Origin of the sequence: Lentzea sp. HUAS TT2 (assembly GCF_051853195.1) — a bacterium.
In the GTDB taxonomy this organism is placed as follows: domain Bacteria; phylum Actinomycetota; class Actinomycetes; order Mycobacteriales; family Pseudonocardiaceae; genus Lentzea.
This window is the reverse complement of the sequence record NZ_CP196667.1, coordinates 9,962,165-10,017,476: the sequence shown is the minus strand read 5'-3', so window position 1 is coordinate 10,017,476 and position 55,312 is coordinate 9,962,165. Positions and strand designations below refer to the sequence as shown.

The 55,312-nt window shown below is 69.0% G+C and carries 58 protein-coding genes (2 of these 58 cut by a window edge); 29 read left to right on the top strand and 29 right to left on the bottom strand.

All coding sequences use genetic code 11. The annotated features are described in order from the left end of the window. A protein-coding gene (locus tag ACSHWB_RS47445) for a hypothetical protein (protein WP_439659925.1) crosses the window boundary here: on the top strand, positions 1-336 show its 3' portion. It extends 324 nt beyond the left edge of the window; 336 of the gene's 660 nt are visible here — the last part of the coding sequence; its start codon lies off the left edge, out of view; it ends in the stop codon at positions 334-336. Here the strand turns inward: ACSHWB_RS47445 and ACSHWB_RS47440 are convergent, their stop codons facing one another. Genes ACSHWB_RS47440 through ACSHWB_RS47430 form a run of 3 tightly spaced genes read right to left on the bottom strand, consistent with a single transcriptional unit; the run spans position 337 to position 2,608 of the window. Then, positions 337-1,308: a LacI family DNA-binding transcriptional regulator gene (locus ACSHWB_RS47440; protein ID WP_439659924.1), complete on the bottom strand. Its 972-nt coding sequence runs from the start codon at positions 1,306-1,308 to the stop codon at positions 337-339. Between the two features lie 5 nt (positions 1,309-1,313). Continuing rightward, entirely contained in the window at positions 1,314-1,775 is a 462-nt protein-coding gene (locus ACSHWB_RS47435) for a hypothetical protein (RefSeq protein WP_439659923.1), read from the bottom strand. Next, positions 1,772-2,608, bottom strand: coding sequence for a DUF1996 domain-containing protein (locus ACSHWB_RS47430; RefSeq protein WP_439659922.1), 837 nt, complete (start codon positions 2,606-2,608; stop codon positions 1,772-1,774). The genes ACSHWB_RS47435 and ACSHWB_RS47430 overlap by 4 nt, the downstream gene beginning before the upstream one ends. Positions 2,609-2,824: 216 nt before the next feature. Between ACSHWB_RS47430 and ACSHWB_RS47425 the strand changes: the two genes are divergently transcribed. Next, complete coding sequence (locus tag ACSHWB_RS47425; RefSeq protein ID WP_439659921.1) at positions 2,825-4,537, top strand: discoidin domain-containing protein; 1,713 nt, start codon at positions 2,825-2,827, stop codon at positions 4,535-4,537. Here ACSHWB_RS47425 and ACSHWB_RS47420 read toward each other — a convergent pair. Then, positions 4,521-6,443 carry an endo-beta-N-acetylglucosaminidase gene (locus tag ACSHWB_RS47420; RefSeq protein ID WP_439659920.1) on the bottom strand — a complete coding sequence of 641 codons (1,923 nt, stop codon included), beginning with the start codon at positions 6,441-6,443 and terminating at the stop codon, positions 4,521-4,523. The genes ACSHWB_RS47425 and ACSHWB_RS47420 overlap by 17 nt on opposite strands. Before the next feature lie 242 nt (positions 6,444-6,685). Here ACSHWB_RS47420 and ACSHWB_RS47415 point away from each other — a divergent pair, with 242 nt between their 5' ends. Continuing rightward, positions 6,686-7,525 (top strand): dienelactone hydrolase family protein, encoded by an 840-nt coding sequence (locus ACSHWB_RS47415; protein WP_439659919.1) that lies wholly within the window; start codon positions 6,686-6,688, stop codon positions 7,523-7,525. Between the two features lie 55 nt (positions 7,526-7,580). Here the strand turns inward: ACSHWB_RS47415 and ACSHWB_RS47410 are convergent, their stop codons facing one another. Next, positions 7,581-8,015, bottom strand: coding sequence for a VOC family protein (locus ACSHWB_RS47410; protein WP_439659918.1), 435 nt, complete (start codon positions 8,013-8,015; stop codon positions 7,581-7,583). A gap of 54 nt (positions 8,016-8,069) precedes the next feature. On the opposite strand from ACSHWB_RS47410, the gene ACSHWB_RS47405 reads away from it, so the two are divergent. Beyond that, the gene (locus ACSHWB_RS47405; protein WP_439659917.1) at positions 8,070-8,702 is read left to right on the top strand and encodes a TetR/AcrR family transcriptional regulator; all 633 of its coding nucleotides are present in this window, start codon (positions 8,070-8,072) and stop codon (positions 8,700-8,702) included. On the opposite strand, the gene ACSHWB_RS47400 is transcribed toward ACSHWB_RS47405, so the two are convergent. The 4 genes from ACSHWB_RS47400 to ACSHWB_RS47385 all read right to left on the bottom strand — a co-directional run bounded on the left by ACSHWB_RS47400 (position 8,693) and on the right by ACSHWB_RS47385 (position 13,711). Next, the gene (locus ACSHWB_RS47400) at positions 8,693-11,215 is read right to left on the bottom strand and encodes an ABC transporter permease (RefSeq protein WP_439659916.1); all 2,523 of its coding nucleotides are present in this window, start codon (positions 11,213-11,215) and stop codon (positions 8,693-8,695) included. The two genes, ACSHWB_RS47405 and ACSHWB_RS47400, sit on opposite strands and share 10 nt — an antisense overlap. After that, entirely contained in the window at positions 11,208-11,909 is a 702-nt protein-coding gene (locus ACSHWB_RS47395) for an ABC transporter ATP-binding protein (protein WP_439659915.1), read from the bottom strand. The genes ACSHWB_RS47400 and ACSHWB_RS47395 overlap by 8 nt, the downstream gene beginning before the upstream one ends. Positions 11,910-12,201: 292 nt before the next feature. Further along, complete coding sequence (locus tag ACSHWB_RS47390) at positions 12,202-12,687, bottom strand: hypothetical protein (protein ID WP_439659914.1); 486 nt, start codon at positions 12,685-12,687, stop codon at positions 12,202-12,204. Positions 12,688-12,733: 46 nt separating this feature from the next. Continuing rightward, positions 12,734-13,711 carry an LLM class flavin-dependent oxidoreductase gene (locus ACSHWB_RS47385; protein WP_439659913.1) on the bottom strand — a complete coding sequence of 326 codons (978 nt, stop codon included), beginning with the start codon at positions 13,709-13,711 and terminating at the stop codon, positions 12,734-12,736. Positions 13,712-13,750: 39 nt separating this feature from the next. Between ACSHWB_RS47385 and ACSHWB_RS47380 the strand changes: the two genes are divergently transcribed. Genes ACSHWB_RS47380 through ACSHWB_RS47360 form a run of 5 tightly spaced genes read left to right on the top strand, consistent with a single transcriptional unit; the run spans position 13,751 to position 16,407 of the window. Next, positions 13,751-14,020: a GNAT family N-acetyltransferase gene (locus tag ACSHWB_RS47380; RefSeq protein WP_439659912.1), complete on the top strand. Its 270-nt coding sequence runs from the start codon at positions 13,751-13,753 to the stop codon at positions 14,018-14,020. A 37-nt stretch (positions 14,021-14,057) separates the two neighbouring features. Continuing rightward, positions 14,058-15,047, top strand: coding sequence for an MBL fold metallo-hydrolase (locus ACSHWB_RS47375; RefSeq protein WP_439659911.1), 990 nt, complete (start codon positions 14,058-14,060; stop codon positions 15,045-15,047). After that, positions 15,044-15,769, top strand: coding sequence for a lysophospholipid acyltransferase family protein (locus ACSHWB_RS47370; RefSeq protein ID WP_439659910.1), 726 nt, complete (start codon positions 15,044-15,046; stop codon positions 15,767-15,769). Before ACSHWB_RS47375 ends, ACSHWB_RS47370 begins: the two co-directional genes overlap by 4 nt. Then, positions 15,766-15,915: a hypothetical protein gene (locus ACSHWB_RS47365; RefSeq protein ID WP_439659909.1), complete on the top strand. Its 150-nt coding sequence runs from the start codon at positions 15,766-15,768 to the stop codon at positions 15,913-15,915. Before ACSHWB_RS47370 ends, ACSHWB_RS47365 begins: the two co-directional genes overlap by 4 nt. A gap of 51 nt (positions 15,916-15,966) precedes the next feature. Beyond that, a complete protein-coding gene (locus tag ACSHWB_RS47360) occupies positions 15,967-16,407 on the top strand; it encodes a ClpX C4-type zinc finger protein (RefSeq protein ID WP_439659908.1) in 441 nt (146 codons plus the stop codon). Here ACSHWB_RS47360 and ACSHWB_RS47355 read toward each other — a convergent pair. From ACSHWB_RS47355 to ACSHWB_RS47345, 3 genes are read right to left on the bottom strand one after another with little or no spacing between them, the layout of a single operon-like run. Next, the gene (locus tag ACSHWB_RS47355) at positions 16,382-16,822 is read right to left on the bottom strand and encodes a response regulator (RefSeq protein WP_360034968.1); all 441 of its coding nucleotides are present in this window, start codon (positions 16,820-16,822) and stop codon (positions 16,382-16,384) included. The genes ACSHWB_RS47360 and ACSHWB_RS47355 overlap by 26 nt on opposite strands. Continuing rightward, on the bottom strand, positions 16,815-18,335 hold the full coding sequence (locus ACSHWB_RS47350) for a sensor histidine kinase (protein ID WP_439659907.1): 1,521 nt from the start codon (positions 18,333-18,335) through the stop codon (positions 16,815-16,817). The genes ACSHWB_RS47355 and ACSHWB_RS47350 overlap by 8 nt, the downstream gene beginning before the upstream one ends. After that, positions 18,332-19,477 carry a PP2C family protein-serine/threonine phosphatase gene (locus tag ACSHWB_RS47345; RefSeq protein ID WP_439659906.1) on the bottom strand — a complete coding sequence of 382 codons (1,146 nt, stop codon included), beginning with the start codon at positions 19,475-19,477 and terminating at the stop codon, positions 18,332-18,334. The genes ACSHWB_RS47350 and ACSHWB_RS47345 overlap by 4 nt, the downstream gene beginning before the upstream one ends. Before the next feature lie 65 nt (positions 19,478-19,542). Between ACSHWB_RS47345 and ACSHWB_RS47340 the strand changes: the two genes are divergently transcribed. Then, positions 19,543-20,028, top strand: coding sequence for a GNAT family N-acetyltransferase (locus ACSHWB_RS47340; protein ID WP_439664798.1), 486 nt, complete (start codon positions 19,543-19,545; stop codon positions 20,026-20,028). Here the strand turns inward: ACSHWB_RS47340 and ACSHWB_RS47335 are convergent. The 4 genes from ACSHWB_RS47335 to ACSHWB_RS47320 all read right to left on the bottom strand — a co-directional run bounded on the left by ACSHWB_RS47335 (position 19,963) and on the right by ACSHWB_RS47320 (position 22,245). Then, positions 19,963-20,433, bottom strand: a complete 471-nt coding sequence (locus ACSHWB_RS47335; RefSeq protein WP_439659905.1) for a YkvA family protein — start codon at positions 20,431-20,433, stop codon at positions 19,963-19,965. The genes ACSHWB_RS47340 and ACSHWB_RS47335 overlap by 66 nt on opposite strands. 8 nt (positions 20,434-20,441) lie before the next feature. After that, entirely contained in the window at positions 20,442-20,852 is a 411-nt protein-coding gene (locus ACSHWB_RS47330) for a hypothetical protein (RefSeq protein WP_439659904.1), read from the bottom strand. A gap of 83 nt (positions 20,853-20,935) precedes the next feature. Beyond that, the gene (locus ACSHWB_RS47325) at positions 20,936-21,679 is read right to left on the bottom strand and encodes an anti-sigma factor family protein (RefSeq protein WP_439659903.1); all 744 of its coding nucleotides are present in this window, start codon (positions 21,677-21,679) and stop codon (positions 20,936-20,938) included. Next, positions 21,676-22,245: a sigma-70 family RNA polymerase sigma factor gene (locus ACSHWB_RS47320; RefSeq protein WP_045315736.1), complete on the bottom strand. Its 570-nt coding sequence runs from the start codon at positions 22,243-22,245 to the stop codon at positions 21,676-21,678. Before ACSHWB_RS47320 ends, ACSHWB_RS47325 begins: the two co-directional genes overlap by 4 nt. A gap of 115 nt (positions 22,246-22,360) precedes the next feature. Here ACSHWB_RS47320 and ACSHWB_RS47315 point away from each other — a divergent pair, with 115 nt between their 5' ends. From ACSHWB_RS47315 to ACSHWB_RS47300, 4 genes are all read left to right on the top strand, one after another. Further along, complete coding sequence (locus ACSHWB_RS47315; RefSeq protein WP_439659902.1) at positions 22,361-22,969, top strand: COG4315 family predicted lipoprotein; 609 nt, start codon at positions 22,361-22,363, stop codon at positions 22,967-22,969. Positions 22,970-23,067: 98 nt separating this feature from the next. Continuing rightward, complete coding sequence (locus tag ACSHWB_RS47310) at positions 23,068-23,748, top strand: DUF4142 domain-containing protein (RefSeq protein WP_439659901.1); 681 nt, start codon at positions 23,068-23,070, stop codon at positions 23,746-23,748. Between the two features lie 159 nt (positions 23,749-23,907). Next, a complete protein-coding gene (locus tag ACSHWB_RS47305; RefSeq protein ID WP_439659900.1) occupies positions 23,908-24,735 on the top strand; it encodes a 4Fe-4S domain-containing protein in 828 nt (275 codons plus the stop codon). Then, positions 24,732-26,111, top strand: coding sequence for an NAD(P)/FAD-dependent oxidoreductase (locus ACSHWB_RS47300; RefSeq protein WP_439659899.1), 1,380 nt, complete (start codon positions 24,732-24,734; stop codon positions 26,109-26,111). Before ACSHWB_RS47305 ends, ACSHWB_RS47300 begins: the two co-directional genes overlap by 4 nt. Positions 26,112-26,322: 211 nt before the next feature. Here the strand turns inward: ACSHWB_RS47300 and ACSHWB_RS47295 are convergent, their stop codons facing one another. Then, complete coding sequence (locus ACSHWB_RS47295) at positions 26,323-27,267, bottom strand: beta-ketoacyl-ACP synthase III (RefSeq protein ID WP_439659898.1); 945 nt, start codon at positions 27,265-27,267, stop codon at positions 26,323-26,325. Between the two features lie 81 nt (positions 27,268-27,348). Between ACSHWB_RS47295 and ACSHWB_RS47290 the strand changes: the two genes are divergently transcribed. After that, entirely contained in the window at positions 27,349-27,948 is a 600-nt protein-coding gene (locus ACSHWB_RS47290) for a TetR/AcrR family transcriptional regulator (RefSeq protein ID WP_439659897.1), read from the top strand. Here the strand turns inward: ACSHWB_RS47290 and ACSHWB_RS47285 are convergent. Genes ACSHWB_RS47285 through ACSHWB_RS47275 form a run of 3 tightly spaced genes read right to left on the bottom strand, consistent with a single transcriptional unit; the run spans position 27,918 to position 30,769 of the window. Next, positions 27,918-28,643, bottom strand: coding sequence for an alpha/beta fold hydrolase (locus tag ACSHWB_RS47285; RefSeq protein WP_439659896.1), 726 nt, complete (start codon positions 28,641-28,643; stop codon positions 27,918-27,920). The two genes, ACSHWB_RS47290 and ACSHWB_RS47285, sit on opposite strands and share 31 nt — an antisense overlap. Next, entirely contained in the window at positions 28,640-29,104 is a 465-nt protein-coding gene (locus ACSHWB_RS47280; RefSeq protein ID WP_439659895.1) for a hypothetical protein, read from the bottom strand. Before ACSHWB_RS47280 ends, ACSHWB_RS47285 begins: the two co-directional genes overlap by 4 nt. Positions 29,105-29,146: 42 nt before the next feature. Next, a complete protein-coding gene (locus ACSHWB_RS47275; protein ID WP_439659894.1) occupies positions 29,147-30,769 on the bottom strand; it encodes a C39 family peptidase in 1,623 nt (540 codons plus the stop codon). 63 nt (positions 30,770-30,832) lie between these two features. Between ACSHWB_RS47275 and ACSHWB_RS47270 the strand changes: the two genes are divergently transcribed. Then, on the top strand, positions 30,833-33,376 hold the full coding sequence (locus tag ACSHWB_RS47270; RefSeq protein ID WP_439659893.1) for a BTAD domain-containing putative transcriptional regulator: 2,544 nt from the start codon (positions 30,833-30,835) through the stop codon (positions 33,374-33,376). Here ACSHWB_RS47270 and ACSHWB_RS47265 read toward each other — a convergent pair. Then, positions 33,373-34,638, bottom strand: coding sequence for an FAD-binding oxidoreductase (locus tag ACSHWB_RS47265; RefSeq protein ID WP_439659892.1), 1,266 nt, complete (start codon positions 34,636-34,638; stop codon positions 33,373-33,375). The genes ACSHWB_RS47270 and ACSHWB_RS47265 overlap by 4 nt on opposite strands. Positions 34,639-34,734: 96 nt before the next feature. On the opposite strand from ACSHWB_RS47265, the gene ACSHWB_RS47260 reads away from it, so the two are divergent. From ACSHWB_RS47260 to ACSHWB_RS47235, 6 genes are all read left to right on the top strand, one after another. Beyond that, entirely contained in the window at positions 34,735-35,643 is a 909-nt protein-coding gene (locus tag ACSHWB_RS47260) for a LysR family transcriptional regulator (protein WP_439659891.1), read from the top strand. A 114-nt stretch (positions 35,644-35,757) separates the two neighbouring features. Next, entirely contained in the window at positions 35,758-36,906 is a 1,149-nt protein-coding gene (locus tag ACSHWB_RS47255; protein ID WP_439659890.1) for a CaiB/BaiF CoA transferase family protein, read from the top strand. Continuing rightward, on the top strand, positions 36,903-37,646 hold the full coding sequence (locus ACSHWB_RS47250) for a crotonase/enoyl-CoA hydratase family protein (RefSeq protein ID WP_439659889.1): 744 nt from the start codon (positions 36,903-36,905) through the stop codon (positions 37,644-37,646). The genes ACSHWB_RS47255 and ACSHWB_RS47250 overlap by 4 nt, the downstream gene beginning before the upstream one ends. Before the next feature lies 1 nt (position 37,647). Continuing rightward, the gene (locus ACSHWB_RS47245) at positions 37,648-38,367 is read left to right on the top strand and encodes an acetoacetate decarboxylase (protein WP_439659888.1); all 720 of its coding nucleotides are present in this window, start codon (positions 37,648-37,650) and stop codon (positions 38,365-38,367) included. After that, positions 38,364-39,194 carry a 3-hydroxyacyl-CoA dehydrogenase NAD-binding domain-containing protein gene (locus tag ACSHWB_RS47240; RefSeq protein ID WP_439659887.1) on the top strand — a complete coding sequence of 277 codons (831 nt, stop codon included), beginning with the start codon at positions 38,364-38,366 and terminating at the stop codon, positions 39,192-39,194. The genes ACSHWB_RS47245 and ACSHWB_RS47240 overlap by 4 nt, the downstream gene beginning before the upstream one ends. Beyond that, a complete protein-coding gene (locus ACSHWB_RS47235; RefSeq protein WP_439659886.1) occupies positions 39,194-40,384 on the top strand; it encodes an acyl-CoA dehydrogenase family protein in 1,191 nt (396 codons plus the stop codon). The genes ACSHWB_RS47240 and ACSHWB_RS47235 overlap by 1 nt, the downstream gene beginning before the upstream one ends. A 5-nt stretch (positions 40,385-40,389) precedes the next feature. On the opposite strand, the gene ACSHWB_RS47230 is transcribed toward ACSHWB_RS47235, so the two are convergent. Together ACSHWB_RS47230 and ACSHWB_RS47225 are read right to left on the bottom strand one after the other, a co-directional pair. Then, a complete protein-coding gene (locus ACSHWB_RS47230; RefSeq protein ID WP_089916545.1) occupies positions 40,390-40,788 on the bottom strand; it encodes a TOBE domain-containing protein in 399 nt (132 codons plus the stop codon). A 30-nt stretch (positions 40,789-40,818) separates the two neighbouring features. Then, positions 40,819-41,784 (bottom strand): aldo/keto reductase, encoded by a 966-nt coding sequence (locus ACSHWB_RS47225; protein WP_439659885.1) that lies wholly within the window; start codon positions 41,782-41,784, stop codon positions 40,819-40,821. Positions 41,785-41,962: 178 nt separating this feature from the next. Between ACSHWB_RS47225 and ACSHWB_RS47220 the strand changes: the two genes are divergently transcribed. Continuing rightward, positions 41,963-42,856, top strand: a complete 894-nt coding sequence (locus tag ACSHWB_RS47220; RefSeq protein ID WP_439659884.1) for a polyprenyl synthetase family protein — start codon at positions 41,963-41,965, stop codon at positions 42,854-42,856. Here ACSHWB_RS47220 and ACSHWB_RS47215 read toward each other — a convergent pair. Further along, positions 42,762-43,610: an NAD-dependent epimerase/dehydratase family protein gene (locus ACSHWB_RS47215; protein ID WP_439659883.1), complete on the bottom strand. Its 849-nt coding sequence runs from the start codon at positions 43,608-43,610 to the stop codon at positions 42,762-42,764. The two genes, ACSHWB_RS47220 and ACSHWB_RS47215, sit on opposite strands and share 95 nt — an antisense overlap. A 15-nt stretch (positions 43,611-43,625) precedes the next feature. Continuing rightward, a complete protein-coding gene (locus ACSHWB_RS47210) occupies positions 43,626-44,525 on the bottom strand; it encodes an NADP-dependent oxidoreductase (RefSeq protein WP_439659882.1) in 900 nt (299 codons plus the stop codon). Between the two features lie 139 nt (positions 44,526-44,664). Here ACSHWB_RS47210 and ACSHWB_RS47205 point away from each other — a divergent pair, with 139 nt between their 5' ends. Beyond that, on the top strand, positions 44,665-45,921 hold the full coding sequence (locus ACSHWB_RS47205; protein ID WP_439659881.1) for a LuxR C-terminal-related transcriptional regulator: 1,257 nt from the start codon (positions 44,665-44,667) through the stop codon (positions 45,919-45,921). Here the strand turns inward: ACSHWB_RS47205 and ACSHWB_RS47200 are convergent. Next, a complete protein-coding gene (locus ACSHWB_RS47200; RefSeq protein ID WP_439659880.1) occupies positions 45,918-46,259 on the bottom strand; it encodes an iron chaperone in 342 nt (113 codons plus the stop codon). The two genes, ACSHWB_RS47205 and ACSHWB_RS47200, sit on opposite strands and share 4 nt — an antisense overlap. 137 nt (positions 46,260-46,396) lie before the next feature. Here ACSHWB_RS47200 and icmF point away from each other — a divergent pair, with 137 nt between their 5' ends. Then, positions 46,397-49,603, top strand: a complete 3,207-nt coding sequence (gene icmF / locus ACSHWB_RS47195; protein WP_439659879.1) for a fused isobutyryl-CoA mutase/GTPase IcmF — start codon at positions 46,397-46,399, stop codon at positions 49,601-49,603. Between the two features lie 164 nt (positions 49,604-49,767). Here icmF and ACSHWB_RS47190 read toward each other — a convergent pair whose 3' ends face one another. Beyond that, positions 49,768-50,457 carry an MOSC domain-containing protein gene (locus ACSHWB_RS47190; protein ID WP_439659878.1) on the bottom strand — a complete coding sequence of 230 codons (690 nt, stop codon included), beginning with the start codon at positions 50,455-50,457 and terminating at the stop codon, positions 49,768-49,770. Then, the gene (locus ACSHWB_RS47185; RefSeq protein WP_439659877.1) at positions 50,454-50,888 is read right to left on the bottom strand and encodes a nuclear transport factor 2 family protein; all 435 of its coding nucleotides are present in this window, start codon (positions 50,886-50,888) and stop codon (positions 50,454-50,456) included. The genes ACSHWB_RS47190 and ACSHWB_RS47185 overlap by 4 nt, the downstream gene beginning before the upstream one ends. 97 nt (positions 50,889-50,985) lie before the next feature. Here ACSHWB_RS47185 and ACSHWB_RS47180 point away from each other — a divergent pair, with 97 nt between their 5' ends. The 3 genes from ACSHWB_RS47180 to ACSHWB_RS47170 all read left to right on the top strand — a co-directional run bounded on the left by ACSHWB_RS47180 (position 50,986) and on the right by ACSHWB_RS47170 (position 53,587). Next, positions 50,986-51,549 (top strand): CGNR zinc finger domain-containing protein, encoded by a 564-nt coding sequence (locus ACSHWB_RS47180; protein ID WP_439659876.1) that lies wholly within the window; start codon positions 50,986-50,988, stop codon positions 51,547-51,549. Positions 51,550-51,630: 81 nt separating this feature from the next. Further along, positions 51,631-52,788, top strand: a complete 1,158-nt coding sequence (locus ACSHWB_RS47175) for a hypothetical protein (RefSeq protein WP_439659875.1) — start codon at positions 51,631-51,633, stop codon at positions 52,786-52,788. Between the two features lie 130 nt (positions 52,789-52,918). Then, positions 52,919-53,587 (top strand): family 16 glycoside hydrolase, encoded by a 669-nt coding sequence (locus ACSHWB_RS47170; protein WP_439659874.1) that lies wholly within the window; start codon positions 52,919-52,921, stop codon positions 53,585-53,587. Between the two features lie 21 nt (positions 53,588-53,608). Here the strand turns inward: ACSHWB_RS47170 and ACSHWB_RS47165 are convergent, their stop codons facing one another. Continuing rightward, positions 53,609-54,259, bottom strand: coding sequence for a hypothetical protein (locus ACSHWB_RS47165; RefSeq protein WP_439659873.1), 651 nt, complete (start codon positions 54,257-54,259; stop codon positions 53,609-53,611). Positions 54,260-54,487: 228 nt separating this feature from the next. Here ACSHWB_RS47165 and ACSHWB_RS47160 point away from each other — a divergent pair, with 228 nt between their 5' ends. Then, positions 54,488-55,312: the 5' portion of a GAF domain-containing protein gene (locus ACSHWB_RS47160; RefSeq protein ID WP_439664797.1), read on the top strand. Its footprint extends 741 nt past the window's final position; the window shows 825 of its 1,566 coding nt (coding positions 1-825); its start codon is at positions 54,488-54,490; its stop codon lies beyond the right edge, outside the window.

The window sequence follows — 55,312 nt, the reverse complement described above, 5'->3', positions numbered from 1 at the left end:
GGGATCTACTCGGTGATGGACTGGCGTTCGGACGGGCACGCCTCACCGGTCGCGTACCTCCTGATGTTCCTGGTGTGGACCGCGGCCGGCATGTTCTGCGCGGCGGCCTTCGACAGGTTCGGCGCGGGCGGTGTCTTCTCGATCCCGATCGTCCTGCCGCTCCTGGCCGTCACGACCGTGGGGATCCCGGGGTCGGGCGAACTGCCGTTCATCCCGAACCTGCCGGTGTTGCTGGGCTCCGGGTGGCACCTGGTGTCCGCGGCGGCGTTCGTGGCCGCGCTGGCCGGGACGTGGGCGATCGCCAGGACCATGCCGGTGCGCGTGCGCACCACGTGATCAGCCGCTGTCCCGCACCACCAGGGACGGTTCGAAGACGACCGACGTGGCGGGGGAGCGCGGGTCGCCGATCTGCCGCAACAGCTGACGCGCCATCTCCGCGGCCATGTCGGTGATCGGCTGACGCACGGTCGTGAGCTCGGGTTCGGACGTCAACGCGGCGCTGCTGTCGTCGAACCCGACGATCGCCACGTCGTCGGGGACCTTGCGGCCGCTGCGGTGCAGCACCGGGATCGCGCCGTTCGCCATCAGGTCCGAGGCGATGAACACGCCGTCCACGTCGGGGCACCATCTGATCAGCCGTTCCATCGCGGCCACGCCGGACTGCCGGGTGAAGTCACCGTGCACCACCACGGCGTCCGGCACCTCCGCGAGGAACCCGGCGAGCCGGTCCTGGCCGGCCGGGGTGTCCTGCGGGCCGGTGATCGTCGCGATCCTGTTGCACTGCAACGACTTGAGCCGTCGCGCGGCCAGGGCGGCACCGGCGGTCTGGTTGACGTCGACGTAGGTGATCGGCATCGGCTTGAGCGGGCGGCCGGCGAGCACGACCGGCAGCCCGGCCGCGATCAGCCGGCCCGGCACCGGATCCGCCGGGTCGGTGTGCACGAGGATCACGCCGTCCAGGCGCCCGCACCGCAGGTCGCTCAGCGCCTGCTCGCGGGTGCCCGGCCCGGTCATCATCAGCACGAGGTGGATGCCGAGCGGCCGCACGACCCTGGTCACGCCGCTGACGACGCTCGCGAGGTGCGGGTCGCCGTCCATGCGGCGTTCGTCGGGCAGCAGCAACCCGATCGCGGCCGCCCGGCGCGTGACCAGCGACCGCGCGGCGATGTTCGGCAGATAACCGGTGCTGGAGATGGCTTTCTGCACGGCGTGCCGGAGTGACTCGTCGACGCTGGAGGCGCCGTTGACGACCCTCGACGCGGTCGCGCGCGACACTCCTGCCACGCGAGCCACCTCCTCCAGCGTCACGCGCTTCACCCGGCCGCCAGTTCCGCGGTGCGGTGGCGTTCCATCAGCTTGACCACCTCGGCGGTCGGCGGGTGGGTGATCGCGGCACCGGCCGAGCGCACGACCTCCAGCGACTCGGTGAGGTGCGTGCGGACGAATTGCCGGAGCGCGTCCGGGCTGGTCGAGGCCAGCTGGATCTCGGCGTCCGTCGGCATTCCCGGCATGTCGTGCCCGGCGTGGTTGTTCACGTACGGCGCGTCGAGGAGCTTCCTCAGTTCGGCGAGCTCGATGTTCCGGTTCTCCTTGAGCGACGCGGAGTCGGTGAGGTCGAGCAGCTTGAGCGCCTGCTCGTCGGTGGCGATGGCGAGCTCGACGAACGCCCGTTCCGTTGCGCCGTAACCGTTCTGGGGAGTCGGGTCCGGTGCCGGCTGCGGGGGTGGAGCCTGCTGGCAGGCCGCGAGAAGGCCTGCCAGCAGGAGCACTGTCAACCGTGGTTGCCGGCGTGGTCGCACTTGATCACCACGTTGAGACAGTTGCGGACGCGGCGCTCCATTTCGGCGCGCGGCCACACGTTGAAGAAGTCACCGTGCATCGTCTGCCCTGTGCCGGAAGCGAGGCGCAGTCCGGCCGTGGAGCCGTTGACCGGATACCTCAGCACCATCCGCAGTTTCGGCACCGAGACGGGGTGGCTCGACGGGCAGCCGCCCGCGACCGGGTAGGACATGTGGGACTTGTGGTCGGCCGAGTCGAGGTTGCGCCCGTCCCAGCACTGCGGGAAGTCCAGGTAGGTCTCGAGCATCGTGCCCGCCGGGCAGGTCACGAAGTTCTTGGACGGGTTGACGTGCCCGGCGTGCAGGCAGGACCAGCGCGCGATGCTGTCGGCATCACCGGTGGCCTTCGCGTTGCCCGCCACGATCTTCAGCCCGTACGGCGTCGGCTGGATCGCCGCCGGGTTGTTCACGCCCTCACCGAGGTAGTAGAAGGTGACCCCGGTCGGGGCGATCGCGGTGTTGTCCCGGTACAGCGTCGGCACCCAGTAGGACGAGATGTCCGCGGCCGGGTTGCAGTTGCCGGTCTGGCCCTCCAGCGACTGCTGGGTGGACCTGGCGTTCGTCGAGTGGTTGCCGAAGAAGTCGTGGAAGTGCGAGGCACCGGCCAGGTTCGGCAGCACGATCGGGTCGTCCGCCAGCCGGTGACTGATCGGACACTCCGCGAGGAACTCGGCCACGCGGACAGGTTCTCCTTGTGCCGCAACCGGAATGCTGAGCGCTGTGGCTATCAGCCCGATGACGGCGGCGATGTGGAACAAGGGCTTCCTCATTGAAGCTTTCCTCTCCGCAGCAGGATTGGGAGAGCGCTCTCACGCTCATCGAGCATGGCGCAGCCCGTAATCGGCCGTCAATGTGCAAGTAACGGTTCAGAAGTCCCGGTTTTCTTGACAGGGCGTGGGCGGTGCCCCAATCCTCGGCTCTGAACTCCTGTCGCAAGAGAGCGCTCTCTCGCCGTCACCTCCCGTTCTCCGGCCCCAGGAGCACCCATGTCAGGAAGGCTTCAACGCGGAAGACTCCCTCTCTTCGTCGCGGCGATGGTCGCGGCCTCTCTGCTCGTCCCGCTGTCGGCCTCCGCCGCCGGTCCGCTGATCTCCCAGAACCGCCCGGTGACCGCGTCCAGCAGCGAGAACGTCGCGTTCGGCGCGGCCGCCGCGGTCGACGGCGATCTCGGCACCCGCTGGTCGAGCACGTTCAGCGATCCGCAGTGGATCCAGATCGACCTCGGCTCGTCCGCACGGGTCGACCAGGTCGTGCTGGCCTGGGAATCCGCCAGCGCGCGGGCCTACACGCTCAGCATTTCCGCTGATGGCAACAGCTGGCAGGAACTTCGTCGAACGACGACGGGGCCGGGCGGCACGGAGACGCTCCCGGTCACCGGTACCGGCAGATACGTGCGCCTCGATCTCACCGCCCGGGCCACGCAGTGGGGCTACTCGCTGTGGGAGTTCCAGGTGTTCGGCACCCGTGACGGTGGCACCGGCGGGGAAACCCTGCTGTCGTACGGGAAGACCGGTGCGGCGTCGACGTTCCAGGACGACGGGAACTGCTGGCAGTGCTCGCCGGCCAGGGCGTTCGACCGCGATCCCGCCTCGCGCTGGGCGACGAGCCCGGTGAACGGCTGGGTCGACCCCGGCTGGATCTCCGTCGACCTCGGTGCCACCGCCCAGATCTCGAAGGTCGTGCTGCAGTGGGATCCGGCGTTCGCCACCGCCTACCGGCTCGAGGTGTCCGACGACAACGCGAACTGGCGGCAGATCTACTCGACCACCACCGGACGCGGGTTCAAGGAGACGCTGACGGTCAGCGGCACCGGCCGGTACGTGCGGATGTACGGCACGGCCAGGTCGAACGGCTACGGCTACTCGCTGTGGGAGTTCCAGGTCTACGGCACGGGCGGCGCGCCGATCACGCCACCGCCGTTGCCGCCGAACCCGTCGTTCCCCGGCAGGCTGGTGTGGGCGGACGAGTTCAACGCGCCCGCGGGCACCGGACCGGACGCCTCGAAGTGGACGCCGGAGACCGGGCCCGGCGTGAACAACGAGCTGCAGTACTACACGAACAACAACAACGCCCGGCACGACGGCAACGGCAACCTGGTGCTGCAGGCCCGTCGTGAGGTGACGCCGGGCAGCGCGTGCCCCGTCGATCCGGTGAGCGGCAGCGGGACCTGCCAGTACACGTCCGCGCGGCTCAACACCTACGGCAAGTTCAAGTTCACCTACGGCCGCGTCGAAGCGCGGATCAAGGTGTCGTCGACGCAGGGGCTGTGGCCGGCGTTCTGGATGCTGGGCGCGGACTTCTTCGACCAGGGCAGGCCGTGGCCCTACACCGGCGAGATCGACATCATGGAACACGTCGGCAAGGAACCGAACACCGTCTACTCGACCCTGCACGCGCCCGCCTACTTCGGCGCGGGCGGGTACGGCTCACCGCTCGCGCTCGGCCAGCCGGCGTCGTCGGCGTTCCGGACGTTCGCGGTGGAGTGGGACTCCAGCCACATGACGTTCTCCGTGGACGGCAACAGGTTCTTCACCGTCGACCGGAACGTGCTGGAGACCACGCGCGGCCCGTGGGTCTACGACCACCCGTTCTTCATCATCATCAACAACGCGGTGGGCGGCGACTGGCCCGGCCCGCCGGGGGCCGGGACGCAGCTGCCGCAGGACATGGTGCTGGACTACGTCAGGGTGTACCAGTGATGGAGATCGTCGCGGGCGGGGAGACGTCGAACGCCTCGCTGACCGCCTCCACCTCGATCTGCGCGGTCTCGCCCGAGTTGAGCGGGATCGCCGGCACGAAGTACGCGTCGTTCGTCGTGCCGCCGAGGAAGATCCGTTCGGAACCGGTCCACTTGTAGACCCGGTACTGCCTCGCACCGGATGAGCGCGTCCAGGTGAGCCGGGCCGACGCCGCCGTGGCGTTGGTGCGGCTCACCTGCTCGACCTGGACGTTCGTCGGCGCGGCCGGGGGAGTCATGACCGGGTTCGTGACGCCGATCCGGCCGATCAGCGCGGTGACGGCCGCACCGGGCAGGACCCGCAGCGAGATCTCGGTGAGCGTCGCGCCGGAGTGCTCGCCGAGCGGGAAGACGCTGCGCCGCCACGCCCCGCTGACCCCGCCGAGGTCGAGGACGTGGTCCGTCGTACCGATCCGGAGGACCGCCTGGAGCCGGGACGGGCCGGTGCCGGTGCGGTGGACGATCTCGAACTGGCTGCTGCCGGTCAGCTTCAGCGACGTCGCGAACAGGCGGACGTCGTTGGCGGACTGCGGCGTGCCGGTGATCTTCAGCGCGGTGCCGCCGTCGTACGGGTCGTCCCAGTCCAACGACGGGGTGACCTTCGTGCCCGTACCCGTGACGCTCCACCGCCAGGTCGGCAGGACGTCCTGCAGCGACAGGTTGTTCCAGGCCTGCGCCGACCGGACCGTGCCGCCGACGGCGAACTTCCTGCCGTGGCCGGTGTTGAAGTTCGTGACGAACGGGAGCGACGTGATCGGCGTCAGCTCGGTGACGTAGTGGGCGACGCCCTTCCAGTTCGACGTCGTCGTGGTGTTCGACGGGTCGCCGTTCTGACCGACCCAGAACCTGTTGTCCCTGCTGTAGAAGTCGGCCGGGCTGGTCGCCGACTTGAACGTCCACTCCGGACGGTAGAAGCCGAGCGACGTCACGTGCGGCTTGTTCTCGGGGAAGACGCTCGCCCAGCCGACGCTGGTGTTGTAGCCGTTGGCCTCGACGTCCACACCGGAGGCGAGGTCGTACGGGCTGCGGCCCATCTGCTGGGCCAGCGCGGCCGAGCTCGCCAGGCCCTGCGTGCTCCACCAGAAGTTCATGAACATCTCGTCGGACTGCTCGAAGAACGTCCGGTTGCGCGCGGTCAGCGCGTTCTGCCAGCTGACGCTGCCGGTGTCGGTCATCGCGTCGTACCAGATGACCCGCAGCCCGCTCTTCTTCATGTAGACGATGAAGTCGCGCATGTCGGTGGCGAGCTGGGTGTTGCCGCCGGCGGTCTCCTGGTTGAGGAACCAGCCGTCGAACCCGTAGTGGCGCGCGACCTGGATCATCTTGTCCGCCACGGGGAACCGGTCGCCCTCACGCCGTACGAAGTCGCGGACCCACTGGATCTGGCCGCCGTATGCGGTCGGCGGGAGGAAGACGTTGCCGATGACCTTGACGCCGTTGCGGTGCGCGGCGTCCGTGACCGTCGGGTTCGGAGCGAGGATCAGGCCCTCGGACGCGGACCCGCCCCAGAACACCAGTTCGTCGATGTACTGCCAGTAGTTCGTGGCGTAGTAGTTCATGTCGAGCGCGCCCTGTGCGGGGTTGTTGCTCGTGGGCGCGTACGCCACCAGCGCCTGCACTCGGGCCTCGTCGGGGTGGGCGTGCGCGTTGGCCGGTCTGGCCGGGACGACACGTTTCGCGAGCGGCACCGTGCTGCGGTTGTACTTCGCGTCGCGGTCGGTCGACGGATTCCAGTTCAGGATCGTCGCCGGGTGCCAGTAGGACGCATAGGGCTGCGCGACTTCGGCTGCGGACGCGGGAGTCTCGGACAGCAGACTGGTGAGTGCTGCTGTGGAGCTCAGAACGAGGAACTGTCTCCGAGTGGGCACGTGATCACCCTTGTGCGCCATCCGATTGGCCGCATACCGCTTCTACGGTGACTGGACCGGACGACAATGTCCCGGTCTGCTGCGCTGGGTAACCGCGGCGGGTTCGATGACCAATCGTCGAACATCGTCGAAATGTCCCGGTAACCATCCAAGTGGCCGAATCCCCTCCGGGCTACCGGGCGGTAGCGTGAGCCTCGCCGTCGGTTTTTGGTTCCCCTGCAACCAATCGAGGTGTCATCGTCGTGCGCATCAAAGTCGTGCTTGCGGCACTCACCCTGGCGCTGATCCCAGTCGCCACCCCCGCCGTCGCCACCGCGGCGGCCAACCCCTACGAACGCGGCCCCGCTCCCACGGCCGCATCGGTCGAGGCAGCTCGCGGCACCTTCGCCGTGACGTCCGCTGCCATCGCCCGCCAGTCGAACTTCGGCGGCGGCACGATCTACACCCCGACCAGCGATCTCACGTTCGGCGCTGTCGCCGTCTCACCCGGCTTCACCGCCACCCAGTCCTCGGTCGCGCACTTCGGCCCGCGACTGGCGTCCTACGGGTTCGTCGTGATCACCATCAACACCCTGTCCGGCTTCGACGACCCCGACAGCCGTGGCCGCCAGCTGCTGGCGGCACTCGACTACGCGGTCCGCACCAACCCCCGCGTCGACGCCTCGCGCCTCGCCGTGATGGGTCACTCGATGGGCGGCGGCGGAGCGTTGCGCGCCTCCGCGACCCGGCCCGCCCTGCAGGCCTCGATCCCGATGGCCGGCTGGCACACCACCAAGAGCTGGTCGACGGTCCAGGTGCCGACCCTGGTGCTCGGCGGCCAGAACGACCCCACCGCGCCCAACTCGCAGCACTCGACGCCGTTCTACAACTCGATCACGGCCGCGCCCGACAAGGCGTTCCTGGAGCTGCGCGGTGGTGACCACTCGGCGCCTCGCAGCGACAACGTGACGGTGCGGAAGTACACGCTGTCGTGGCTCAAGCGGTTCGTGGACGACGACGTGCGGTACGACCAGTTCCTGTGTCCGGCTCCTGCGCCGAACACGCTCATCAGTGCTTACCGGGACACCTGTCCCCATGCTTGATTTCAGTTGATCGGGTTGCTGTGTCAGTGTGCGACGGCCTGGCACAGCAACCTCTTCATGTCTCTCTCACCATCAGCCCGGCGCCCTCCGGGATCTCCAGCGGCACCGTGTAGAACCGGATGTCGTACCCGTCCGGGTCGGTGACGCCGGACAGCAGCCAGCCGACGTGCGTCCGCATCACGCCCGCGTGCGGGACCCCCTTCCCGGCGAGGTGAGCCGCGAGCGCGTTGATCGCCTCCTCGCCCGGCACGCCGATGGCGAAGTAGTCGAACCCGGCCGCCGCCACGGCCTTCTCCGGGTCGAGGCGGATCGCGAAGCCCGGCCCTCCGTTGGGATGCACCAGGGCGATGCCCATCAGGACGCCCTCCTCGACGAAGTGCATGACGGGCAGGTAGCCGAGGTGGTCCTGGTACCAGGCCAGTGACTTCTCCAGGTCGGAGACCGGCAGCTTGACGTGGTGGACGCCCTCCAGCAGTGGCGCGGTGCTCATCTCGTTACCTCCTGATTGCAGTGAGACTGCACTTATGCAGTTAGACTGCAACATGTGACAGAGGACGTCAACAGGGATTTGCGGGCGGCGCGCCGGGCGGACACCGAGGTCCGGATCATCGAGGCGGCGACGGAGCTGTTCACCGAACGCGGCTACGTGGCGACGACGCTGGCCGACGTGGCGCGACACGCCGGGGTGGGGGCACGCACGGTGTACGTGCGGTTCGAGGGCAAGGCCGCGCTGTTGCAGCGCTGCCTGGACGTGGCGATCGCGGGGGACTACCACCGCGTGGCCGTGCCGGACCGGGACTGGTTCCAGCAGGCGATGAACGCGCCGACGGCTCGAGAACGCATCGCGCGGATGGCCAGGATCGGCGCGCAGCTCATGGAGCGCACCGGGGCGTTGCTTCAGGTGGCGCAGCAGGCCGAGGCGATCGAGCCCGAGATCGCCGAACGTGCGCAGGCGGGCCGCACCCAGACACATCAGGCCATCGGCGGCTTCTTCCGGAAGCTTGCCGCCGATGGCCTGATGTCGGAGAACAACGTGGACTGGGTCGCGGAGACCGGTGCGGTGCTCGGCCAGGCCGAGACCTACCTGCTGCTCACCAGGACCACGGACCTGTCGATCGAGAAGTACGAGTCGTGGCTAGTCGAGACTTGGACACGACTTGTGGGACCTCACTCGTAGGCGATCGCGTCCAACACGTTGAGTCTCGCTGCTCGGATCGCCGGCAGGATCGCCGCGATCACGCCGACGAACGCCGCCACCACCAGGTACTGCACCATGGTGGCCCAGGGGAGCCCGATCTCCGAGATGCCCTGGTCCTTCAGCGCCTGCACGGTCGCGATGCCCAGTGCGAGACCGACCGCGAGGCCGAGCACGGCGCCGAACACCGAGATCACCACCGACTCGACGGTGATCATCCGCATCACCTGCGACCGCCGCATGCCGACGGCCCGCAGCAGGCCCAGTTCGCGGGTCCGCTCGATCACCGACAGCGCCAGGGTGTTGATGACGCCGAGGACGGCGATCAGGATCGCCAGCGCCAGCAGGATCTGGATCATCAGCAGGACCGTGTCGAACTGCGAGGTCGTCTGCTTCACGAACGCGCTGCGGTCCTGGACGGTGATCTCCGGGTTGTCGGCGAACAGCGGTTCGACGCGCTTCTGCACGTCCGCCGCGGACACGCCGGACTGGACCTGGACGAACGCCTGGGCGATCTGGTCGGAGCGGAACTGCGCGGAGGCCGACTCCGGCAGGACCAGCGCGCCCTGCAGCACCTGGGACTTCACCCAGATGAAGGCGACCGTGTAGGTCGTCGGTTCGGCACCCTTGGCCAGCTGCAGCGCGACCTTGCTGCCCACCGTCCAGCCCTTCTCGGCCGCCAGCTCCTCCGGCAGCGCGAGCTGGTCGTCCTTGAGCGGCGCGATGGAGCCGGACTTCGGCTTCAGCGCGAACATCGTCGCCATCGCGGGCATGTTCGTGACACCGACCGCGAACAGCTGGTCCTCGCCCTGCAGCACGCCGTCCTGAGACCAGCCGACCGCCGACTTCACGCCGTCGGTCTTCTCGATCCTGGTGAGCACGTCCCGCTTGAACGTCGCCGGCTGGCCCTCCATCTGGCCCTCGCCGGAGATGATCAGGTCGGTCTGCAGCTGACCGGTGGCCAGCTTCTCGATCGACTTGGTCGCCGACGTCAGCACCACGCTCACGCCGGTGATCAGCGAGATGCCGACCATCAGCGCGGCCGCGGTGATCGCGGTGCGGCGCGGGTTGCGCGCGGAGTTGCGGCGTCCCAGCAGGCCCGGCATCGACCACGACAGCAGGCGGCCGATCAGCGACACCATCGGCCTGGACAGAATCGGGGTCAGCAGTGCGACACCGACGAACGCCACGAGGATGCCGCCGAAGATCAGCGGCAGCGAGGCCTGGTTGAAGCCGAAGGCCAGCGACGTGCCGCCGGCGGCCGCCACCAGCGCGCCCGTGATCGTGATCTTCGTGAGCGGCCGGTCCGGCGTCGCCGCCTCGCGCATCGCCGCGACCGGCGCGATCCGCGACGCCCGCAGCGCCGGCATGACCGCCGCGATCACGGTGACGATCATGCCCACCGCGAACGACGAGATGATCGCCGACATCGGCACGCCGATGCCCGCGAGGCGCAGGTTGCCGCCGCCGAACGAACTGAAGATGTTGGCCAGCAACGCTCCCACACCGACGCCCGCCGCGAGGCCGACGACGGACGCGATCAGGCCGATCACCAGCGCCTCCAGCACCACGGACCCGATGACCTGGCCGCGTGAGGCGCCCATCGACCGCAGCAGCGCCAGTTCCCGCGTGCGCTGGGCGACGATGATGGAGAACGTGTTGAGGATGATGAAGATGCCGACGAACAACGCGATGCCGGCGAACCCGAGCAGCACGTAGTTGAAGAACTTCAGGCCCTCGTTGATCTGGTCGGCCTGCTCCTTCGCCAGCGTCGCACCGGTCTTGACGTCGTAGCCGGAGCCCATCTTCGCCGCGACCGCGTCCCGCAGCGCGTCGTCGGAGGTGCCCTGCGCCGCCGTGACGGTGACGCCCGAGTACACGTCCTTCTTGCCCAGCAACAACTGCTGCGCGACCGGCTCGGTGAACGCCACCGCGAGCTCGCCGCCCATCGAGTCGCGGCCACCCGCGTACTCGAAGACACCGGAGATCTTGAAGGTCTTCTTGGGCTCCTGGGTGAGCAACGAGATCTCGTCGCCGACCTTGAACTCCCCGGTCGTCGCCAGGAACGCGCCGACCGCCACCTCGTTCTCGGACTGCGGCGCGCGGCCGTCCCGGATCTTCTCCAGGCCGGTGCCCGTCCAGTTGAAACCGTACCGGGGCGCGCCCGACGTGGTCATGACCTTGCCGTTCTTGCCGATCGGCCGTGCGGAACCCTGCACGTCACCGACGGCCGACGCCACGCCCGGCACCGACTTCACGTTCGCGATCGCCTGCGGCGTCAGCGGTTCGGGCTGCTTGCCCTTCTCCGCCTTCGGCGACACCGAGACGTCCACATTGGCGAAGGCCGACGAGAACAGGTCGGTGAACGAGCGCTGCAGCGTGTCGGTCAGAACGAACGAACCGGACACGAACATCACGCCCAGCACCACCGCGAGCGCGGACAGCACCAAACGGAGCTTGCGCGACAGCAAGCTCTTGAGAGTCGCCTTAAACACGGCGCACCGCGCTGCTCTCGATCATTTCGGGAGAGTCGAGGTGCTTCATCGTGTCGAGAACCTCTTCGGCCGACGGGGAGAGCAGCTCGCGGACGATGTGGCCGTCCTTGAGGAAGATGACGCGGTCGGCGTACGACGCGGCGTTCGGGTCGTGCGTGACCATCACGATCGTCTGCCCGAACTCGCGGGCGGACCGCTGCAGGAACCCGAGCACCTCGGCACCGGACTGCGAGTCCAGGTTGCCGGTCGGCTCGTCCGCGAACACGACGTCAGGACGCGACACCAACGCACGCGCACAAGCGACGCGCTGCTGCTGACCACCCGACAGCTGCGTCGGCCGGTGGGTCAGCCTGTCCCTCAGACCCACCGTGTCGACGACGACGTCGAACCACGCCTTGTCGACCTTCTTGCCGCCGATCGCGAGCGGCAGCGTGATGTTCTCCTCCGCGGTCAGCGTCGGCAGCAGGTTGAACTGCTGGAAGATGAAACCGACCTTGTCCCGCCGAAGCTCCGTGAGCCCGCGGTCCTTCAACCCGGTGACCTTGGTGTCACCGACCCACACCTCACCGCTCGTGACGTCGTCAAGCCCCGCGAGGCAGTGCATCAGCGTGGACTTGCCCGACCCCGACGGCCCCATGATCGCGGTGAACCTGGACTTGTCCAGGTCGACGCTCACCCCCGCGAGCGCGGTCACGGCAGCGTCGCCGGACCCATAAGACTTCCAAACGTCGACGGCTCTGGCCGCGACTCCATCGGACGCGCTCACTCGTCTGTTCCCCTCTGTGGGTCTCTTGTGCGCACCATCTTCTGCGACGGCACCGCACCGAAGGGTCAGGTTCTCCCCTGAGATGACCCTGATTCAGTGTGCCCCAACCCCCGAGCGGACACGCTGAGAAACCCCTCAGCTTCAGTGCGTGTGCGTCATCGCGCGGTCGCGGGGGAAACGATATTTCACAGGCGGCGCAGCGTCTTCCGACTTCGGATGACTAGGCCGTCAACTTCCGTCGCATGGGGACGGTCGGTTCCATCAGCCATGAAACCAATTCCACGCGGAGGCCTTCCCTCAACGCGTTCTCCGCCAGCCAGTGGTCCACGTCGCCGTGGTAGGCGCGCGCCGGCCGCGGCCAGCGGTCCATCCATTCGAGGAACGCCGCGTTGGTCGCGATCGGGCCACCCGGCGGCCGGACACCGAGCACGAGCACGGGATCCTCCCCGGCGGCGAAAGTGGCGGCGGTGTCGTGCACGCCACCGAAGAGGATCCGATCCGCGCCCAGCTCACGGGCCTTGTCCGCCACCCCGAAGAACGCCGACCCGCGCCCGTGAGCGCGCACCACGAGCTGGTGCGCGCCGAAGTCGGTGTCGAGGAACTCATCGGCGTACGTGCCGTCGTCGGCCAGCACCAGCACGTTCGTGCCGCCGGGGAGAACCCCGACCTGCCCAGGATGCGTGATGCCGATGACGGTGATGCCCACGCCCTCAATCCTGCCGAGGTTGTGTTAACCCTTGGCACCGCTCGCGTTAAACAAGTTTCGGAAGCACTTCCGCGCCGAACAGCCGGATCGTCTCGATGACCGACTCGTGCGGCATGCCGCCGATGTCCACCATCACGAGGTGCGTGTCGATGGACAGGTGTTCCGCCAACTCGTTGAGCCGCGCCGCCACCTCGTCCGGCGTCCCGCACACCGCCGAGCCGTCCATGATCGCGTCGACATCGATGTCGCCGTCCCCGCGCCACGGATCCGCGAACCGCGCGTACTCGGCCAGGTGCGGCCGCCACCGTTCCCGCGCGTCCTCCCGCGCCACGAACACGTGACTGGGCACGCCGACCCGTCCTGCCGGGAAGTGCTCCCGGTACCGCTGCACGACCTCCAGGTAGATCGAGGGATCCCGCAACGTCGACGGCAACATCAGCGGCATCTCCAGCTCGGCGCCCAGGTCCGCCGACACCGCGGAGCCCGACCCGATCCACACCGTCGGCCGCGGTGTCTGCACCGGCCGTGGCGTCGTCGTCACGTCGCTCAGCTGGCCGCGGAACCTGCCGTCCCAGCTCACCGACGGCTCCTCCAGCAGCTTGAGCAGCAACCGCAGGTGCTCCTCGAACCGCGCCCGCAGCTCGCCGGGCTGCACCCCGAACGCCGCGTCGGTCTCCTTGTCGACGCCGCGCGCCACGATCAGCTCGGCCCTGCCGTTCGACAGCACGTCCAGCGTCGCCAGCGCCTCGGCCACCAGCACCGGGTCGCGGTGGGCCAGCAGCGTCACCCCGGTCGAGAGCCTGAGCGTCGAGGTGCGCGCCGCCACGGCCGCCAGCAGCAGCTCGGGCGCGGACACGATGTAGCGGGTGAAGTGGTGCTCGCCGATCGCGACGCCCGCGAACCCGGCCTCCTCGGCCACCACCGCCTGCTCGACCATCGCCCGCAGCCGGTCGGCCTGGGAGACCTCCTGCCCGGTGCACGGATTGGGCAGGTGGTCACCCAGGATGAGCAGGTAGACGTCCATGCCCGTCATTTTCCATCTGTCCGGTGCAAGATGGTTCGCATGGTCACCAACAACGAGGCCGAGAGCCGCTACGAGGTCCACGTCGACGGCGCGCTCGCCGGCTTCCTGGAGTACCGGGTCATCGGTGAGGTCATCGCCCTCGTGCACACCGAGGTCGACGAGGCGTACGCCGGCCAGGGCCTCGGCGCGCAGCTCGCGAAGTTCGCGCTCGACGACGCCCTCGCCCGGGACATCAAGATCTCTCCGTTGTGCCCGTTCGTGGCGAAGTACATCGACAAGCATCCGGAATACCGGGTTACTATCCGGTAAGAATTAGTTGCTGTCGCTAACGACGAGGTGGGCGAGCGTGTGGAGTGAGCCGGGCGCGTTCGAGGTCGCACCAGGTGTGCACCGGATTCCGCTGCCGCTGCCGAACGACGGGCTGCGCGCGGTCAACGTCTACGCCATCGAGGACGGCGACGGCCTTGTCATGGTCGACTCCGGCTGGGCGCTCGACGAGGCCCGCGACCAGCTCGAAGCGGCACTGGGCACCCTGAACAAGGGCTTCGAGGACATCCGGAAGTTCCTCATCACGCACGTGCACCGCGACCACTTCACGATGGCCGTGTCGCTGCGCAGGACGTTCGGCAGCAAGATCGGCCTCGGTCTCGGCGAGCAGCCCTCGTTGCTGCACATGCTGCACGGCCGGGAGGACCAGAACGTCGACGACCTGCGCAAATGGGGCGCCGCGGAGCTGGCGGAGACGTGGGTCAAGATCATGCACCACGTCGACCGCGCGGACGCGTTGCGCGACTACGAGGAGCCGGACGAGTGGCTCGTCCGCAGCACCGTGGACCTGGAGCACCGCAAGCTCGAGGTCGTCCCGACGCCCGGCCACACCCGCGGTCACGTCGTGTTCGTCGACCACACCGCGAAGGTGCTGTTCTCCGGCGACCACGTGCTCCCGCACATCACGCCGTCGATCGGTTTCGAGCCGCTGAGGCCCGAACTGCCGCTCGGCGACTACATGACGTCGCTGCGGCTCACCCGCGAACTCCCGGACCTGAAGCTGCTGCCCGCGCACGGGCCGGTCACCGACAGCTCGCACGAGCGCGTCGACGAGCTGCTGCAGTTCCACGAGCAGCGCCTGGAGGAGATCCACCGAGCCGTGGCCGGCAGCGCGTTCGAGACCGCGCGCAAGATCGGCTGGACCCGCCGGCAGCGCCGGTTCGACGATCTCGACATGTTCAACCAGGTGCTCGCCGTCGGTGAGACGGCCGCGCACCTCGACGTTCTGGTCGAACGTGGCGAATTGACCCGAACTGTGAACGGCGGCGTGCTCGAATACCAGTCGTGACACCGCTTGAGCTGGCCGCCTGGACCTGGAAGATGCCCCGCAGGGGCAGGGGATTCTGGTTCTCGCTGGCGATCGACGTGCTGTGGCCCGTTGTCGTGCTGTTCGTGCGCCTCAAGGTGCGCGGCAGGCAGCACGTGCCGGGCAACGGCGGCGTGATCCTCGCGTTCAACCACCTGTCCAACTCGGACACCGTCGCGGCCGTGGTGTTCGCGCTGATGTCGAAGCGGGTGCCGCGCGTGCTCGCGAAGGCCTCCCTGTGGCGCATGCCGGTCGTCGGCTGGGTCATGCGCTCCGGAGGTCACATCCCGGTCGAACGCGGCACCGTGAAGGCCTCAGAGGCGTTGCGGCCCGCTGTGGAGGCGTTGCGCGACGGCGAGTGCGTGATGGTGTTCCCCGAGGGCACCTTCACCGACGATCCCGACCACTGGCCCATGAAGGGCAAGTCCGGGGTGGCGCGGATGGCGCTGGAGTCCCGCGTGCCGGTCATCCCCGTCGCCGAGTGGGGCACGCAGGACCTGTTGCCGAAGGGCACGATCCTGCCGAGGTTGTTGCCGCGCAAGAAGATCGAAGTGGTCGCGGGCGCGCCGGTCGACCTCTCGGACCTCTACGACCGGGATCTGACCGCGGAAGTGCTGGCCGAGGCCACGCGGAGGGTCATGGCGGCCATCACGACGATGCTGTCGGGCATACGTTCGGCTCAAGCGGGTAGCCAGAGTGCATGACCACGCGAGAGGAATTCGAGTTACGCAGGCAGCGCCGCCCCGGTGGGACGGGGATCTGGGCTCCGGTCATCCCCGACCCGCGTGAACCCCAGGAGTGGGTCGTGCAGGGCGACGACGAACCCGTGATCGTGCGCAGCGTCGACTGACCGTCTACCCGACCTAGACACGCTGGGTCGTGTCTAGCTAACGTAGACACCATGACTCTGGACGAGGAACTGCTGGCAGTGGCGCGGAAGGCGGGTACCGCCTCCGCCGCCGCCCAGTCCGAGGCCGACATCGCCAAGGCCGTCTACCACCACAGCGTGCTGGTGCTGCACCGCGCCGGCGGCTCGATGCGCGAGATCGCCGAGGCGCTGGGGATGAGCCATCAGCGCGTGCACCAGATCATCGAGCAGTCCAGGAGGACCGAGCGCTGCTGGTTCTGCGGGCAAGCCGGCGACAAGGTCGGCAAGCTGATGGCGGGACCGGTCGCACTGATCTGCGACGTGTGCGTCGACGCGGCCCAGGTCGCCGAGGTCGGCCACTGCTCGTTCTGCAGCGAGTCCAAGCCCGTGCACGCCGGGGCCGAGGCCCAGATCTGCCGGTCCTGTCTCGACTTCAGCGCCGCCGTGATCAGCGGGGCAGCTTCACCACGGTGACGAAGAAGTCGTCGATCTGGCGGACGACCTCGATGAACCGGTCGAAGTCGACCGGCTTGGTGACGTACGCGTTGGCGTAGAGGCTGTAGCTGCGCAGGATGTCCTCCTCTGCCTCCGAGGTCGTCAGCACGACGACGGGGATCGAGCGCAGCTCCGCGTCCGCCTTGACCTCGCTCAGCACCTCGCGGCCGTCCTTGCGGGGCAGGTTGAGGTCCAGCAGGATCAGGCCCGGCCGCGGCGCGTTCTCGTACTGGCCCTCGCGCCGCAGGAACTCCAGCGCCTCCACACCGTCCTTGACGATGTGCAGCGAGTTGCGGATCTTGTGGTGCTCGAACGCCTCCTGCGTCATCAGGGCGTCGCCCGGATCGTCCTCTACAAGCAGGACGTCGATCACGTTCAGTGGTGACTCAGACATGTACTTCCTCAAGCTCGGCGGCAACTTCCGCGACTACGGGCAGGGTGAACTCGAAGCTCGTGCCGGAGTCCACATCGGTCCTCAGGCGGATCGTGCCGCCGTGGAACTCGACGATCTTGCGGCACATCGCCAGTCCGATGCCCGTGCCCGGATAGGCGTCCTTCGGGTGCAGGCGCTGGAAGATGACGAAGATCCGGTCAGCGTACTCCGGCTCGATCCCGATGCCGTTGTCGCGCACCGTGAACTTCCACATCGCGCCGTCGCGTTCGACGTCGAGGGCGATCACCGGCGCCTCGGCGCCCTTGAACTTCAACGCGTTGCTTATCAGGTTCTGGAACACCGCGCTGAGCAGAGACGCCTCACCTCGCACGGAGGGGAGCTCCGCGATCTCGAGGCGGGCGCCGGTCTCCTCGATCCGCTCGGAGAAGCTGCTCACGACGTGGCCCACGAGCTCGTTGAGGTCGATGACCGTCTGCTCGCGCGACATCCGGCCGACGCGGGAGAACGCCAGCAGGTCGTTGATCAGCACCTGCATGCGCTTCGCGCCGTCGACCGCGAACTCGATGTACTGGTCGGCGCGTTCGTCGAGCTGGCCGCCGTAGCGGCGTTGCAGCAGCTGGCAGAACGACGCCACCTTGCGCAGCGGCTCCTGCAGGTCGTGCGAGGCGACGTAGGCGAACTGCTCCAGCTCCGAGTTCGACCGCTGCAGCTCGGCCTTGGCGTCCGCGAGCGTCGCGAGCTCCTGCACGATCCGGCGGCGCATCTGGTTCACGTCCTCGCCGAGCATGACCGTCTCGCGTGGACCGTCGGCGTCGATCTCGTGGTCGAAGTCGCCGGACGCCACCTGCCGGGTGTGGTCGGCGAGGTTCGCGAGCGGTGCGATCAGCAGGCGGTGCAGCAGCAGCGACAGCCCGCCGATCACCGCGACGAGCAGCACGCCCATGCCGATCACCAGCCACAGCACCACGTTCGCCGCGCTGTCGAGGTCCGCGCGGGCCTGCCGGGAGAGCGCGCCGATGTCGCTCTGCAGCGCCGACGTCTCGGAGCGGAGCTGGTCGAACACGACCTTGCCGCGTTCGAGGTCGCCCGCGACCCCGGCGGCGGGACCGGACACCTTGATCGCGGCGACCGTCGGCTCCGCGTACTCGGAACGCCACTGCCGCGCGAGGTCCTCGATGCGGCCGACGCGGCCGTTCACGTCGCCGACGAGGTCGCGCACGTTCCTCGAGGCCTCCGTCTGGGCCGCCTGACCGTCCAGGTACGGCTTGAGGAAGTCGTCCTGCCCGGTGAGGGTGAAACCACGTACGCCGGTCTCCTGGTCGAGCAGCGAGCGGCTCAGCGTCTGGGCGCGGCGTGCGGCGGGCTCGATCCTGTCGACCGACTGGGCCCGCGTGTCGCCGAGCGCGTCCAGCGCGACCACCGTGGACGAGATCGCGACCGCGGTCATGGCGAGCAGGACCGCCGCGATGACCGCGAGCAGGCGGCTCGCCGGCATCTTCTGCGGGAGATTCACTTACCGTCCTTCAAAAGCAGAATGGCCACGTCGTCGTCGAGCGCGCCTCCGTTGAGCTCCGTCACCTCCGCGATGACGGAGTCCATCCAGTTCGGGCCGATGCGCAGGTGCTGCTCCAGGATCTCGCACAGGCGTTCCACGCCCAGCCGGTCGATGTCGTCGGGTACCCGGCCCTCGATCAGTCCATCCGTGTAGCAGGCGAGTGACCAGCCGGACGGCAACGGCACGTCCACGCCGGTCCACGCGTAGTCGGGCAGCACGCCGAGCGGCACGCCGATCTTCGACTGCGGCAGGTCCACGATCCGGTCGCCCACCATCAGCAACGGTTCCGGATGCCCAGCCAGGAAGTAGCGCGCCGACCGGCGGTCCGGTGCCACCGTGACCATGCAGGCCGTGGTGAAGATGCCCTCGCCGTGCCGTTCCGCGACCAGCACCTGGTCCAGCGTCTGCAACACCTTCTCGGGCGGTGCACCGGACAGGACCAGCGCACGCCAGGCGATCCGCAGGCAGACGCCCAGCGCGGCCTCGTCAGGGCCGTGGCCGCAGACGTCGCCGATGATCGCGTAGACGGTGCCGTCCGGCATGCCGACCGCGTCGTAGAAGTCGCCGCCGAGCAGCATCCGCTGGCCACCTGGCTGGTAGCGGACCTCCAGGTCGACGTCCGAGTTCTGCAGCAGTGCGGGAGGGAGCAGACCGCGTTCGAGACGGGCCCGTTCGGCGGCCAGCAGCTTCGCCTCCCGCAGCTGGCGCTGGGCGTCCTCGGAACGGCGGCGCTCGACCGCGTACCGGACCCCGCGCAGCAGCAGCTCACCGTCGACCTGGCCCTTGACCAGGTAGTCCTCCGCGCCGGCCGCGACCGCGGTGATGCCCTCCCGGTCGTCGTCGCGTCCGGTCAGCACCAGGATCGCCGGCGCGTTCGGCTTGCTCAGCAACCTGTGCAGCGCGTTCAGGCCAGTCGAGTCGGGCAGGCCCAGGTCGAGCAGTACGCAGTCGGCGTCGTTCAGCAGCCGTTCGGACTCCGCCAGGGTGCGGGCGCGCGCCAGCACGAACGGGGCGCTCACCTCTTCGAGCAACGCCTCGACGAGCAGGGCGTCGCCATCGTCGTCCTCGACCAGGAGGACGCGCACTGTCTTCGTTCGCATCGGGTCGGACTTTAACGTTATTGGGCTGCGGGGTCCGCGTCCGACCTACCAGGATGTGCGGCGTGTTGATCCGTCTCGCCCAACCAGCCGAACTGCCGTACCTCCAGCAGATCGAAAACGCCTCCGGAGAGGCGTTCCGCGACATCGGCATGCCCGAGATCGCCGACGACGACCCGATGTCCCTGGAGGACCTCGCCGAGCACGAGGTCTGGGTCGCCATCGGCGCGCAGGGCGTGCCCGTCGCGTTCATCGCGATCGGCGACGTGGACGGCGCCGTCCACGTCCACCAGGTCAGCGTGCATCCATCGCATGCGCGCCAGGGGATCGGCGCCGCGCTGATCGAGCACGTCACCCGCGGTGAACGCGCCGTGACGCTGACGACGTTCCGCGACGTGCCGTGGAACGCGCCGTACTACGAACGTCTCGGCTTCCAGGCCGTCGCGGACACCTCGCCCGGCCTGGCCTCGATCATGCGCGAGGAGGCCTCACGGGGCCTCGATCCCGCGACCCGTGTCGCGATGGTCCTTCTCCCAGCGCAGGTACGAGCCTGAGGCCACCGAAAGACTGCTGAGCAGCCAGACGAGGACACCCGCGTCGTCGGTCACGCCGATCACCGGAAGGAACTCCGGCAGGACGTCGATCGGCGACACGAGGTAGACCAGCCCGACCACCCACAGCAGCACCTGGCTGCGCGGCAGCTCCGGGTACTTCCCGCTGCGCCAGGTCTTCCACAGCCGCGGCAACGCCTTCGCGCGCTGGATCGGGTTCCCGACAGGGCCGGGCACCCCCTGCGCGCGTTTGCGGCGGTTGCGCAGCACCCCCAGCACCGCGAACACCAGGCCGAGCGGGAGGAGCACCCAGCCGACGACGGCGGGGCTCAACCCTCCCAGCGGGGCGTCGCGGAGCAACAGGATCAACAGGCCTGACAGCGAGATGAACGATCCGAAGACGACCATCTGGCTCCCTAGCTAGGTTCCTGGAACAGCATCGTCGGGATTGCCTTGTGCGGTTGCTTGAGCTCCTGCGGCTCCGGCTCCCGCAGGTCGATCACGGGCTCGGGTTCCTCGACGGGCTCTTCCTTGACCACCGGCTTTCGCGCTGCCTTCACGGGTGCCACGTAGGGCTGGTCCAGAGCGGCACGCGCCTTGGAGATCCAGACCTTCTGCATGGCCTCGTCCTTGCCACCGGCCGCGGTCGCCGCGAGTCCGGACAGGACACCGCGAATACGGGGCACGAGCGCCTGATGACGCCGGATCGCATGCCACACAGGGTGATCGTCCGGTAGCCGGGCGGCGACGAGCTTCGTGATCTGCGCACGCAGTTCCTCTGTGGACAGATCGAGCCAGCGCTCGACCGCTGACGGGCCAATTGCCACGTAGATAGCCTCCCCGAAAACGACAACTGCCCCCACAGGATCTCATGGATCCCGCGGGGGCAGCCCTCTGGTGTCGCTGAACGTCAGGATGCCACGACTTCGAGCAGGGTCTTGCCGTTCTCGTCGACGATCCGGAACGTCGCGATCTCGTGCCAGCGCATGGCCACGTTCGCCGCCAGCCGGATGGTCTTCTTGTCGCCGGCCACCGGTTCGGGGGCGTACCAGGACGTGACCTGGGCGACTCGACCCGCGCGTCCCACCGCGACGAGCGAACCCCTGCTGGGGCCGGTCATGCCGCTGACCTCGATGTCCATCGAGGTTCCCCACGGCTCGTCGGAGGCGGTGATCTTCGTGAAGACACCGCTGTTCGGGTCCTGCTGCTGCACCTTCATCGACGAGTCGGTGGAGTTGTTCGCCACCCGCGTCTGAGACGTCGTCGTGCCGGGGTTCTGGGGCGCTGCCTGGTTCGAACCGTCATCGCCGCCGCGTACGACGAGCGTGGTGACGACGGCCGTCACCGCCACGACGCCGGCGGCAGCGGCCGCGACGCCCTGGGCGACGAACCACCGTCGGCGCTTCCTGCGCGCCGAGACGGCGTCGAGCATGACCCGGACCGACTTGCCGTCGGGGCGCTCCGGAGCCGTCCCCCGCAGCATCCCACCCGCGTCGGCCTCGTCGATGAGGTCGGGCACCACCGCGAAGTCGCGCAGGTCAAGGGCACACCGCCGACATTCGGTCAGGTGGTTCTCGAACGCCTCCACCTCATCGGCATCGAGGATGCCGAGCACGTAGGCGGCTACGTCGAGGTGATCTGGTGCCGTTGTCACCGCGTCTCTCCCCGATCGTGCAACGCACGCCGCAACGCACGGAGCGCGTAGTACACCCTCGACTTGACCGTTCCCGGTGGCACACCCAGTGCCGCCGCGGCCTCACCGACGGTGCGGTCCCGCAGATATGTTTCGAGAATAGCCTCCCTGTGCTCCTCGGAGAGACCGTTCATCGCCTCCGCGACGACGATCGCCGCGAGGGTGCGATCCTCTTCGCTGCCGGAGGGCGACTCGTCCGAAGGGGTCAGTTCGAACTCCTGCGGACGGACGCTTCTCTTACGTCTGTCGTCAATGACCAACCGCCTTGCCACCGTGAACAACCACGACCGCAGGAGCACGGGGTCACGCTCGAGTTTCTCGGCGTTGCGCCATGCCCTGACGAGGGTCTCCTGCACGATGTCCTCGGCCCACTGACGATCATGGCCCGTCAACCTCATGCAGTGACCCAGCAGGGCACTGCCGAATTCCTCGTACAGCCGTCGGATCAACTCTTCCTCGAGAGACCCCGGTCTTGGTGATTGTTCGTCTAACTCACGTTGACGTCTATGCCGCGCCACGGGGGACATCCTTGCCCCATCAAGCGGCTTAAGTCGAGAGGCAAATATTCCTCACGAAGTTCGTGAACCGTTGCCGGATCGTGTCCGTACTCCTCGGTACCCCGCCGAGAAAGGACCCCAGCCGATGCGACGTGGACAGGCCATCACCGCTCTTGCGGCACTGGCTCTCAGCCTCACGGCGTGCGGCAGCACCCAGACCCCTCCCGGAGGGGAGGCCGCACCCGGTGGGCTGCGGGCCAAACCCGCTGATCTGAACGGTCACAACAACTACTTCATCGCCAACACGGAGCAGATGGGGTGGTTCGTGATCGATGCCGAGGGGCTGCCCATGTACCGCTACGACAAGGACGTCCCCAAGCCGTCCAAGTCGAACTGCGAGGGCGAGTGCGCGAAGGCCTGGAAGCCGGTCCTCGCGGACAAGACGCCGATGGCGACGGGTGTGGACCCGATCTCCATGGGGGTCCTGACCAGGCCGGACGGCACCAAGCAGCTCACCATCCAGGGCTGGCCGCAGTACACGTACGCCGAGGACAAGGTCGCCGGTGACATGAAGGGCCAGGCCAAGGGCGGTGTGTGGTGGGTCACCGCGCCGAACGGCGCCAAGATCACCGGCGGGAAAGCCCAGAACAACAGCAACAACGGCACGAGCAGCGGTACGCCGAGCACGTCCCCCAGCTCCGGAACGGCGCAGACACCGCAGTCCGCGGCACCTCCGGCAGCACCCGGCTACTGAGTCCACTGCTCAGGCGAAATTCATTGATCCCCTATCGACTTCCTTTGGACAACGAGGACAACAAGACGATGACCAGAGCCCTCGCCACCGTCTTTGCGATGTTGTTCCTCTTCTCCGGCCTTTCCGCCACGGCTGCGGCGCAGCCCGCGGACACCGGGGGAGTGATGGACACCCCGAGCGGGCCTTTGACCGCGAACGACCGCGAACTGCTCAACAGGGTGCGCCTCGCGGGCCTGTGGGAGATGCCCATGGGTGAGCTGACGGCCACCAAGGCGTCCAACGCCAGGGTCAAGCAGATCGGCAAGATGATCATGCTCGACCACATGATGCTGGACTCGCTGACGAAGAAGACGGCCGCCGGGTTCGGGCTGACCACGCCCGACGTGCCGAACCCCACGCAGCAGTCGTGGATGGAAGAGATCAACGGGCTCGAAGGCGACGCGTTCGACCAGGCGTTCATCGCCCGGTTGCGCGCCGCGCACGGCCAGATCTTCCCCTTCATCGCGAAGGTCCGCTCAGGAACGCGCAACGACGTGATCCGCGGGTTCGCGCAGGCGGGCATCGACGTGGTGATGAAGCACATGACGCTGCTGGAGAGCAGCGGCCTCGCGGGCGACGCGGCGTTCGCGGAACCCCAGCCGGCCGGCGGCATCATCAACGCGACCCTGGCCTCCGACGAGGGGCCGAACATGTGGGTGATCCTCACGGTCACCGCCGCGGGAGCCGTCCTCACGGTGCTCCTGCTCCGAGTACTCCGCCCGCGACGACCGGTGCGGTGATTTCGCAAGACCCCGTTTCAAGGCAGTAAACGGAGGTGGTGTCCCAAGGTCAGAGGCACTCCAACGCGGACCTGTTCCCACCCGCCCGGCCCTGAAGTGTCCACTCCTGCACCGCAGGTCCGGGCGGGTTCCCGCGAAGTTCTCTCGGAGGAAGTGTTGTTGTCCAGCCAGATTCCGCTCCTGGTGGCCCAGTCGGCCGAGTTCGACTCGGGCGTCAAGAAGATGGCTCAGCTGTCTGCCAGGCTGGCTTACGTCATGATGTGCGCCACCTTGTCCTGGGGTGTGCTCATCGCGACCGGGTGGGCCGAGAAGCTCACCGGACGTGAAGGACTGAAGAACGGGCACATGGTGCTCGCCTCGTTGGCGATCGCGTTCGGCTCCATCCACGCGTTCGCCTTCACACTGATCCAGACCGGTACTTTCAGCTTCGTCAAGCTCGTCCTGCCGTTCGTCGACGGCGGCCTGTTCCGGCACGCGCTGGGCATCCTCGGCCTGGAGGTCATGCTCGCGATCGCCGTGCTCGCCTCGATGAGGCACAAAGTCTTCTACCGCAAGTGGTTGAGGTTCCATCAAACGGCGTACATCGCGGTGACGATCACCGTGGTGCACTCCTGGTTCGGCGCCATCGCGAACGGCAACCTGTCCGTTCTCTGGCTGGCCGGACTCACCGTTCTCGTCCCGACCGCGACCCTGGCCCTGGCCCGGTTCCTCCCGCCCGAGGTGCTGATGCGCATCGGGATGCTCGACTCCGAGCGAGGCAAGGAACCCGGCGTCGGCGAGGGCGACGCGATGGACGTGAGCGTCAACAACGAGAAATGCCACCGCTACGGCACCTGCCAGGCGGAGGCACCGGACGTCTTCCAGCTGATCGAGGACAACCGCCTGACCTACAACCGCCGGCCGCCAGAGGAGCACTTCGCTCAGGCCCGGGCGGCACAACGTGCGTGCCCGATGCGCGCGATCGAGATCAGGGAGCGAGTGAAGTGAGCGAACGGATCGTGGTCGTCGGCGGCGGACTCGGTGGAGTCCGTTCCGCGGAACGGCTGCGGGAGATGGGTTTCGACGGGCAGATCACCATCCTGTCCGCCGAGCGGCACCTCCCGTACCACCGCCCATGCCTGTCGAAGCAGATCATCACCGGAGAGTGGACCCCGGACGACTCGTTGCTGTCGTTCTCGGGTGACCTCGACGCCGAGTGGCGCCTGAACTCACCGGCCCTGCACCTGGACCCCAAGAAGCAGTCCGTCTGGGTGCCCGGTGGCGAGGAGATCAAGTACGACGGCATGATCATCGCCACCGGCGTCGACGCCAGGGCGATGGGCGGGGCACCTCGTCACGACCCGCGGGTGCACGTGCTGCGGACGCTCGACGACGCGGTCGCGATCCGACGCAACATCCGCCAGTCGCAGGGGCTCGTCGCCGTCATCGGCGGTGGGTTCATCGGCTGCGAGCTCGCCTGTTCGGTTCGTCACATGGGCCGCGACGTGGCCCTGATCGTGCGCTCGCCCGCGTTGCTGGGCGGCGTCGTCGGTGACGACATCGGCAAGAAGATCACCGAGGCGCACGTCGAGCACGGCGTCCGCCTCGCCACCGGTGTCGGCATCAAGCACTGGGTGCGTCAGCCCGGCGGCATCGGCATCCACCTGAGCGACGGCCAGGTCTTCTTCGCCTCGTGCGTCGTGCTGGCCGTCGGCGCCTCCCCGGCCGTCGACTGGCTGCGCGGCTCCGGCCTCGACATCTCCGACGGCGTGCTGTGCGACTCGACGAACCACGTGGTCGGCGCCGAGAACCTCGTCGCCTGCGGTGACGTGGCCCGCTGGCCCAACATGCGCTTCAACGGTGCCGTGCGCCGCGTCGAGCACTGGCTCAACGCCGTCGAGGGAGGCAGAGCCGCGGCCGAGAACCTGTTGGTGGGCCGCAACCACGCCAAGACGTACACGCCGGTCCCGCGGTTCTGGACCGAGCAGTACGGCATGCGGGTGCAGGGAGCGGGTCTGCCCGTCCTCGGCACCGACACGACCGATGTGAACGGACTCACCGGCTTCATCGCCAACGGCAAGCTCGTCGGCATCGTGGGGCTGGAGTCGCCCGGCAAGATCATCACCGAGACCCCGGAACTGTTCCGGCAGAACGCGGTCGAGACGAACACTCCTGTGTGGACGCAGCCGGAGGAAGAGCCCGCTGCCGCCGCGGAGGAGTCCCTCGCGACCAGCATGATCCCGGTTCCCGAACCGGTCGCCGCCCTCGCATCATCCGTTCCCCCGTCCGTCTCGTCGTCGATGTCCCCGCCATTGCAGCGGCGGCGGCATTCGCGCTCGAGGCCGGAGATGGTGCGAGTGGGCGGAGGACGCGCGAGGCCCTAACCAGGTACAGGGAGGTGCTCAGGCCGGCGGTACAGGGCAAGCGGGAACGGCGAACTCCGACGTCGCCCGCGTGGCCAGGTGGCGGACCGATGACGTCACGCGGCGATGCGCTCGTTCCCGCACCGACGGCCTGAACCTTCTTCTCGTGCGTCACCAGCGGTGTGGCGACTCGGTGGGCTCCCGAGTCGCCACACCGACCTGTTTCCGGGGCTTACGGGGCGGTGATGACCTGACCCGCCCACGACAGCCCGCCGCCGAACGCGAACAGCAGGACGGGCTGACCGGACGGGAGCTCGCCGCGTTCGGCCATTTTGGACAGTGCGAGCGGCACAGAGGCGGCGGAGGTGTTGCCGGACTCCACCACGTCCCGCGCGATCACCGCGTCGTCGCGCAGGCCGAGCTTGCGCGTCATCGCCTCGATGATCCGCAGGTTGGCCTGGTGCGTGACCACGGCCGCGAGGTCCGTAACGGCGATGCCGGCTCGTTCGCACGCCTGGATCGCGACGGCGGGCAGTTCGCTGGTGGCCCAGCGGAAGACGGCCTGGCCCTCCTGGGAGAACCGGGGCTGCCACTCGTCGACCAGCCGCACGGCGTTGCTCCTGCTGGGGTCGGAACCCCAGGTGACCGGGCTGATGAGGGCGTCCTCGGAGGCGCTGACCACGGCCGCGCCCGCGCCGTCGCCCAGCAGGATGCAGGAGGAGCGGTCGGTCCAGTCGACCAGGTCCGACATCTTCTCGGCGCCGATGACCAGCGCGTGCTGCGCGGCACCCGCCCGGATCGTGTGGTCGGCGGTGGCCAGCGCGGTGCAGAAGCCCGCGCAGGCGTTGTTGAGGTCGAAGACGACCGCGGCTGGGATCGACAGGCGTGCCGCGACCTGCGCCGCCGTCGAGGGGCTGCGGTCGATGGCCGAGCAGGTGGCGACGATGACCTGGCCGATGTCGGACGGGGCCAGCCCGGAGGCGGCGAGCGCCTTCGCACCCGCCTCAGAGGCCATGTCGGCCACGGTCTCCGCCGGCGCCGCGATGCGACGGGTGGCGATACCGGTGCGCTGCCGGATCCACGCGTCGTTGGTGTCCACCATCTTTTCCAGGTCGGCGTTGGTCAGCACTCGTTCGGGCTGATGGTGGCCGAGCGCGACGACACGGGAACCGGACAAGGTGAGCTCTCCTTCGGCCAGGGCGACGCGGCGAATATAGCAACCGATCGGTCGGTAGCTAAAGAGACGTAAACTACAGCGATGAGCCCGCGCAGATCTGTCGCCGACACCTTGGAGACGAGGCAGCGCATCCTGGACAGGAGCCTCGCCATCGCCTCGTCGGAGGGCCTCGAGGGGCTCACGATCGGGCGGCTCGCGACGGAGCTCGGCATGAGCAAGGCGGGCCTGCTGGGCCATTTCGGCACCAAGGAGGCCCTGCAGCTCGCGGTGGTCGACCAGGCGGCGGAGGTCTTCCTGCGCGAGGTGCCGCGCAAGGTGAAGCAGATGCCGTCCGGCTTGCCGCGCCTGATCGACGTCTGCGAGGCCTGGGTGTCCTACCTCGAACGCGAGGTGCTGCCCGGCGGCTGCTTCTTCACCGCCGCCACGGCGGAGTTCGACGGCCGCAACGGCCGTGTGCGGGACGCCCTGGCCGGCATGAACGCGTTGTGGCGCAGGGACCTGCGCATCCACATCCGCCGCGCGGTCAGCGACGGCGACCTCAAGCTGGACACGGACGTGGAGCAGCTGATCTACGAGATCCTCGGGGTCATGCTGGCGCTCAACCACTTCCTGCAGCTGGAGCACGACAGCGCGGCCCCGCGCCGGGCCCGTCAGGCGTTGAAGCGGCTGCTCACGAAGTGATTGATCAGCTCTGCGAGCTCGGCGGGCTGTTCTGACACCATGCCGTGCGTCGCGTCGATCTCGCGCACCTGGACGTTCTCGGGCATGTCGCGGCGCAGTCCCGCGCGGTGGGCGTCGAACAACGGCACGAGATCGGGCGGCACCGGCAGGTTGCGCGTGGCGAGCACCAGCAGGAACGGGCTGATCACCTTCGCGAAGACCGGCAGGGCGTCCAGGAGTTCGGGCGACGTCCGCAGCGCCGAGAGGATCTCGTGCGACGGGCGGGTGATCGTCTCCAGCTGGGCGTCGAAGATCGCGTTCAGCTTGGCCAGGCCCTCCGCGACCTCCTGGGCCGGCAGTCCCGCGTAGTTCGCTGGATGAGTTGTGGCGGAACGGTGTCCGTCCAGGCTGATCACCGCCGGGCACTCCGGATGCCTGAGCGCCCACATGCCCGTGAGAACGCCGCCCAGCGAATGCCCGACGACGACTGGCTCGTCGAGTTCGAGGTGGACGGCGGTCTCGTCGAGATCGTCGAGCACGGCCTCCCAGTCCCACCCGCCGTCGGGAGACTCGCCGTGCCCACGCAGGTCGACCGCGACGGCGTGGCCGTTCAGCTGGGGCGCAAGTGTTTCCCAGGCGGACCTGTCACCACCTAGGCCGTGCAGGAGCAGGAACGGCCGGCCGTTGCCGCCGAAGTCGGTCGTCGAGAGCTTCACCGGTCTCTCCTCAGGCTCAGCCGGGTGCGGATGGAGTCGACGGTCACGCCGCCGTCCGGGTGCCGCAGCAGCTTGTTGCGGTTCACGAGGTCGTGCACGCCCTGGCGGGTGATGCCGAGCATCGCGCCGGCCACGCCCAGGGAGACGTGGTCTTTGCTCGGGTGCCCGGCGCGGCGTGCTGCGGCACGGCCCAGCGGTGTCGCCCACCAGCTCTCCGGTGGGTCGAACGGGGTGTCGCCGGGGTAGAGCACGGCCATCAGGCGAATGGCTGTCTGTTTGGCCAGTGCGTCGTCTGGGCCCAGTAGTTGGGCCGCCCACATCTCGGCGTCCGCCTCGACGGACTGCCGCAGGCCGAGGAGATCGGCCTGCGGCAGCAGGATTTCCAGCGGGTCGAGCAGGCGGCTCGTGACGAGCCGGATCAGGTCGGTCCGCAGGTCCACGTGTTCCGAGAGCGTCGACACTTGACAGACGATAGCAAGTACTTGACGCCTTCCGTCAAGTAGTTAGGCCGCCCACATCTGCACAGGAGCGATGTAGTTCCAGCTGTACAGCTGGTTGGCCCCGTCGTAGCTGCCGTCCGTGCCCGCGCCGTAGGTGTCGTGGACGTAGAACTGCCCGTTGTCGTGGTACCCGATCACCACCGACAGGTGCCCGGCCGTAGATCCCCAGGTACCGCTCATGATCACGAACTTGCCCTGGTCGAGGAACGCGCGGACCTGCGCCGGCGTGAAGTTGCCCTGCTGGACCGCGGCGCCGTTGCGGGCCAGGAAGTCGCGCTCGGACTCCCACGAGGCGCAGGGGCGGGCCGGGTTGCCGCCGCAGTAGTAGCCGGTGATCCAGCCGTGCGCGCCCTTCCAGCTGCCGGTGCGCGACCAGTCGGCCATCGTGCGGTTGAAGGTGGTGCCGCGGTTGGAGAACTCGTCGGTGATGTAGCGGCCCCACTTCGAGTAGTGCGAGAACGGCTGCGCGACCTGCACGCCGAACTCGGCCGGCAGCTGGTAGGTGACGAGGTCGATCACCGCGCTGGTCGGGCCGCAGGAGGAGTTGCCGTTGAACTCGTTGCGCGTGTCCCACAGCTGGTGGATGTACTCGGCGCGGTTGAGGCGGCCCATCGTGGTCACCTCGCCGTCCAGCGCGGCGGCGCGCAGACCCGAGGCCTTCACGTACCCCTTCGAGGGGCTGCCGATCACGGCCTCCGTGCCGTCGATGCCGGTCAGCGCGTGCGTGAACGACAGGCCCTCGACGACGCGCGAGGCCTTGGACGAAGCCAGGTCCTGGACGTAGACGCCGTTGAAGCCGGCGAACTGGTCAGGGCCGAGCGTCTTGTCGGACACGCAGCCCATGACCTCGTACGCGACGCGTGCGCCGTCGGTGCTCCACACCGCGCTGCGGTAGTGGTGGCGGGTCTCGCCGATCAGCGACCGGACCTCGCCGTCCTCCGACACCAGCCCCAGCCACTGCGGGTCGGCGCCGCCGCAGCGGTAGATCTCGTTGTGCTTGATGAAGCTGACGTGCCGCTCGCCCTTGACGTCGACGAGCTTGAAGTCGCGGTACAGCGCCTCGGCACCGGACGTGATCAACGGCTTCGCGGCGCCCGACTTCAGGTCGAACCGCACGAGTGAGCCGACGTACGTGCTGTCGTCGGCCACGTCCGGGTGCTGCACGGCCAGCAGGCCCGTGCCGTCGGAGGTGAAGCCGAGCAGTTGAGGTGCGCGGCCCTTGAGCTTGCCCACGGGGACGCCGTCCACCACGACGTTCTCGCCGTCCGCGTAGGCCAGCGTGGAGCCGTGGAAGACGGCCGAGGTGATCGACCCGCGTGCCACGAGACGGGTCTTGCCGTAGCGGTCGACGGTGCTCAGCGCGCTGCCGCTGGTGCCGTTGAAGTCGGAGATCACGGCGGCCGATGCGCCGTCGGCTGAAGAGGTGGACTTGATCGTGTACGCGGGGTCGCTGACGGCCACGGTGGCTCTCTTCACGCCACCGACGATCACGTCGTAGCCGTCGCCCGAGCGGACGGCGTGCGACTGGGACGGGCTCGCGGAGTAGGGCTCGACGGCTTGAGCGGGGGACACGGCGGCTGCCAGGGTGCCCAGTGCCACCACCAGAGCCAGTGAGGTTCTCGTCATGGTTCAAACGTCCTGGCGCGTGGCATGCGTCCGGTATGCGTCCGGTAGTTACGATCGGGAGTTGTGGAGTTCCGGGTGCTCGGGCCGGTCGAGTGTTACGCCGACGACGGCGTGCGGCTCGGCCTTGGGCCGCCCAAACAACGGGCGGTGCTCGCGTTGCTCCTCGCGCAGCCCGGCCGGGTGCTGGCGGTCGACCGGCTGATCAGCGTGCTGTGGGACGACGCGCCGCCCAAGACCGCGTTGAAGAACCTCCAGGTCTACGTCTACCAGCTGCGCAAGATCGTGGGATCGCGGCTGCTCTCGAGGGCGCCCGGCTACCTGATGTCGGTCGACCCGGCCGAGCTCGACCTGACCCGGTTCACCGAGCTGCTCGACGTCGCCCGCCGCGAACGCACGCCGCAGCGCTACCGCGAGGCGCTCGCGTTGTGGCGCGGGCCGGCCCTCGCGGATCTCGCCGCGTCCGGGCTGCTGCGCGGGGTCATCGCCCAGCTGGAGGAGCTGCGGCTGGCCGCGCGGGTCGAGTGCGCCGAGGCGGAACTGGACCTCGGCCGGCACGTCGAGATCGTCGCGGACCTGAACGAGTGGGTGCGCGAGCACCCGTTGAACGAACGCCTGCGCGAACAGCAGATGGTCGCGCTGCACCGCGCGGGCAGGCCGGCAGAGGCGCTGGCCGCCTACCAGGAGTGCCGCCGGGTGCTGATGGAGGAGCTGGGCGTCGAGCCGGGGGAGTCGCTGCGGCGGCGGCAGGCCGAGGTCCTGCGCGCGAAACCCGTTGGCGCGGCGGCGATCCGGCAGCTGCCACCGGACGTCGTCACCTTCGCAGGCCGCGGCCGCGAGCTGAACCTGATCAAGGGTCAGCTCCGGCAGGACCGGGTCGCGGTGTGCCTGATCACCGGGCAGGCGGGCATCGGCAAGTCGGCGCTCGCGGTGCGGACGGCCCACGAGATCGCGGCGAGGTTCCCGGACGGCCAGCTCTACGCGGACCTCTCCGACGGCGCCTCCGACCGGATCCTGAGCCAGTTCCTGCGTGCGCTCGGGGAACGGCCCGGCGACGAGGAGGCCCTGCGCTACCGCTCGCTCACCGCGACGCGCAGGCTGCTCGTGGTGCTGGACAACGTCGCCACCGCGAGCCAGGTCCAGCGCCTGCTGCCGACCGGTCCCGGCTCGGCCGTGCTGATCACGTCCCGCCGCCCGCTCACCGCGCTGACCGGCGCCTCGTACGTGAAACTCGGTGCGCTGCCACTGGAAGACGCGTTCCGGCTGCTGGAGGGCGTCGCCGGCAAGGTCGAGAACGCGGCGGAGCTGGTGCGCTGGTGCGGCGGACTGCCGCTGGCGCTGCGCATCGCCGGGGCCCGGCTCGCCGCCCGTCCACAGTGGACCGCGCCGTTGCTGGCGGCGAGACTGGCGGACGAGACGCGCCGCCTGGACGAGCTCCGGCTCGGTGACGTCGCGGTGCGCTCGGCGTTCGAGGTGAGCTATGCGGAGCTCGGATCCTCTGCCGTGGCCAGGGTCTTCCGCCTCCTCGGACTCCTCGACGGCCCGGACTTCGCCGTCTCGGCCGCACGGGCGCTCACCGACGTGCCGGACGTGGAGGAGCTGCTCGCCGAACTGGCCGACGCGCACCTGGTCGAGGAACCGGTGCCCGGCCGGTTCGCGCTGCACGACCTGCTGCGCCTCTTCGCCCGCGAACGCTGCCGCGCCTCGGAGTCGTCCGAGGAACGGTCGCTCGCTCTCGAACGCCTGCACAAGCACTACCTGGAAGCGCTGGCGGACAGCCCGACGGACCTCTGGCTCGCCGAGGAACGCGACAACCTGATCGCCGCCGCGCACCAGGCCTCCCCGGCTGACGCGATCGCGTTCGCCGCCGGTCTGTCCTGGTACTTCCGCCGCCGCTCGGAGGTCGCCGACTGGGCGGCGCTGAACACGCTCGCCCTGGAGGCCGCCCGTACGCTGGGCGACGTCCGCGCGGAAGCGCTGGCGTTGAAGGAACTCGGCGCGGCCTGCGAGCGCGGCTTCAAGTTCGCCGAGGCCCAGCAGCACTGGACGGCGGCGCTGACCCTGGCCCGCCGGCTGCACGACCGCCAGCTGGAAGCCGTGACGCTCAACAACCTCGGCATCACGCACTGGCGCCGCCGCGACCTGCCCGCCGCGCTCACGTCGCTGGAGGCCTCACTGCTGCTGCGCGAGGAGCTGGACGACTCGCAGGGCGCGGCCTACGTGCGCACCAACCTGGGCCTCGTGCACGCGGCGCTGGGCGATCTCCCCGCCGCACTGGTGTGTTACGAGGAGACGCTGACGACGCTGCGGGCGTGCGGCGACAGGTCCGGCGAGCTGCACGCGCTGGCGAACATGGCCGACGCCCACCGCCAGCTCGGTTCCCTGGACCGGGCGCTGGAGCTGGCGGAGGAGGCGTTGGAGCTCGCGCGATCGGTGGGGGACAGGCAGATCGAGGCGGGTGTGCTGCTCGACCGCGGCACCGTGCACGAGCTGGCGGGACGGGCCGAGCAGGCGTGCGCCTCCTACACCGAGGCCGTGGAGCTGTCGCGCCGCATCGGATTCCGTTGGGGCGAGGCGGAAGGCGTGCGGAAGCTCGCGGGGATGAGCTAGCCCGCATACCTCCCCGGCGCGAACACCCCGTCCGGATCGAGGGCCTGCCCGATCCTGGCCTGCAACGCCGTCGCCGCTCCTGGCCGGTCGACATCCCGCCGATACGCCGGAAATCCCTGTGCCGCAAACGCTTGGTGCAACCGGTCGAGCGTCTCCCGAGCCTCGACGACGGCCGAAGGGTCACCCGCGGGGAAGCCGAGCGCGATGACGTGGTCGACGGCGTCGCTGTCGAGCACGTTCACCGTCACAGGGGGAGTGGAGGCACAGCAGTCGCGGACCAGTTTCTCGGCCAGCGCCACGGCCTCGCCGGAGAACGGCACGATCGGCAGGAACATCAGCAACCCGAGCTCGGCGTCGATCCGCTCCGCCGGACACCCCATGGTCCTCCGCAAGAACCACGTGTCGGCCGGATCAGGATCACCCGCGTACGTCGCGCGGACCACCTCGTCCGCCGCCGGAGCCGCGACCAGCGGCGAATGCCTTGCCACACCGAGAAGAACCGAGCTGAGCGCCTCGACCACCTCGCCCGCACCGCTGAGGCAGACGTGCGCGAGGTGACCGTCCGACTGGGACGCGACGGGGTTGTAGACCTTGGTGGTCGGCGGGACCAGCCGCTGCTCCGTCCACGACCGCAGCACGTCGACGGCATCGGCGAGGTCGTCCTGGGCGAACGTGAAGGGCAGCACCCGCACCTCCTCCGGCCTGGGCAGCAGCCGGACGACGGCGGCCGTGACGACCGCGAACGACGACTGCGTGAACAGGTGGGTGAGCGTGGGCCCGAGCCCGTGCGGCCGCGGGACGGCCGAAGTGTCCGGCCACCAGCCGACGTGTTCGCGCCGGCCGTCCGCGAGCACCACTTCGAGTCCGACCAGGTCCTCGGCACGGGCGCGGTGCACACCGACGCCGCGTTCCAGCGAGTTGCCGATGATGCTGGTGCGCAACGAGGACGTGGTGAGGTTGAAGATCCTCGGCGTTCCCCGCAACAACTCCGCGAGCGCACCCTGGGTCACACCCGGCTCCACCACGGCGTAACCGCGTTCGAGGTCGAGCGCGCGGACGCGGTCCAGCCCGGACAGGTCGAGGACCGTGGCGCCGTCGCCGACCGGCAGACCCGAACCCAGGCCCCAGTTGTAGCCCGTGCTGATCGGGTGCAGCGGCCGCCTGCCGGACCGGACGATCTCCACGACCTCGTCCACTGTCCCCGGACGGAGGACCTCGGCGATCGCGCGCGGGCGGAAGGCGGCGGGGTGCTCGATGGCCACGCGGCGCACGATAGGGGGAAGAGGCGCCGGAAGCCGGTAGCCGGGCGCCGCGCGTCACGGTGAGGGGGCTGGCCCGAACGGCCTAGTCTGGATCTCGTGGAACTGCTGCACCTCAGGTACTTCGTCGCGGTCGCGGAGGAGCTGAACTTCTCGGCGGCGGCCAAGAAGCTGCACATGGCCGCGTCGCCGCTGAGCCAGCGCGTCAAGGACCTCGAACACGAGCTGGGCCGGCAGCTGTTCGACCGCAGCACGCACCACGTGGCGCTGACCGACGCCGGCGCCGCCCTGCTGCCGATCGCACGGGACGTGCTCGACCGCGTCGGGTCGATCAGATGGAGGCTCGACCAGGCAACGGCACCCACGAGGTCGACGGTGTTCGTCGGCGTGCCCGCCGGGATCCACCCGGCGCTGCGGGAACGGCTGACGCTCCTCGCGGACCGGGTCGCCGGCCGGTTCGAGGTCAAGCGGTGGCCGGGGACGACCACGGACCTCGTCGCGGCGGTGAAGGACGGCAGGCTCGCGCTCACGCTGGCGCGGCTGCCCGTGCAGGAGGCGTCGCTCGACACGCTGCACGTGATGTCGGAACGGCTCGGCGCCGTGGTGCCCGCCGACCGGTTCGAAGGCCGTGAATCGGTCAAACTGGCCGATCTCACCGATCTGGCGTACGCGAAGTCGCCGGAGGAAATCATGCCCGCGTATTTCGAGCAGCTCGACCGGCAATTGCACGAGCTGGGCATCAAAAAGCGCATCCAGCTGAGCAACACCGGCTACCAGGGCACCTCGGAGATCGTGTCGGGCGGCCTCGGGTTCTCCGTCTCGATGCTCGACGAGGACAGCTCGATGCGCGGATATCGCCTGGAGAACATGGCGGTCCTGCCGTTCGAGGACTTCCGCGCGCAGCTCGACACCGGGCTGCTGTGGCGGCGCGACCGCGCGGAAGGCGGCGACCTAGAGGAGCTCGTCGAAGCGGCCAGGGAAGTGTTCAAGGAGCCGATAATCAAATGAACAATGGTGTGACCGCTGTGGTCACACCATTGTTCGCGACATGATCGTTCCCTTTTTCGCGGTTCGTCACTAACTTCGGTGGTGCAAGAACGAACAGGTGCGAAAGGACGAACGATGAAGGACATCACCGCCGGTCCGCTGGACGGCGTGCGGGTGATCGACCTCTCGACCGTGGTCATGGGCCCGTACGCGGCCCAGATCCTCGGAGACCTCGGCGCCGACGTGATCAAGATCGAGTCGCCTGTGGACACCGTCCGCAACGGCCGCTACCGCACCACGCCGGGCATGACCCCGTTGAGCCTCAACGTCAACCGGAACAAGCGCAGCGTCGCTCTGAACCTCAAGGACGAGGACGACCGCGAGACCGCCCTCAAGCTGATCGACACGGCCGACGTGCTGATCACCAACATGCGTCCCGGTGCGCTGAGCAGGCTCGGCATGGACTACGCCGACATCGCCGAGCGCAACCCCGGCCTGGTCTACGCCCACGCGCAGGGCTTCCGCGGCGACTCCGACCGCGCGGGCACCGCCGCCTACGACGAGACGATCCAGGGCGCGTCCGGCCTGGTCGACATCGCGAACCGGGCCATCGGGCGGCCCGTCTACCTGCCGACGATCCTCGGGGACAAGGTGTCGTCGCTGACCATCGCCTACAGCGTGCTCGCCGCGCTGGTGCACCGGAACAACACCGGGCAGGGCCAGCGGGTCGAGATCCCCATGGCGGACACGATGATCGCGTTCAACCTGGTCGAGCACCTCGCGGGCCACGCGTTCGTGCCGGAGGAGGGGCCGACGGGCTTCAACCTCTCGATGGCCAAGGGCCACCACGCCGTGCACACCAAGGACGGTCTCGCCTGCGTCGTGCCCTACAACCCGCAGAACTTCCGCGACTTCTTCGCCGCCGCCGGGCGTCCCGACCTGGTCGAGGACCCGCGCGTCGCCGGTGAGCGGATCGACCCCGGCGACAGCGACGACCTGATGGGCCTGGTCGACGAGTGCGCGCCCGCACTGTCCAGTGAGGACTGGGCCGAGGTGTGCGCGAAGCACAGCATCCCGTTCGGACCGGTGCTGGAGCTCGACAAGGCGCACGAGGACCCGTACGTCCGCGACGGTCACCTGCTCGACGTCGTGCGGCACCCGAGCGAGGGTGAGATCCGCTCGATCGGCATCCCCGTCCGGTTCTCCGCCACCCCCGCCACCGTCCGCCGCCTGGCTCCCTTGCCCGGCCAGGACACCGCTGAAGTGTTGAAGGAGCTGGCATGACTGTCGTGCGCACCGAACGCGTCGGTTCGGCACTGCTGATCACGATCGACCGGCCGGAGGCCCGCAACGCCGTGAACGCGGCCGTCGCGACGCAGCTCTCCGCCGCGCTGGACGAGCTGGAGGCCACGCCGGAACTGCGCGTGGGCGTGCTCACCGGGGCGGGTGGCTCGTTCAGCGCGGGCATGGACCTCAAGGCCGCGCTGAAGGGCGAGTCACCGGTCGTCGGCGACCGCGGCCTCGGCGGTCTCACCGAGGCCGAACTCAGCAAGCCGCTGATCGCCGCGGTCGAGGGGTTCGCGCTGGGCGGCGGGTTCGAGCTGGCGCTGGGCTGCGACCTGATCGTCGCCGCGCAGGACGCCAGGTTCGGGCTGCCCGAGGTGAAGCGCGGCCTGATCGCCGCGGCCGGGGGAGTCGTCCGCCTGCCGCAACGGATCCCGCACCACCTGGCCATGGAGATCCTGCTGACCGGCGAGCCGATCGACGGCGTCCGGGCCGGCACGCTCGGCATCGCCAACAGGGTCGTGCCGAACGGCGAGGCCGCCGCGATCGCGTTGCAGCTGGCGGAGCAGATCGCCCTGAACGCCCCGCTGGCGCTCGCCGCCGTCAAGAAGGTCGTGCGCTCCCAGGACCCCTGGGCCGCACAACGCACCGAGAGCGCGAAGCTGATGACCACGGCCGACGTCCGCGAGGGCATGACCGCGTTCGCCGAGCGCCGCGCTCCGCAGTGGACAGGACGCTGACATGCTGGGAGTCACCCCGTTGAGCGCACCGGCCTTTCCGGCCGTGCAGCCCCGGTTCTTCGACCGCGAGTACCTGAACATCGTCTACCGCACGGATCCGGAGGCGTTGCGGGCCGTCGTCCCCGCGCCGCTGGAGATCGACGAGCCGCTCGTCCGGTTCGAGGTCATGAGGATGAACGACGTCACCGGCTACGGCCCGTACACCGAGGCGGGCCAGGCGATCCCGGTCGTCTTCGACGGCGAACGCGGCGAGTACCTGCACGCGATGTACCTCGACAGCTTCGCCGCCACGGCGTCCGGCCGCGAGGTCAGCGCCTACCCGAAGGTCATGGGGTCGCCGAGGCTCTACGCCGACAACGGCGCGCTGGTCGGCACCCTGGACTACGGAACCCTCAGGGTGGCCACGGCCACGATGGGCTACAAGCAGTTCGAACTGGACCGTCGTCAGGCTGAGGCGGAGATCACGGTTCCAACCTTCATGCTGAAGACCATCCCTGACTATGACGGTTCGTTGCGGGTGCAGGAGCTCGTGCGCACGGAGATCACCGACGTCGTGGTCAAGGCCGCGTACACCGGTCCCGCGCGCCTGCAGCTGTTCCAGCACGTCCTCGCGCCGCTCGCCGACCTCCCGGTGCTGGAGGTCGTGTCCGCCAGCCACGTCATCACCGACCTGACGCTCGCTCCCGCCAAGCCGGTTCACAACTACTTGGAGGAAGCATGACGACCGTCGCAGTGATCGGTGCAGGTGTCATCGGTCTTTCGTGGGCCCGCCTGTTCGTCGAGCACGGCCTGACCGTGCGGGTCGCGGATCCCCGTCCGGACCTGGTCGTTCCCAAGGGCGTGGAGATCGCGTCGAGTGTCGCGGAAGCCGTGCGGGACGCGGACTTCGTGCAGGAGAACGGTCCGGAGAACCTGGAGTTCAAGAAGGCCCTGTTCGCTGAGCTCGTCAGGGAGGCCCCTGAGCACGCACTGTTGCTCAGCTCGTCGTCCGCGATCCCGTCCAGCGCGTTCACCGAGGGCATCGACGGCTCGCGCGTCCTGATCGGGCACCCGTTCAACCCGCCGCACGTGATCCCGCTGGTCGAGGTCGTGCCGGGGGAGCAGACGAGCGAGGAGTCCATCGCGAAGGCCGTGGAGTTCTACCGCTCGCTCGGCCGCACCCCGGTCGTGGAACGCAAGGAGATCCCCGGTTTCGTCGGCAACCGCCTGCAGGCCGCGCTCTCCCGCGAAGCCGCCTACCTGGTCGAACAGGGCGTCGTCACACCGGAAGACCTGGACACCGTCGTCACGAACTCGCTCGGCCTGCGCTGGGCGACCGTCGGACCGTTCCTCGGCGCCCACCTCGGTGGTGGCCCCGGCGGCTACCGGCACCTCGCCACGCACATCGGCAAGTCCATGCAGGGCTTGGCACTCGGCACCCCGTCCCCAGATCCAGAACGGCTGATCAAGGCCGTCGAAGACGCTTACGGCTCCTCCACGTACTCGGCGCTCGCCGAGACGCGCGACCGCAAGCAGCTCGCCGTGCTCACGGCATTGGAGGAGAACTGATGAACCGCCTGGAAGACCAGCTGACCGCCGACTTCTACAACTACGAGGCGCTGCTGAGCGACGAGGAGCGCAAGATCCTGCTGGGCGCCCGCGAGTTCATGACCACCGAGATCAAGCCTCTGGTCAACGAGTACTGGGCCAAGGGCGAGTTCCCGCACGAGCTGATCGGCAAGTTCCGCGGCGCCGGCCTCACCGCGCTGTCGTACGAGGGCTACGGCGAGCACCCCGCCGCCGTCAGCAACCTGCTCACCGGCATGCTCGCGATGGAGATGACCCGCACGGACGCGTCGGTCGCCACGTTCTTCGGCGTCCACAACGGACTCGCGATGTACTCGATCTACGCGGGCGGTTCGCAGGAGCAGCGTGACCGCTGGCTGCCGGCGATGGCCGCGATGGACAAGATCGGCGCGTTCGCGATGACCGAACCGCTCGGCGGCTCCGACGTCGCGGGCGGCATGCGCACCACGGCGAAGCGCGACGGCGACGCGTGGGTGCTGAACGGCGCCAAGAAGTGGATCGGCAACGCCACCTTCGCCGACCACGTGGTCGTGTGGGCCCGCGACCTCGACGACAACCAGGTCAAGGGTTTCGTCGTGGAGAAGGGCACGCCCGGCTTCGTCGCCGAGAAGATCGAGGGCAAGATCGCGTTCCGGATCGTCGAGAACGCCGAGATCACCCTGACCGACGTCCGCGTGCCGGAGGCCAACCGGCTGCAGAACATCAACTCGTTCCGCGACGTCGCGGAGATCCTGCGCGCCACCCGCGGCGGCGTCGCCTGGCAGGCGCTCGGCGTGATGGTCGCCGCCTACGAGCTCGCCCTCGCGTACTCGAAGGAACGCGAGCAGTTCGGCCGCCCGATCGCACGTTTCCAGATGGTGCAGGACAAGCTGGTGCAGTCGCTCGGCAACATCACCGCGTCGTGGGGGATGCTCGTGCAGCTCGCGAGGCTGCAGGACGCGGGCATCTTCCAGGACGAGCACTCGTCGCTCGCGAAGGCGTTCGTCACCTCCCGCATGCGCGAGGTTGTCGCCTGGTCGCGGGAGATCTTCGGCGGCAACGGCATCGTGCTCGGCTACGACGTGGCGCGCTTCTTCGCCGACGCCGAGGCGATCTACTCCTTCGAGGGCACCCGCGAGATGAACACGCTGATCGTCGGCAAGGCGATCACCGGCGAGAGCGCCTTCGTCTAGAAGTCTCAGGCCTCGGGGATCTCGACGACCACGTGCGTCGACTTGATCGAGGCCACCGCGACGCTGCCGACCTCCAGGCCGAGCTCGTCCGCAGACTCACGGCTCATCAGGGACGTGACGCGGAAGGGCCCGGCCTGCATGTCGACCTGGGCCATCACCCCGTCCTTGACGACACGGGTGACGATGCCCTTCATGCGGTTGCGCGCCGAGGCCGCCACGGTCGCACCGGGTTCGGCGACCTCGGTCATCTTCTGGGCGAACGCGGCGAGCTCAGTGCCGCTGACGCCCTTGCGCCCGTTGTCGAGCACGACGGACGCAAGGCGTCCCTGGTCGATCCACCGGCGCAGGGTGTCGTCGCTGACACCGAGCAACGCGGCGGCCTCGCTGATCCGCAGATTCGGCACGAACGGGAGTGTATATCCGCGTTCGCGGTGTCAGGAGTGGCCGGCGATGCGGTGCGGCTGGTAGCCCGACTCCAGCTGCTCCACCTCGTCGTCGGTCAGCTCGAAGTCCAGCGCCGCCACCGCGTCGTCGAGCTGCGCGGGCTTGGTGATGCCGACGATCGGCGCCGTGACAACGGGATTGCGCCGCAGCCAGGCCAGCGCGACCTGCGCCCGCGACACACCGCGGGCCGAGGCGACGGCCGCGACCTGCTCCACGATCGCGCGGTCCGAGTCCAGGTACAGGGTGGACCCGAACTCGTCGGTCTCGGTCCGCGAGGTCGTCGCGTCCCAGTCGCGGACCAGGCGGCCGCGGGCCAGCGGGCTCCACGGGATCACGGCGATGCCCTGGTCCGCGCAGAACGGCAGCATCTCGCGCTCCTCCTCGCGGTACAGGAGGTTGTAGTGGTTCTGCATCGACACGAACCTCGTCCAGCCGTTCTGCCGTTGCGTGAACAACGCCTTCGCGAACTGCCACGTGTACATGGACGACGCACCGATGTAGCGCGCCTTGCCGGACTTCACGACGTCGTGCAGCGCCTCCAGCGTCTCCTCGAGCGGGACGGTGCCGTCGAAGCGGTGGATCTGGTACAGGTCCACGTAGTCCGTGCCCAGCCTGCGCAACGAGTTGTCGATCTCGGCGAGGATCGACTTCCGCGACTGCCCGAAACCGTTGGGGCCGTCGTGCATCCGGTTGTGCACCTTGGTGGCCAGCACGATCTCCTCGCGCCGGGCGAAGTCGCGCAACGCGCTGCCGGTGATCTCCTCGGAGGAGCCGGCCGAGTACACGTTCGCGGTGTCGAAGAAGTTGATGCCGGCGTCGAGCGCGGCCTTGATGAACGGCCGGGACTCCTCCTCTGGCAGCGACCACGGGTGGGTGCCGCGTTTCGGATCTCCGTAGCTCATCATGCCGAGACAGATCTCGGACACGTCCATGCCGGCGAGCTTGGTGTAGCGCATGGTCAGCCCCTCAGGAAAACGATGATCACGGTCGGGTGATGGTGATGACAACCCGTTCAACATCAACGTAGTCCGGCTCGCCGGATCGTGCCTTCGTTGGACACGTCAGTGGCTATCGGGCCTGTTTGCCTGACCAGCGGGTTTAGCGTCGCCTTCCCGGGGTTTGAGAGGAAAGCGCATGACGAGCACCGACCTGGTCGCGCCGCCGCTGGACGTGCTGGCGCGCACCCGTGCCGCGGTCGAGCCGTTGCTGCGGGCCGCGCTGGAGGAGCTTCCGGACGAAACGCGCGAGGTGGTCGAGTTCGGGCTGGCGCGGCAGGACTTCTCGACGGCCGCGCTCGTGCTGCTCTCCGCCGAGGCGTTCGGCGACACCGACGTGGCCCTGGTCGCCCTCGCGCTGGAGTTCGCGCACCTGCACGAACAACTGCACGCGGACCTCATGGCACGCGGGAGTGCGCGGGAGGCGTTCGGTGCGGACAGGGTCGTCTCGGCGGCCGACGCGCTGCTGTCACTGGCGTGCGCGCGGCTCACCAAGCCGGGGGTGATGATCCTCAACGTCGCGCTGATGTCCGTTGTGGACGGTTACGTCCAGGAGATCGAGATGGACGAGCGCGACGACGTCGACATGGCCGAGTACCTGGGGGTGGCGGCGGCCAAGCACAGCTCGATCACCGCCGCGGCCTGCGAACTGGGCGCGCTGGCCGCCGGAGCGAGCGCGAGCCAGGCCCGTCACCTCAGGGAGTTCGGCGACGACATCGGCCTGGCGCGCAAGCACGTGGACGACCTGCTGGCACCGGACTGCGGCCGTCGCACGCTCCCGGCGGTGGCGGCGCACGCCGGCGGCATCACCCTCGGCGGCGGGCGGAAGTGGTGCGAGCAGCAGGTCGAACTGCTGCTCTCCCGCGCTCTCAACCACCTGCGGCAGTGCCGTCCGCTGGCACGGGCGGCGGAGGAACTGGCCTGGCTCGCCAGGGCGGTCACGACCGCCAGGTGTGCTCCGGCTCGAACCCCAGCACCCGTCGTGCCTTCTCAATCGACAGCAGAGTCTCGTGCGGAGCAAACTCTCGCTTGATCGGCACGCCGGGATAGGCCTGCGCGACCAACTCGTCGTTCGGCGTCGTCATGCACGTGTCGGCGTTCGCGATGATGAACACGTCGAACCCTGTGGCGTCGTGGGCCAACGCCTTGCGCACGGCCTGCGCACCGTCGCGTGCGTCGATGTAGGACCAGAGGTTCCACTTGCGCGCGAACGGGTCGGCGTCGAACGGGAAGCGCTCGTAGTCGTGCGGCTCCATGACGTTCGAGAACCGCAAACCGATGATCTTCATCGACGGCTCCCAGCGGCAGAACTGCTGGGCGAGCGTCTCGTCCACCAGTTTGCCCAGCGAGTACGACGTCTCCGGGCGTCCCGCGTACTCCTCGTCGACCGGGATGTACGGCGGGGGAGTGTCGAACGGCAGCCCGAGCACCGTCTCGCTGGACGCCCACACGACGTTGCGCACGCCCGCCAGCCGTGCGGCGGCGAACACGTTGTACGTGCTTGTCACGTTGTTGTGGAACGTGCGCGCGTTGGGTGCCACGCCCGGACCGGGGATCGCCGCCAGGTGCACCACGGCGTCAAGCCCGGCGTACCTGTCGTCGATCCCGCTGATCGCCTCCACGACCTGGCCGTAGTCGGTCAGGTCGACGCGGGTGAACTCGCTTCGGGGAACCGGGGGAGCGGCCTGGTCGAGGTTGTGGACCTCCCAGCCGTGCTCCAGCAGGTCGGCCACGACGGCGCGCCCGAGCTTGCCGCTGCCTCCGGTCACCGCTACACGTTGAGTCATGGGTCCATCATCACCTCACGGGCGCAGCACGACCTTGCCGTCGGCGTGACCGGTCGCGACCAGGTCCTGTCCCTCGGCCGCGTCGGCCAGCGGCAGGCTCTTCGCGATCCGCACGGTGAGCTCGCCGTCGGCGGCCTGGCGGGCGTACTCGGCCAGCCGGGCACCGAACGGGCCACCGCCGCCGGAGAACGTGACGCCCAGGCCGGCGGCCGCGGGGTCGGCGATGGTGATGATCCGGTCGGTGCCGCCGCGCAGCTCGATCGACAACGGCAGGTCGCCGGCCCCGGCGACGTCGAACACGGCGTCGACGCCGTTCGGTGCGGCGGCGCGCACGCGGTCGGCGAGCCCGTCCCCGTGGGCGACCGGCGTGGCGCCGAGCGAGCGCACGTAGTCGTGGTTGCGCGGGGAGGCGGTGCCGATGACCGTGGCGCCGCGGGCCACCGCGAGCTGGACCGCGACCGCGCCGACGACCCCGGACGCCCCGTGCAGGAGCACGGTGTCGCCCGCCTCGACCTTCAGCAGGTCGAGCACGCGGACCGAGGTCTCGACGGCCACGGGCAGCGCGGCGGCGACGTCCCAGTCGAGTCCGGCGGGCTTCGGGGCGAAGTCGGTGGCCACGGCGTGCTCGGCGTAGGCACCGCTCGCCCAGCCCAGGACCTCGTCGCCCACCGAGACCCCGGTGACGCCCTCGCCGACCTCGTCGACGACACCGGCAGCCTCCAGACCGGGGACGACGGGGAAGGGAGGCGTCATCTCCGGGGGCATCCAGCCGTTGCGGATCTTGTGGTCCAGCGGGTTGACGGCCGCGGCCACCACCTTTAGCCGCACCTGACCCGGTCCGGCGTGCGGCTCCTCGACCTCGGTCAGGTTCAGCACTTCCGGGCCGCCGAACGTGGTGTAGGTGATCGCCTTCATGGCTGTGCTCCAGAGTCCGTCATTTGGTTGACATGTCAACCCTAGCCTCGTTCGGGCCGGCCTGCCCCGCCACTTCGGCTAGTTCCGGCTAGTCGAAAGGTCAGTCGGCCACTCGGCTGGGAGGGCTACTTTGGAAGCCATGGACCTGCTGAAAGCCGCCGAGGTGATCCAGGCGCCGTTGAGCGAGACGTTGTCGCAGCTGTCCGCGGCGTTCGCGGAGGCCATTCCGCACCAGGCGATCTCCGAACTGTCCAACTGCTCGTTCGCGCCGTTCAAGTTCCGAGGCGAGTCACCGGGCCCGGCCGTCACGATCGCCGACCTCGCCGCGCTGCGGTCGCTGGTGGGGGACAGCGGTGCCTGGCAGGGCCGGGCGGTGCTGGCGGGTGCCGAGGTCCCCGTGGTGGTGCTGGTGAGCGCCTTCTCCGCGCCGAGCGCGCTGCTGGTGCTCCTGCGCACCGACGACGCCCCCGTGCCGGACGAGGTGCTGGCGTCTGCCAACGCGCTGTGGGACGTCGTCACCGCGCACATGGAGGGTCTGCGCAACGAGGCCGTGCCCGCCACTCTCGCCGTGTCACGTGCAGCGGCGGCGGCCCGCGCCGTGGCCATCTCCGACCTCGGTGACGCCTACGGAGCCTCGTTGACCGCCCTGCTCGGCGTGCTGCGTGACCGCGAAGTGGACGACGCACCGGCTCGTGCGCGTGCGGTCGACCTGGCCGTCACCGCCCTGGTCGAACTGCGTGCGCGCGCGGACCTCGACCGGGCGCAGACCGAGGAACGGGCCGGTGACGCGTTCGAACGGCTCGCCGAGTCGCTGCGCCGGGTCCTGCGCGGCCGCGACGTGCGCCTGGACCTCGGCACCCCCGGCGCAGAAGAAGGCGCGGACCGCGTCCTGCCGACGGACATCGCCTCCACGGCCGGCGCGGTCGTCCGGTCCGCCGTGCACGCGATGCTGGACGACCACCGGGGCGTGAGCAGGGTCCACATCGGCTGGAAGATCGTGGGGCCGGTGCTGCGCGCGACCGTGCGCGACGACGGCCCCGGCACCCTGTCGTGCGGCAGCCTCGACACGCGCCGGGTCGCCGAACGCCTCGGGCCGATCGGCGGCACGGTGGAGGTCGACGCGGTGCCGGGCTGGGGCTCGACCGTGACGATCGAGGTGCCGCTCGGGCCGCCGGAGACCCCGCGCGAGGACCCGCTGACGGTGCTGGGCGCGCGCGAGCTCGAGGTGCTGGGCCAGCTCGCCCGCGGCCGCCGCAACCGCGACATCGCCGGTGACCTGCACATCAGCGAGTCGACGGTGAAGTTCCACGTGGCGAAGATCCTGGACAAGCTGGGTGTCGGCTCCCGCGGCGAGGCGGCCGCGCTGGCCCACGAATGGGGTGCGACGATCCGTTAGCCGATCTCGCCCAGCCGCTGCCGGACCAGGTCGCGCACCACGTCGTCGGGCAATGGCATGTCCGTCGTGAACCGGATCGTGCCCTTGGAAAGCGAGTAGCCGGCGAGCCGCTCGCGCACCACGTCCACCGCCGCCGGGCTGAACGGGAACACGGCCAGGTGGTCCTTCGCCGCCTTGAACCCGAGCAGCGGCTTGCCCTTGTGCCGCAGCGCGGCCAGGCCGTAGCTCAGGCCCTGCTCGGCACCCGGCGCCAACTCCTCCGCGAGCGCCCTGACCCGTTCGAACGCGGCCCGCGCCGGTGCGTCGAGCGAGGCGAAGTAGTCGTCCACATCGGCCATGCCGCGCACGCTACCTGGGCGAAGTGTCGTGCGAGCGAACTTGTGGCAGGTGGCGCGATCATGTCTGTTCCTGCTCGATACAGAGACCTGGACCACGCTCAGTTGCACGTCCAATAGTAGGAAGTCAAACTATTCTCATGGCGACCACTCTGCACAAGCCGGCGAACCCGGTGCGCTTTGTGACCGCGTCCAGCCTGTTCGACGGCCACGACGCGGCTATCAACATCATGCGGAGGATCCTGCAGTCGCAGGGTGCGGAGGTCATCCACCTCGGCCACAACCGGTCGGTGGCGGAGGTCGTCGACGCGGCGATCCAGGAGGACGCCCAGGGCATCGCCATCAGCGCGTACCAGGGCGGGCACGTCGAGTACTTCTCGTACCTGGTCGAGCTGCTCAACGAGCGCGGCGCCGGGCACATCAGGGTCTACGGCGGCGGTGGCGGCGTCATCGTCCCCGAGGAGATCGAGCTGCTGCACTCCCGCGGGGTCGCGCGGATCTTCTCGCCGCAGGACGGGCAGACGCTCGGCCTCGCGCGCATGATCAACCTGATGATCGAGGAGTGCGACCACGCGCTGACCACGCCGTTCAGCCTCGACGCGCTGCTGACGGGTGCGGACGAGGCCCTGGCGCGCGCGATCACGCACATCGAGGCCGGCACGGCCGAGGCCATCGAGACCACCCGCAAGGTGCCGGTCCTCGGCATCACCGGCACCGGTGGCTCTGGCAAGTCGTCGCTCACCGACGAGCTGGTCCGCCGCTTCCGGCTCGACCAGCAGGACAAGCTGCGCATCGCCGTGCTCGCCGTCGACCCGACGCGCCGCCGTGGTGGTGGCGCGTTGCTGGGCGACCGCATCCGGATGAACTGCCTCGACGGCGACCGCGTGTTCTTCCGTTCGCTGGCCACGCGCCGTGCGGGCAGTGAGATCCCGGACGGCCTGGAGCAGGCCATCGTGGCGTGCAAGGCCTCCGGCGCGGACCTGGTCATCGTCGAGACGCCCGGTATCGGTCAGGGTGACGCGGCCATCGTGCCGTTCGTCGACTTCTCGCTGTACGTGATGACACCGGAGTTCGGTGCCGCGTCGCAGCTCGAGAAGATCGACATGCTCGACTACGCGGACGCCGTGGCGATCAACAAGTTCGAACGCCGCGGTGCCGAGGACGCGCGCCGTGACATCGCACGGCAGATGGTGCGCAACCGCGAGGCGTTCGGCGTCAAGTGGGAGGACATGCCGGTCTACGGCACGTCCGCCGCGACGTTCAACGACGACGGGGTGACGGCGCTCTACCAGTTCCTGCGCGACGGCCTGGTGGAACACGGTCTGCACGCCGAGGACGGCTCGCTCGCCGTGGTCGCCGGCAAGACCTCCACGAGCGCCTCCACGATCGTGCCCGCCGCCCGCGCCCGCTACCTCTCCGACATCTCGGACACCGTGCGCGGCTACCACCGCAAGACCGACGAGCAGGTCGCCGCCGTCCGCACGCACCTGCAGCTCTCCGGCGCGCAGAGGGCGTTGGAGGCCGCGGGCAAGGGCGTCGAGGACATCGCGGAGCTGGTTTCCGACGCCGAACGCAAGGTCGACCGCGATGCGGCGGACCTGCTCCAGGCGTGGCCCGCGACCGTCGAGCAGTACTCCGGCGACGAGCTCGTGTTCAAGGTGCGGGACAAGGAGATCCACACGAAGCTGACGCGGGAGACGTTGTCCGGCAACCAGGTCCGCCGGGTCAGCCTGCCGCGCTACGACGACGAGGGCTCGCTGCTGCGGTTCCTGCGCAAGGAGAACCTGCCGGGCTTCTTCCCGTACACGGCAGGCGTCTTCCCGTTCAAGCGCGAGGGCGAGGACCCGGCCCGCATGTTCGCGGGCGAGGGCGACGCGTTCCGCACCAACCGCCGCTTCAAGTACCTGTCGAAGGGCAACCCGGCCACGCGCCTGTCGACCGCGTTCGACTCGGTGACGCTCTACGGCCGCGACCCCGACACCCCGCCGGACGTCTACGGCAAGATCGGCACCTCCGGCGTCTCGATCGCGTCGCTCGACGACATGAAGGCGCTCTACGACGGCTTCGACCTCGTGGCGCCGACGACGTCCGTGTCGATGACGATCAACGGCCCGGCGCCGACGATCCTCGCGTACTTCCTGAACACCGTGATCGACCAGGAGGTCGGCAAGTTCCAGGACGCGGAAGGCCGTGAGCCGAACGCGGAGGAGTACGAGAAGGTCAGGGCCTACGCGCTGGCCAACGTCCGCGGCACCGTTCAGGCCGACATCCTCAAGGAGGACCAGGGCCAGAACACCTGCATCTTCTCCACGGAGTTCTCGCTGCGCATGATGGCGGACATCCAGGAGTGGTTCATCCAGCAGCAGGTCCGCAACTTCTACTCGGTGTCCATCTCGGGCTACCACATCGCCGAGGCCGGGGCGAACCCCATCTCGCAGCTCGCCTTCACGTTGGCCAACGGCTTCACCTACGTCGAGTCGTACCTCGCGCGCGGGATGAACATCGACGACTTCGCGCCGAACCTGAGCTTCTTCTTCTCCAACGGCATGGACGCCGAGTACAGCGTCATCGGCCGCGTGGCACGGCGGATCTGGGCCGTGGCCATGCGCGACCGCTACGGCGCCGCGGAGCGTTCGCAGAAGTTCAAGTACCACGTGCAGACGTCCGGCCGTTCGCTGCACGCGCAGGAGATGGACTTCAACGACATCCGCACGACGCTGCAGGCGTTGTGTGCGCTGTACGACAACTGCAACTCCTTGCACACCAACGCTTACGACGAGGCGATCACCACTCCCACGGAGTCGTCCGTCCGCCGCGCGATGGCCATCCAGATGATCATCAACAAGGAGTGGGGCCTGTCCGCGAACGAGAACCCGCTGCAGGGCTCGTTCGTCATCGACGAGCTGACCGACCTCGTCGAAGAGGCCGTGCTGATGGAGTTCGACCGCATCTCCGAACGCGGCGGCGTGCTCGGCGCGATGGAGACCGGCTACCAGCGCGGCCGCATCCAGGACGAGTCGATGCTCTACGAACAGCGCAAGCACGACGGCTCGCTGCCGTTGATCGGCGTCAACACCTTCCTGCCCGAGGACGGCACGCGCGAGGTCGTGAAGATCGAGCTCGCCCGCGCCACCGAGGAGGAGAAGGAGTCCCAGGTCGACCGCACGCGCGCCTACCAGGCCGCGCACCGCGAGGAGGCCCAGAAAGCGCTGGCGCGCCTGCGTGAGGTGGCGCAGACGAACGAGAACGTGTTCGCCGTGCTGATGGACGCCGCACGCGTGTGCACGCTCGGCCAGATCACCGAGGCGTTCTTCGAGGTGGGCGGGCAGTACCGGCGCAACATCTGAGCACCTGGCCACCAGTTCCACCCCGGCCCGCCGCTGAGGCACGCGGGGCCCCCGCGTGCCTTCTGAGAGTACGCGGGGACCCCGCGTACCGTTCCAGACTTGAGTCGGGTGCGCTCAAGTCTGGAGGGGGACTGTCGTTTCGGGCAGGACTTCCGATCAGGTGCTCAGACGGCGTAGGGCCGGCCGACGATCCACCCGCCGATGCGGTCGGGGAGCTCGTCGGTCGGCACCAGCTCCACCGCGTCACCGACGCTGACCACACCCGGCCGGATCACCCAGCTGTCCAGGCACAGCACCCCGCCGAACTCGTGCCGGATCCGCCGGTGCACGTCGAGGTCCTGCGCGCCGGTGTCGGGGTCGATCGTCGTGACCACGCACCGGGCCCGCTTCTGGTACATGCCGATCACCACGTCACCGACCACCAGCGCGTGCCCCGGCCAGCCGTCCTCCTCGCCGGCCTCGACCCCGCCGATCAGGATGTTGGGCCGCAGCCGCCGCACGTCGACGCCCGCCGCCTCCACCTGGCCGTCCGTGGCCACCAGGACGTTCAGCACGTCGAAGCGCTCAGGTCCGGTGTAGTGGGTCAGCCTGCCGCCGAACGGCAGCACCTTCTCGTGGGCCTGCCAGCTGTCCCACGGGTGCCCGTCGACCAGCGGGCCGTCCTGGCCGGTGGAGGCGGGGATCGTGAGCAGGCCGTACCGGGTGCGTCCGGTCAGCACACCGCGCGGTCCCTGCACGTGCACCAGCCGGTCGCCCTCCACGCCGTCCGAGGTGAACGTGGCCTGGTCCAGCGACTCGCCGCCCAGTGACTTCACCGGGTAGCGCCACAACGCCTTGACGTGCACGTTTCTCACTCCTGCGGGATCTCGTAGGTGGAGTTCGGGTCGATGCGGCGGTCGGCTTCGGCGATCCTCACGTCGTTGATGCTCGCCTCGCGCCGCGACATCAGGCCGGACTCGGCGAACTCCCAGTTCTCGTTGCCGTAGCTGCGCCACCACTGGCCCTCGTCGTCGTGCCACTCGTACTGGAAGCGCACGGCGATGCGGTTGTCGCCGAACGCCCACAGCGACTTGCGCAGCACGTACTCGTGCTCGCGCTCCCACTTCTTCGTCAGGAACGCGACGATCTCGTCGGTGCCGTGGACGAACTCGGACCTGTTGCGCCACACCGAGTCCGATGTGTAGGCGCCGGCGACGCGCCGCGGGTCCTTCGTGTTCCAGGCGTCCTGCGCCGCCTGCACCTTGAGCCTGGCGGTCTCCGCGTCGAACGGGGGCACGAGTGTCACGGCTGTCCTTCCAACGGTTGATCGACCCAACGTTTGGTCGGCGCTGCAAACGTTAGAACGAGAACCTAATGGATGCAAGCCTGTGTTACCGTTAGACGTGCTGACGCCCGACGAACCCCGGCCGGTCCTGCTGATGAACACCGTGTGGGCCAATCGGTCGCAGGTGCACGACGACCTGACGACTGTCGGTGGGCTTCGCGAGTTCCTGGGTGTGCCGGCGGACGAGGCCGATCTGACGGCGTTCCGCGCGTTGCGGGAGGCGCTTCGCGACCTCGCGGGTGTGCTCACGTCGGACACGCGTCCGGTCGCGCAGAACCGTGACCTGGAACGGGCTGTGGCGGAGGTGAACCGTGCCGCGCGCAGTGCGCCGCGGTGGCCGCAGCTGACCGTGCGGGACGGGGAACTTTTGCGGTACAACGAAAGTGATGGATCACTCGCGGATCGTGAGCGCGCGTCGATCGCCGCAGAGGCCGTCGAGCTGTTCACCGGCGAGGCCAGGATCCTGTTGCGCGCCTGTTATGCGCCGGGCTGCGTGCTGTACTTCGTGAAGGACCACCCGCGCCGCGAATGGTGCTCGCCGTCGTGCGGCAACCGCGTCCGCGCGGCACGCCACTACCGGCGCAATCGGGGTGAATCCCCTGGTCCGAACGGGTTTTCCTGATCAGCGGGGGTAAACATGAGCCGCCACGGTTCCGATTAAACGGACAACAGTTGGGCGCGTTCTGTGTGGTGGTGATCCGCGATGTCCCGAGAATCCGTGCCAGGTCACGACATCAGCTATCACCTCGTCTGCTTCGACGAGACAGGCAACGAGCGGGGACGCGACAGCGCGGACGTGCTGTACGACGCCCGCCGAGGCGTCACCGACGTCTTCTTCTTCATCCACGGGTGGAACGGCGACGTGCCGGCCGCCCGTGAGCAGTACGGGCGGTGGGTCGCGACGATGGCCGACTGCCGGGCCGAACGTGAAGCGGCACACCGGCTTCCCGGCGGTTTCAAGTCCCTGCTCGTCGGCCTGCACTGGCCGTCGAAGGCGTGGGGCGACGAGGACGTGCGTTCGGACGAGTTCATCAAGGCACAGGCCCAGCGCCTCGGCGGAGGCGCCGGTCGCACGGCCGCGGTCCGCACGATCGTCGAGGCCGCCAGGCAACATCCGTGCCGGATGTCGGCCACGGTCAAGCAGGCCTACGACTACCTGGAGAGCTCGGTCCCCGACCTGCCGGGCGAGGACGGGATGGCGTTCGACGCCGAGCAGCTCTACCGGGCGTGCCTGGAGGACCCGGCGCTGGGCGGGATCCTCTCGCCGTTGCGGATCCTGACGTTCTGGAAGATGAAGCGCCGCGCCAAGGTCTTCGGCGAGAGCGGCGCGGCCAGGATCGCCCGCGAGGTGGCCCAGGCCGCCCCGAACGCCCGCGTGCACCTGATGGGCCACAGCTTCGGCTGCATCAGCGCCACGGCGATGGCGAACGTGGTGCCCGCCGCGACGCTGACCCTGGTGCAGGGCGCGATGTCGCTGTGGTCGTTCGCGGAACGGCTGCCGGGCGAACCCGGCTCCGGGTACTTCCGCGGTGTGCTCGGCCGCGTGCCCGGCCCGATCATCGTCACCACGTCGTCGAACGACTACGCCATCGGCCGCTTCTACCCGCTGGCCGCGCGTTCGGGCCGTCAGGTCGACCTGGACGAGTACCCGAAGTACGGCGGCCTCGGCTCGCACGGCGTGCAGGGCACGTACGCGCACGGCCACAACATCGGATCTCCCGGTGAGCTCCAGCGCGGGCAGGTGCACAACGTCGACTGCACGTCGGTGATCCGCCGCATCGACGGGATCGCGGGCGCGCACAACGACATCTGCCACCCGGAGCTGGCGCGGCTGCTGTGGAAGGCGGTGCTGGTCCGGTAGCGGTGTCCGTTTTCAGAAACACGCGTTTCCGTTGACTCCTCCGATGACCCGGTTCTACGGTGAGGTCACCGTCGCTGCCGAAATCCCTCGGAGCCGAGGACGGTAGCCAATGTTTCGTCATCCATTGTGGATGGTCGCTGCGTTCGTGCCGGCACTGGTGGCCGGCACGACACCGGCGCAGGCCGCGGATCCCGTGCTGGTACCAGTTTTCGACGGCAGGACCCTCGACGGCTGGACCATGCACGCCAAGGACGCGTTCGTCGTCAAGAACGGCGCGATCCACAGCCAGAAGAACGCCTCACGCGGCTGGATCTACTACGACAAGCAGCAGTACAAGAGCTTCCGCTGGATCTTCAAGCTGCGCCAGGTCTCCGGTGACCACAAGCCGACCGTGCTGATCTGGGGCAAGATCGCGACGCCCGCGCTGAACGGCCTGGGCGCCATCCAGTTCCAGCCGCCCAACGGCGGCGCGTGGGACTACCGGCCCGGCCACAACAACGGCGGGGGCAAGCTCTTCACCAGGTACCCGCACCCGAGCTGGGACGTGAAGAAGTGGGCGCAGTGCGAGATCCTCGCCGACGGTGACACCGGCATCGCGCGGATGGCGTGCTGCCCGCTGCCCGACGGCGCGGTGAAGTGCAAGGCGCAGGAGGTCCTGAGGTTCGAGGACAGGAAGGAACCCGCCGGCCGCGAGGCGCCGCTGGCGATCCAGATCCACAACAAGGGCATCGAGGACGAGTACAAGGACCTCGTCGTCGAGTCGCCCGTGGCCGACCCGTCGAAGTTCCTCACGACCTGACCGTGGTGCGGCTGGGCGTGGCTACTGCGCGCCCAGCCGCAGGACCATCTGGGGTACCAGCGTGTTGCCGAGGCGGGCGCGCAGGTCCGCGCGCAACGCGGACAGGCTCATCGCGTCGTGTGCCGGGGAGACGTCGAACCCGAGGGTCCTCGCGGTCAGGATCACCCGCTGCATCGCCTGCCCCGCGCGGATCTCCGCCGCCGCACCCTGGTTGAACGTGCACAGGACCAGCTCGGTGCCGCTCTGCACGTGCAGCCAGGCCCGTTCCACCTCGGCCGCACGCGACAGCGACCCGCGCCACGAGGCGAGCTCGGGGAACACCGTCCAAGTGCGACGGTTCGTGCGCAGGGCGTGCAGCAACGCGCGCACGTCCGGGCTGGGCTCCTGGTACCCGCCGAGCCTGATGGCCGCCGCCGCGTCGTGCGCGCTCGGGCCCGGCAGCAGCGTCACGAGTGGACGGATGCCGTGTCCCTGCAGGGCCAGCCGGACGTTGAGCAGGGCGGTCCCGCAGGCCAGACGCGTCTCCCTGCTGTGCGGGGTGGAGGTGTGCAGCTCGATCTGCTCGGGCCGCACCTCGTACTGCACGCCGGAGAGGGAGGCGAGCGCGAGGGCGAGGACGCCGCGCACGTCCTCACTCGCGAGTCCGAGTGAGCCGGGCACAGCGATCGTCATGTGCACACTGTCCGACCGGGGAGGGTGATCGGCCACGGTCGAAGGTCCTCACTTGGTAGGGCCTGTTTCAGTGTCTCGTTCACGACAACCGCCGCCGAGGTGCCCTGGAGGAGACGTCCGGGCAGGCCCTGCCCGTGAACTGCCGGAAAATGTGCGAATCTAGTCGTCGTGCCTGACGTGCCTGGTCGCCGTGACCTCGACGAGCTGCTCGACGAGGTGCGTGACCGCATGGACGAGATCGTCACCACGCGTGACCACATGCAGGAACTGCTCGGCGCCGTGCTCGCCGTCGCGTCGGGTCTGGAACTCGAGTCGACGTTGCTGCGGATCGTGCAGGCCGCCGTGGACCTGGTCGGCGCCCGTTACGGCGCGCTGGGCGTGCTCGGCACGCGTGACGACCTGTTGGGGTTCCACCACGTCGGTGTCGACGAGGCGACCCGCGCGTCGATGGGGCACCTGCCGGAGGGCAAGGGCCTGCTCGGGCTGCTCATCAAGGACCCGACACCGCTGCGCCTGCGGGACCTCAGCAGGCACGAGATGTCGGTCGGCTTCCCGCCCAACCACCCGCCGATGCACAGCTTCCTCGGCGTGCCCGTGCGCGTGCGCGACGAGGTGTTCGGCAACCTCTACATGACCGAGAAGATCGGTGCCGCCGAGTTCACCGCCGACGACGAGGCCGTGCTCCTGGCCCTGGCCGCGGCCGCCGGCATCGCGATCGAGAACGCCCGCCTGTTCGAGCGCTCGCGCATGCGCGAGCGCTGGCTGGAGGCGATCGGCGAGGTCAACTCCGAACTGCTCGGCGGCGCGTCCGGCGAGTACGCGCTGCGCCTGATCACCCAGCGCACCGTCGAACTGGCCGGCGCCGACTCGGCCCTGGTCGTCCTCGGGGACGGCCTGCACATGCCGCTGTCGGTGGCCGCGAGCGCGGGCGTGAAGATCGACGACTTCAACGCAGCCGACTACGGGGTCGACGAGGTGATCCGCTCCGGCGTGCCGCTGCTGGTGGACGACCTGGGCTCGGCGTTCGGCCCGGCGCTGGCCGTGCCGCTGCGG

Excerpts from the sequence above, each read along its gene's own strand:
- ACSHWB_RS47275 (WP_439659894.1), bottom strand. The coding sequence starts at position 30,769 with ATGACGAGAACCTCACTGGCTCTGGTGGTGGCACTGGGCACCCTGGCA.
- ACSHWB_RS47215 (WP_439659883.1), bottom strand. The coding sequence starts at position 43,610 with ATGACTCAACGTGTAGCGGTGACCGGAGGCAGCGGCAAGCTCGGGCGC.
- ACSHWB_RS47205 (WP_439659881.1), top strand. The coding sequence starts at position 44,665 with ATGGACCTGCTGAAAGCCGCCGAGGTGATCCAGGCGCCGTTGAGCGAG.
- icmF (WP_439659879.1), top strand. The coding sequence starts at position 46,397 with ATGGCGACCACTCTGCACAAGCCGGCGAACCCGGTGCGCTTTGTGACC.
- ACSHWB_RS47210 (WP_439659882.1), bottom strand. The coding sequence starts at position 44,525 with ATGAAGGCGATCACCTACACCACGTTCGGCGGCCCGGAAGTGCTGAAC.
- ACSHWB_RS47200 (WP_439659880.1), bottom strand. The coding sequence starts at position 46,259 with ATGGCCGATGTGGACGACTACTTCGCCTCGCTCGACGCACCGGCGCGG.
- ACSHWB_RS47165 (WP_439659873.1), bottom strand. The coding sequence starts at position 54,259 with ATGACGATCGCTGTGCCCGGCTCACTCGGACTCGCGAGTGAGGACGTG.
- ACSHWB_RS47345 (WP_439659906.1), bottom strand. The coding sequence starts at position 19,477 with ATGCGAACGAAGACAGTGCGCGTCCTCCTGGTCGAGGACGACGATGGC.
- ACSHWB_RS47430 (WP_439659922.1), bottom strand. The coding sequence starts at position 2,608 with ATGAGGAAGCCCTTGTTCCACATCGCCGCCGTCATCGGGCTGATAGCC.
- ACSHWB_RS47335 (WP_439659905.1), bottom strand. The coding sequence starts at position 20,433 with ATGGTCGTCTTCGGATCGTTCATCTCGCTGTCAGGCCTGTTGATCCTG.
- ACSHWB_RS47220 (WP_439659884.1), top strand. The coding sequence starts at position 41,963 with ATGACGAGCACCGACCTGGTCGCGCCGCCGCTGGACGTGCTGGCGCGC.
- ACSHWB_RS47320 (WP_045315736.1), bottom strand. The coding sequence starts at position 22,245 with ATGTCCCCCGTGGCGCGGCATAGACGTCAACGTGAGTTAGACGAACAA.
- ACSHWB_RS47380 (WP_439659912.1), top strand. The coding sequence starts at position 13,751 with ATGGTCACCAACAACGAGGCCGAGAGCCGCTACGAGGTCCACGTCGAC.
- ACSHWB_RS47410 (WP_439659918.1), bottom strand. The coding sequence starts at position 8,015 with ATGAGCACCGCGCCACTGCTGGAGGGCGTCCACCACGTCAAGCTGCCG.
- ACSHWB_RS47355 (WP_360034968.1), bottom strand. The coding sequence starts at position 16,822 with ATGTCTGAGTCACCACTGAACGTGATCGACGTCCTGCTTGTAGAGGAC.
- ACSHWB_RS47175 (WP_439659875.1), top strand. The coding sequence starts at position 51,631 with ATGTCCCGAGAATCCGTGCCAGGTCACGACATCAGCTATCACCTCGTC.
- ACSHWB_RS47315 (WP_439659902.1), top strand. The coding sequence starts at position 22,361 with ATGCGACGTGGACAGGCCATCACCGCTCTTGCGGCACTGGCTCTCAGC.
- ACSHWB_RS47365 (WP_439659909.1), top strand. The coding sequence starts at position 15,766 with ATGACCACGCGAGAGGAATTCGAGTTACGCAGGCAGCGCCGCCCCGGT.
- ACSHWB_RS47235 (WP_439659886.1), top strand. The coding sequence starts at position 39,194 with ATGAACCGCCTGGAAGACCAGCTGACCGCCGACTTCTACAACTACGAG.
- ACSHWB_RS47240 (WP_439659887.1), top strand. The coding sequence starts at position 38,364 with ATGACGACCGTCGCAGTGATCGGTGCAGGTGTCATCGGTCTTTCGTGG.
- ACSHWB_RS47225 (WP_439659885.1), bottom strand. The coding sequence starts at position 41,784 with ATGCGCTACACCAAGCTCGCCGGCATGGACGTGTCCGAGATCTGTCTC.
- ACSHWB_RS47425 (WP_439659921.1), top strand. The coding sequence starts at position 2,825 with ATGTCAGGAAGGCTTCAACGCGGAAGACTCCCTCTCTTCGTCGCGGCG.
- ACSHWB_RS47360 (WP_439659908.1), top strand. The coding sequence starts at position 15,967 with ATGACTCTGGACGAGGAACTGCTGGCAGTGGCGCGGAAGGCGGGTACC.
- ACSHWB_RS47310 (WP_439659901.1), top strand. The coding sequence starts at position 23,068 with ATGTTGTTCCTCTTCTCCGGCCTTTCCGCCACGGCTGCGGCGCAGCCC.
- ACSHWB_RS47385 (WP_439659913.1), bottom strand. The coding sequence starts at position 13,711 with ATGGACGTCTACCTGCTCATCCTGGGTGACCACCTGCCCAATCCGTGC.
- ACSHWB_RS47250 (WP_439659889.1), top strand. The coding sequence starts at position 36,903 with ATGACTGTCGTGCGCACCGAACGCGTCGGTTCGGCACTGCTGATCACG.
- ACSHWB_RS47170 (WP_439659874.1), top strand. The coding sequence starts at position 52,919 with ATGGTCGCTGCGTTCGTGCCGGCACTGGTGGCCGGCACGACACCGGCG.
- ACSHWB_RS47245 (WP_439659888.1), top strand. The coding sequence starts at position 37,648 with ATGCTGGGAGTCACCCCGTTGAGCGCACCGGCCTTTCCGGCCGTGCAG.
- ACSHWB_RS47255 (WP_439659890.1), top strand. The coding sequence starts at position 35,758 with ATGAAGGACATCACCGCCGGTCCGCTGGACGGCGTGCGGGTGATCGAC.
- ACSHWB_RS47290 (WP_439659897.1), top strand. The coding sequence starts at position 27,349 with ATGAGCCCGCGCAGATCTGTCGCCGACACCTTGGAGACGAGGCAGCGC.